The 51,817-nt window shown below is 54.5% G+C and carries 46 protein-coding genes, 4 tRNA genes and 1 pseudogene (1 of these 51 running past the window's edge); 32 read left to right on the top strand and 19 right to left on the bottom strand.

The genetic code is table 11. The features are described 5' to 3' along the window. The 14 genes from mltB to luxS form a co-directional block, all read left to right on the top strand. On the top strand, nucleotides 1–290 hold the 3' end of the coding sequence (gene mltB, locus RT120_RS14130; RefSeq protein WP_312983453.1) for a lytic murein transglycosylase B. Its footprint begins 799 nt before the window's first position; 290 of the gene's 1,089 nt are visible here — the last part of the coding sequence; the start codon falls outside the window, past its left edge; the stop codon is at nucleotides 288–290. A gap of 99 nt (nucleotides 291–389) precedes the next feature. Beyond that, the gene (pncC, locus tag RT120_RS14135; protein WP_312983455.1) at nucleotides 390–887 is read left to right on the top strand and encodes a nicotinamide-nucleotide amidase; all 498 of its coding nucleotides are present in this window, start codon (nucleotides 390–392) and stop codon (nucleotides 885–887) included. 89 nt (nucleotides 888–976) lie between these two features. Further along, the gene (recA, locus tag RT120_RS14140) at nucleotides 977–2,041 is read left to right on the top strand and encodes a recombinase RecA (protein WP_312983457.1); all 1,065 of its coding nucleotides are present in this window, start codon (nucleotides 977–979) and stop codon (nucleotides 2,039–2,041) included. 51 nt (nucleotides 2,042–2,092) lie between these two features. Beyond that, nucleotides 2,093–2,596, top strand: a complete 504-nt coding sequence (recX, locus tag RT120_RS14145) for a recombination regulator RecX (protein WP_312983459.1) — start codon at nucleotides 2,093–2,095, stop codon at nucleotides 2,594–2,596. A 138-nt stretch (nucleotides 2,597–2,734) separates the two neighbouring features. Next, nucleotides 2,735–5,365 carry an alanine--tRNA ligase gene (alaS, locus tag RT120_RS14150; RefSeq protein ID WP_312983460.1) on the top strand — a complete coding sequence of 877 codons (2,631 nt, stop codon included), beginning with the start codon at nucleotides 2,735–2,737 and terminating at the stop codon, nucleotides 5,363–5,365. Nucleotides 5,366–5,731: 366 nt separating this feature from the next. After that, complete coding sequence (csrA, locus tag RT120_RS14155; protein ID WP_002434672.1) at nucleotides 5,732–5,917, top strand: carbon storage regulator CsrA; 186 nt, start codon at nucleotides 5,732–5,734, stop codon at nucleotides 5,915–5,917. A gap of 292 nt (nucleotides 5,918–6,209) precedes the next feature. Next, nucleotides 6,210–6,302: transfer RNA gene (locus tag RT120_RS14160), tRNA-Ser, on the top strand. A gap of 3 nt (nucleotides 6,303–6,305) precedes the next feature. Continuing rightward, a tRNA-Arg gene (locus tag RT120_RS14165) sits at nucleotides 6,306–6,382 on the top strand. Between the two features lie 57 nt (nucleotides 6,383–6,439). After that, a tRNA-Arg gene (locus tag RT120_RS14170) sits at nucleotides 6,440–6,516 on the top strand. A 57-nt stretch (nucleotides 6,517–6,573) separates the two neighbouring features. Beyond that, nucleotides 6,574–6,650, top strand: a tRNA-Arg gene (locus RT120_RS14175). 151 nt (nucleotides 6,651–6,801) lie between these two features. Continuing rightward, the gene (yqaB, locus tag RT120_RS14180; RefSeq protein ID WP_312983462.1) at nucleotides 6,802–7,368 is read left to right on the top strand and encodes a fructose-1-phosphate/6-phosphogluconate phosphatase; all 567 of its coding nucleotides are present in this window, start codon (nucleotides 6,802–6,804) and stop codon (nucleotides 7,366–7,368) included. After that, on the top strand, nucleotides 7,365–7,793 hold the full coding sequence (locus RT120_RS14185; protein WP_312983464.1) for a YqaA family protein: 429 nt from the start codon (nucleotides 7,365–7,367) through the stop codon (nucleotides 7,791–7,793). Before yqaB ends, RT120_RS14185 begins: the two co-directional genes overlap by 4 nt. Before the next feature lie 81 nt (nucleotides 7,794–7,874). Then, complete coding sequence (gshA, locus tag RT120_RS14190) at nucleotides 7,875–9,431, top strand: glutamate--cysteine ligase (protein ID WP_312983466.1); 1,557 nt, start codon at nucleotides 7,875–7,877, stop codon at nucleotides 9,429–9,431. Nucleotides 9,432–9,584: 153 nt separating this feature from the next. Continuing rightward, on the top strand, nucleotides 9,585–10,100 hold the full coding sequence (gene luxS / locus RT120_RS14195) for an S-ribosylhomocysteine lyase (protein WP_312983468.1): 516 nt from the start codon (nucleotides 9,585–9,587) through the stop codon (nucleotides 10,098–10,100). 63 nt (nucleotides 10,101–10,163) lie between these two features. On the opposite strand, the gene emrB is transcribed toward luxS, so the two are convergent. The 14 genes and pseudogenes from emrB to RT120_RS14265 form a co-directional block, all read right to left on the bottom strand. Then, nucleotides 10,164–11,702 (bottom strand): multidrug efflux MFS transporter permease subunit EmrB, encoded by a 1,539-nt coding sequence (emrB, locus tag RT120_RS14200; RefSeq protein WP_312983470.1) that lies wholly within the window; start codon nucleotides 11,700–11,702, stop codon nucleotides 10,164–10,166. A 14-nt stretch (nucleotides 11,703–11,716) separates the two neighbouring features. Beyond that, nucleotides 11,717–12,889 carry a multidrug efflux MFS transporter periplasmic adaptor subunit EmrA gene (gene emrA / locus RT120_RS14205; RefSeq protein WP_312983472.1) on the bottom strand — a complete coding sequence of 391 codons (1,173 nt, stop codon included), beginning with the start codon at nucleotides 12,887–12,889 and terminating at the stop codon, nucleotides 11,717–11,719. A 136-nt stretch (nucleotides 12,890–13,025) separates the two neighbouring features. After that, on the bottom strand, nucleotides 13,026–13,556 hold the full coding sequence (gene mprA / locus RT120_RS14210; protein WP_165462729.1) for a transcriptional repressor MprA: 531 nt from the start codon (nucleotides 13,554–13,556) through the stop codon (nucleotides 13,026–13,028). Between the two features lie 89 nt (nucleotides 13,557–13,645). Next, nucleotides 13,646–13,981: an L-valine transporter subunit YgaH gene (gene ygaH / locus RT120_RS14215; protein ID WP_220266421.1), complete on the bottom strand. Its 336-nt coding sequence runs from the start codon at nucleotides 13,979–13,981 to the stop codon at nucleotides 13,646–13,648. Then, nucleotides 13,971–14,704, bottom strand: a pseudogene (locus tag RT120_RS14220) (AzlC family ABC transporter permease). The gene ygaH and the pseudogene RT120_RS14220 overlap by 11 nt, the downstream one beginning before the upstream one ends. Nucleotides 14,705–14,837: 133 nt before the next feature. Continuing rightward, nucleotides 14,838–16,022: an MFS transporter gene (locus RT120_RS14225; protein ID WP_312983477.1), complete on the bottom strand. Its 1,185-nt coding sequence runs from the start codon at nucleotides 16,020–16,022 to the stop codon at nucleotides 14,838–14,840. A gap of 508 nt (nucleotides 16,023–16,530) precedes the next feature. After that, nucleotides 16,531–17,526, bottom strand: a complete 996-nt coding sequence (gene proX, locus RT120_RS14230) for a glycine betaine/L-proline ABC transporter substrate-binding protein ProX (RefSeq protein ID WP_312983479.1) — start codon at nucleotides 17,524–17,526, stop codon at nucleotides 16,531–16,533. A 72-nt stretch (nucleotides 17,527–17,598) separates the two neighbouring features. Beyond that, a complete protein-coding gene (proW, locus tag RT120_RS14235; RefSeq protein ID WP_312983482.1) occupies nucleotides 17,599–18,666 on the bottom strand; it encodes a glycine betaine/L-proline ABC transporter permease ProW in 1,068 nt (355 codons plus the stop codon). Next, nucleotides 18,659–19,861 carry a glycine betaine/L-proline ABC transporter ATP-binding protein ProV gene (gene proV, locus RT120_RS14240; RefSeq protein WP_312983484.1) on the bottom strand — a complete coding sequence of 401 codons (1,203 nt, stop codon included), beginning with the start codon at nucleotides 19,859–19,861 and terminating at the stop codon, nucleotides 18,659–18,661. The genes proW and proV overlap by 8 nt, the downstream gene beginning before the upstream one ends. 378 nt (nucleotides 19,862–20,239) lie before the next feature. Further along, nucleotides 20,240–21,199 carry a class 1b ribonucleoside-diphosphate reductase subunit beta gene (nrdF, locus tag RT120_RS14245; protein WP_312983485.1) on the bottom strand — a complete coding sequence of 320 codons (960 nt, stop codon included), beginning with the start codon at nucleotides 21,197–21,199 and terminating at the stop codon, nucleotides 20,240–20,242. Between the two features lie 4 nt (nucleotides 21,200–21,203). Further along, the gene (gene nrdE / locus RT120_RS14250; RefSeq protein WP_312983546.1) at nucleotides 21,204–23,321 is read right to left on the bottom strand and encodes a class 1b ribonucleoside-diphosphate reductase subunit alpha; all 2,118 of its coding nucleotides are present in this window, start codon (nucleotides 23,319–23,321) and stop codon (nucleotides 21,204–21,206) included. Nucleotides 23,322–23,335: 14 nt separating this feature from the next. Then, nucleotides 23,336–23,731 carry a class Ib ribonucleoside-diphosphate reductase assembly flavoprotein NrdI gene (gene nrdI / locus RT120_RS14255; RefSeq protein ID WP_312983487.1) on the bottom strand — a complete coding sequence of 132 codons (396 nt, stop codon included), beginning with the start codon at nucleotides 23,729–23,731 and terminating at the stop codon, nucleotides 23,336–23,338. Next, a complete protein-coding gene (gene nrdH, locus RT120_RS14260; protein ID WP_312983489.1) occupies nucleotides 23,728–23,973 on the bottom strand; it encodes a glutaredoxin-like protein NrdH in 246 nt (81 codons plus the stop codon). The genes nrdI and nrdH overlap by 4 nt, the downstream gene beginning before the upstream one ends. 276 nt (nucleotides 23,974–24,249) lie before the next feature. Then, complete coding sequence (locus RT120_RS14265) at nucleotides 24,250–24,579, bottom strand: DUF883 family protein (RefSeq protein WP_312983490.1); 330 nt, start codon at nucleotides 24,577–24,579, stop codon at nucleotides 24,250–24,252. Between the two features lie 165 nt (nucleotides 24,580–24,744). Here RT120_RS14265 and RT120_RS14270 point away from each other — a divergent pair, with 165 nt between their 5' ends. Beyond that, a complete protein-coding gene (locus RT120_RS14270) occupies nucleotides 24,745–25,089 on the top strand; it encodes a DUF2002 family protein (RefSeq protein WP_312983492.1) in 345 nt (114 codons plus the stop codon). Between the two features lie 22 nt (nucleotides 25,090–25,111). On the opposite strand, the gene RT120_RS14275 is transcribed toward RT120_RS14270, so the two are convergent. Next, complete coding sequence (locus RT120_RS14275) at nucleotides 25,112–25,564, bottom strand: L-alanine exporter AlaE (RefSeq protein WP_312983494.1); 453 nt, start codon at nucleotides 25,562–25,564, stop codon at nucleotides 25,112–25,114. Between the two features lie 629 nt (nucleotides 25,565–26,193). Between RT120_RS14275 and RT120_RS14280 the strand changes: the two genes are divergently transcribed. From RT120_RS14280 to RT120_RS14350, 15 genes are all read left to right on the top strand, one after another. Further along, nucleotides 26,194–26,505: a hypothetical protein gene (locus RT120_RS14280; RefSeq protein WP_312983496.1), complete on the top strand. Its 312-nt coding sequence runs from the start codon at nucleotides 26,194–26,196 to the stop codon at nucleotides 26,503–26,505. 241 nt (nucleotides 26,506–26,746) lie between these two features. After that, nucleotides 26,747–26,905: a YqaE/Pmp3 family membrane protein gene (locus RT120_RS14285; RefSeq protein WP_125294917.1), complete on the top strand. Its 159-nt coding sequence runs from the start codon at nucleotides 26,747–26,749 to the stop codon at nucleotides 26,903–26,905. A 209-nt stretch (nucleotides 26,906–27,114) separates the two neighbouring features. Then, nucleotides 27,115–28,161, top strand: coding sequence for an L-asparaginase 2 (gene ansB, locus RT120_RS14290; RefSeq protein WP_312983499.1), 1,047 nt, complete (start codon nucleotides 27,115–27,117; stop codon nucleotides 28,159–28,161). A gap of 303 nt (nucleotides 28,162–28,464) precedes the next feature. Further along, nucleotides 28,465–28,677, top strand: a complete 213-nt coding sequence (gene cspG, locus RT120_RS14295) for a cold shock protein CspG (RefSeq protein WP_125294852.1) — start codon at nucleotides 28,465–28,467, stop codon at nucleotides 28,675–28,677. Nucleotides 28,678–28,824: 147 nt separating this feature from the next. Beyond that, entirely contained in the window at nucleotides 28,825–29,259 is a 435-nt protein-coding gene (locus RT120_RS14300) for a GNAT family N-acetyltransferase (protein ID WP_312983502.1), read from the top strand. Between the two features lie 390 nt (nucleotides 29,260–29,649). Continuing rightward, nucleotides 29,650–30,726, top strand: coding sequence for a YncE family protein (locus RT120_RS14305; RefSeq protein ID WP_312983505.1), 1,077 nt, complete (start codon nucleotides 29,650–29,652; stop codon nucleotides 30,724–30,726). A gap of 50 nt (nucleotides 30,727–30,776) precedes the next feature. Beyond that, nucleotides 30,777–32,969 carry a TonB-dependent siderophore receptor gene (locus RT120_RS14310; protein WP_312983507.1) on the top strand — a complete coding sequence of 731 codons (2,193 nt, stop codon included), beginning with the start codon at nucleotides 30,777–30,779 and terminating at the stop codon, nucleotides 32,967–32,969. 110 nt (nucleotides 32,970–33,079) lie between these two features. Further along, entirely contained in the window at nucleotides 33,080–35,044 is a 1,965-nt protein-coding gene (locus RT120_RS14315; RefSeq protein ID WP_312983509.1) for a PhoX family phosphatase, read from the top strand. Nucleotides 35,045–35,205: 161 nt separating this feature from the next. Continuing rightward, nucleotides 35,206–35,823 carry an acid-sensing system DNA-binding response regulator EvgA gene (gene evgA / locus RT120_RS14320; RefSeq protein WP_312983511.1) on the top strand — a complete coding sequence of 206 codons (618 nt, stop codon included), beginning with the start codon at nucleotides 35,206–35,208 and terminating at the stop codon, nucleotides 35,821–35,823. Between the two features lie 3 nt (nucleotides 35,824–35,826). Next, nucleotides 35,827–39,027: a response regulator gene (locus RT120_RS14325; RefSeq protein WP_312983513.1), complete on the top strand. Its 3,201-nt coding sequence runs from the start codon at nucleotides 35,827–35,829 to the stop codon at nucleotides 39,025–39,027. Between the two features lie 476 nt (nucleotides 39,028–39,503). Further along, nucleotides 39,504–40,016, top strand: coding sequence for a helix-turn-helix transcriptional regulator (locus RT120_RS14330; protein WP_312983515.1), 513 nt, complete (start codon nucleotides 39,504–39,506; stop codon nucleotides 40,014–40,016). A 111-nt stretch (nucleotides 40,017–40,127) separates the two neighbouring features. Further along, on the top strand, nucleotides 40,128–40,649 hold the full coding sequence (locus tag RT120_RS14335) for a fimbrial protein (RefSeq protein WP_312983516.1): 522 nt from the start codon (nucleotides 40,128–40,130) through the stop codon (nucleotides 40,647–40,649). 48 nt (nucleotides 40,650–40,697) lie between these two features. After that, nucleotides 40,698–41,369, top strand: coding sequence for a molecular chaperone (locus tag RT120_RS14340; protein WP_312983519.1), 672 nt, complete (start codon nucleotides 40,698–40,700; stop codon nucleotides 41,367–41,369). Nucleotides 41,370–41,383: 14 nt separating this feature from the next. Further along, nucleotides 41,384–43,849, top strand: coding sequence for a fimbria/pilus outer membrane usher protein (locus RT120_RS14345; protein ID WP_312983521.1), 2,466 nt, complete (start codon nucleotides 41,384–41,386; stop codon nucleotides 43,847–43,849). A gap of 13 nt (nucleotides 43,850–43,862) precedes the next feature. Continuing rightward, nucleotides 43,863–44,888 (top strand): fimbrial protein, encoded by a 1,026-nt coding sequence (locus RT120_RS14350; RefSeq protein WP_312983523.1) that lies wholly within the window; start codon nucleotides 43,863–43,865, stop codon nucleotides 44,886–44,888. 39 nt (nucleotides 44,889–44,927) lie between these two features. On the opposite strand, the gene RT120_RS14355 is transcribed toward RT120_RS14350, so the two are convergent. Next, a complete protein-coding gene (locus RT120_RS14355) occupies nucleotides 44,928–45,437 on the bottom strand; it encodes an anti-virulence regulator CigR family protein (RefSeq protein WP_312983525.1) in 510 nt (169 codons plus the stop codon). A gap of 219 nt (nucleotides 45,438–45,656) precedes the next feature. Between RT120_RS14355 and RT120_RS14360 the strand changes: the two genes are divergently transcribed. Together RT120_RS14360 and RT120_RS14365 are read left to right on the top strand one after the other, a co-directional pair. After that, entirely contained in the window at nucleotides 45,657–47,246 is a 1,590-nt protein-coding gene (locus tag RT120_RS14360; protein ID WP_312983527.1) for an FGGY-family carbohydrate kinase, read from the top strand. A 56-nt stretch (nucleotides 47,247–47,302) separates the two neighbouring features. Beyond that, nucleotides 47,303–48,310 carry a LacI family DNA-binding transcriptional regulator gene (locus tag RT120_RS14365; protein WP_312983529.1) on the top strand — a complete coding sequence of 336 codons (1,008 nt, stop codon included), beginning with the start codon at nucleotides 47,303–47,305 and terminating at the stop codon, nucleotides 48,308–48,310. Between the two features lie 576 nt (nucleotides 48,311–48,886). Here RT120_RS14365 and RT120_RS14370 read toward each other — a convergent pair. The 3 genes from RT120_RS14370 to RT120_RS14380 are packed head-to-tail and all read right to left on the bottom strand — an operon-like array spanning nucleotide 48,887 to nucleotide 51,782. Beyond that, entirely contained in the window at nucleotides 48,887–51,220 is a 2,334-nt protein-coding gene (locus RT120_RS14370; RefSeq protein ID WP_312983531.1) for a primase-helicase zinc-binding domain-containing protein, read from the bottom strand. Nucleotides 51,221–51,234: 14 nt separating this feature from the next. After that, nucleotides 51,235–51,555 (bottom strand): DUF5375 domain-containing protein, encoded by a 321-nt coding sequence (locus tag RT120_RS14375; RefSeq protein WP_312983533.1) that lies wholly within the window; start codon nucleotides 51,553–51,555, stop codon nucleotides 51,235–51,237. Beyond that, nucleotides 51,552–51,782: a hypothetical protein gene (locus RT120_RS14380; RefSeq protein ID WP_312983549.1), complete on the bottom strand. Its 231-nt coding sequence runs from the start codon at nucleotides 51,780–51,782 to the stop codon at nucleotides 51,552–51,554. Before RT120_RS14380 ends, RT120_RS14375 begins: the two co-directional genes overlap by 4 nt. Nucleotides 51,783–51,817: the final 35 nt, after the last annotated feature.

The following is a 51,817-nucleotide window of genomic DNA, read 5'->3' on the forward strand; positions in this document are numbered from 1 at the left end:
AGAAAGGCGAGCCGGTGGCCGTACAGGCCAATGGTGAAGCGCCAGGTTTAGAAAACGGCTTCAAGACCAAATATTCTCCGGCACAGCTGGCGGCTGCTGGCTTAACGCCGCAACAGCCGTTGGGCAGCCACTCGCAGGTCAGTTTGCTGCGCCTGGATATCGGGACGCGTTATCAGTACTGGTACGGTTTGCCGAATTTCTACACCATCACGCGCTACAACCACAGCACCCATTACGCGATGGCGGTATGGCAACTGGGCCAGGCGGTGGCGATGGCGCGCGTTCAGTAGCGGCTTTCTGGAATCGATCTCGTAAACGCAAAATGTAATCGCTGAAAAAGGGCAGTGCGCGTTGCTAAGCGCACTGCCCTCACTACAATTGGAGCCGTGATGACTGACGATGAATTGAAGCAGCTGAGCAAAACGGTGGGCGAAGCGTTAAAACGCCAGGGCGCGACGGTAACGACGGCGGAGTCTTGTACCGGCGGCTGGGTCGCGAAAGCAATTACTGATATTGCGGGCAGTTCCGCCTGGTTTGAACGCGGATTTGTCACCTACAGTAACGAGGCAAAAGCGCAAATGATCGGCGTTGACGACGACACGCTCAACCAGCACGGTGCCGTGAGCGAGCCGGTGGTGATCCAGATGGCGCAGGGCGCCCTGGCTGCCGCCAATGCCAGCTATGCGGTTTCTATTAGCGGGATTGCCGGGCCGGACGGCGGCAGCGAGAAAAAGCCGGTGGGCACGGTCTGGTTTGGGTTCGCCAGCTGTCATGGCGAGACTCTCACGCGGCATGAATGTTTTAGCGGCGACCGCGATGCCGTGCGGCGTCAGGCCACGGTTTATGCGTTAAAAACGCTCTGGCAACAATTTCTACAAAAGGCTTGATACTGTATGACTATACAGTATAATTGCTTCATCGAAATAATAGCGGCAACGTGGGCGATGGTGCTTCACTTTGCATGACAGGAGTAAAAATGGCTATCGACGAAAACAAACAGAAGGCGTTAGCGGCAGCTCTGGGCCAAATTGAAAAGCAATTTGGTAAAGGCTCCATCATGCGTCTGGGTGAAGACCGCTCCATGGATGTGGAAACCATTTCAACGGGCTCACTCTCCCTCGATATCGCGCTTGGCGCGGGCGGTCTGCCGATGGGCCGTATCGTTGAGATCTATGGTCCGGAATCTTCCGGTAAAACCACGCTGACCCTGCAGGTTGTCGCCGCAGCGCAGCGCGAAGGTAAAACCTGTGCCTTTATCGATGCTGAACACGCGCTGGACCCGGTCTATGCACGCAAGCTGGGCGTTGATATCGACAACCTGCTGTGTTCTCAGCCGGACACCGGTGAACAAGCGCTCGAAATCTGTGACGCCTTAGCGCGTTCCGGCGCGGTTGACGTGATCATCGTCGACTCCGTTGCGGCGCTGACGCCGAAAGCGGAAATCGAAGGTGAAATCGGTGACTCTCACATGGGCCTTGCGGCACGTATGATGAGCCAGGCAATGCGTAAACTCGCAGGTAACCTGAAGCAGTCCAACACGCTGCTGATTTTCATCAACCAGATCCGTATGAAGATTGGTGTGATGTTCGGTAACCCGGAAACCACTACCGGTGGTAACGCGCTGAAGTTCTACGCTTCCGTACGTCTTGATATCCGCCGTATCGGCGCCGTGAAAGAGGGCGACGAAGTGGTGGGTAGCGAAACCCGCGTGAAAGTGGTGAAGAACAAAATTGCAGCGCCGTTTAAACAGGCTGAATTCCAGATCCTTTACGGTGAAGGCATCAACTTCTACGGCGAGCTGGTTGACCTGGGCGTGAAGCACAAGCTGATTGAAAAAGCGGGTGCGTGGTATAGCTACAATGGCGAGAAAGTGGGCCAGGGTAAAGCGAACGCCACTAACTTCCTGAAGGAAAACAAAGGGATTGCGCAGGAGATTGAAAAGAAACTGCGTGAGCAACTGTTGCACAATCAGGATGACAAACCGGCTTTCTCTACTGAAGAGTATGAAAAAGACGAGTCAGAAACTAACGAAGACTTCTGATTCTCAGGGCTGCCCAGGCAGCCCTTTTTTATTACTGACGCGTAATTTGATATGACTGACCGTTCTCCCCGCCGCTCGGTATACGCACGTTTATGCGATCGGGCGACCCGTTTACTCGCCATGCGCGATCACAGCGAGCAAGAGCTGCGTCGCAAGCTGGCTGCGCCTTTTATGATGAAGTCGCCACAGGATGAAGCTGAACCTATCTCCGCTGAAGACGTCGAAAATGTGATTCTCTGGTGCTATGAGCACAACTGGCTGGATGACGCCAACTTCGCAGGGCGGTATATCGCCAGCCGGTCCCGCAAAGGGTATGGCCCACAGCGTATCCGTCAGGAATTACAGCAAAAAGGGTTAACCCGCGAGCACTGTGACGCCGCGTTTCGTGCATGTGACATCGATTGGCAGCAAATCACCTGGGATATCGCCGTACGCAAATTTGGCGAACCGTTACCGCGTAACTATCCTGAGAAGGTAAAAGTGCAGCGGTTTTTGCTGTACAGAGGCTTCCTGATGGAGGATATACAGGAGATATACCGAAATTTTGCCGATTGAGCGCATCCTGGATTTTACTTCCCTCCTCAGAAAACTTATCTTATTCCCACTTTTTTCCCGTCAGGGCGGACAGCGATTCACCAGTCGGTTTATCATGTCCGGCTTACGACAATTCGTTAGCTTGATTTCAGGATAATTATGAGCAAGAGCACCGCTGAGATCCGTCAGGCGTTTCTCGATTTTTTCCATAGTAAAGGACATCAGGTAGTTGCCAGCAGCTCTCTGGTTCCCAACAACGATCCCACACTGCTGTTTACCAACGCCGGGATGAACCAGTTCAAGGATGTTTTCCTTGGTCTCGATAAGCGTAATTATTCCCGCGCAACGACCGCGCAGCGCTGCGTGCGTGCGGGTGGTAAACACAACGATCTGGAAAACGTCGGTTACACCGCCCGTCACCACACATTCTTCGAAATGCTGGGCAACTTCAGCTTCGGTGACTATTTCAAACATGATGCTATCCAGTACGCCTGGGAGCTGTTGACCGGCGAGCAGTGGTTTAACCTGCCGAAAGATCGTTTATGGGTCACCGTTTACGAATCTGACGATGAAGCCTATGAAATCTGGGAAAAAGAAGTGGGCGTCCCGCGCGAACGTATTATTCGTATCGGCGACAACAAAGGTGCAGCTTACGCCTCTGATAACTTCTGGCAGATGGGCGATACCGGTCCGTGCGGTCCTTGCACCGAGATTTTCTTCGACCATGGTGACCATATCTGGGGTGGCCCTCCGGGAAGCCCGGAAGAGGACGGCGACCGCTATATCGAAATCTGGAACATCGTATTTATGCAGTTCAACCGTCAGGCCGACGGTACGATGGAACCGCTGCCGAAACCGTCCGTCGATACCGGTATGGGCCTGGAGCGTATTGCGGCGGTACTGCAACACGTTAACTCCAACTATGAAATTGACCTGTTCCGCGATCTGATTCAGGCAGTGGCGAAAGAAACCGGCGCAACCGATCTGAGCAACAAATCTCTGCGGGTTATCGCTGACCACATCCGCTCCTGCGCATTTTTAATTGCCGATGGGGTTATCCCGTCGAATGAAAACCGTGGCTACGTGCTGCGCCGTATCATTCGTCGCGCGATCCGTCACGGCAATATGCTGGGCGCGAAGGACACCTTCTTCTACAAGCTGGTTGGCCCGCTGATTCGCGTGATGGGTTCCGCCGGTGAAGATCTGCAACGTCAGCAGGCTCAGGTTGAGCAAATTCTGAAAACTGAAGAAGAGCAATTTGCCCGTACGCTTGAGCGTGGCCTGGCGCTGCTGGACGAAGAACTGGCGAAACTGTCCGGCGATACCCTGGATGGTGAAACCGCGTTCCGTCTGTATGACACTTACGGTTTCCCGGTGGATTTGACCGCTGACGTGTGCCGCGAGCGTAACATCAAAGTTGACGAAGCGGGCTTTGAAGCCGCGATGGAAGCGCAGCGCCGTCGCGCGCGTGAATCCAGCGGTTTTGGCGCTGACTATAACGCCATGATCCGCGTTGAAGGCGCATCTGAATTTAAAGGCTATGACCACGTTGAACTGACGGGCAAAGTGACTGCGCTGTTTGTTGACGGCAAAGCCGTTGAGCAAATCTCAGCCGGCGAGCAGGCGGTGGTGATCCTGAACGAAACGCCGTTCTATGCGGAATCCGGCGGCCAGGTGGGCGATCGCGGCGAGTTGCTGGGCAATGGTTTTGCCTTCTGCGTCGAAGATACCCAGAAGTATGGTCAGGCAATCGGCCATATCGGCAAACTGACCAGCGGCGTGCTGAAAGTGGGCGAGGGCGTGAAAGCGCAGGTGGACGAAGCACGTCGTGCGCGTATCCGTCTGAACCACTCCGCCACTCACTTAATGCATGCGGCATTGCGCCAGGTGCTGGGCACCCACGTTGCACAGAAAGGCTCGCTGGTTAACGATAAAGGCCTGCGTTTTGACTTCTCTCATTTTGAAGCCATGAAGCCGGAAGAGATCCGCGCAGTGGAAGATCTGGTGAACGCGCAAATCCGCCGTAACCTGCCGATTGAAACCCAGGTAATGGATCTTGAAACGGCCAAAGCGAAAGGCGCAATGGCGCTGTTCGGCGAGAAATATGACGAACATGTGCGCGTACTGAGCATGGGCGATTTCTCCACCGAGCTGTGCGGCGGTATTCATGCCGATCGCACCGGCGATATCGGTCTGTTCCATATTGTTGCTGAGTCCGGCACCGCGGCGGGCGTACGCCGTATCGAAGCGGTCACTGGCGAAGGCGCGCTGGCGCAGGTTCACGCCCAGAACGATCAATTGCACGATATCGCGCAACTGCTCAAAGGCGACAGCCAGAATCTGAACGATAAAGTTCGTGCGGTGATTGAGCGTACGCGTCAGCTTGAAAAAGAGCTGCAGCAGTTGAAAGAACAACAGGCTGTTCAGGAAAGCGCGAACCTCAGCAGTAAAGCCATTGAAATCAATGGCGTAAAACTGCTGGTCAGCGAACTGACCGGCGTTGAACCGAAAATGCTGCGTACGATGGTTGATGACCTGAAAAATCAACTGGGCTCCACGGTTATCGTACTGGCGACCGTTGCCGATGCTAAGGTTTCTCTGATTGCGGGGGTCTCGAAAGATTTGACCGACCGCGTAAAAGCAGGTGAATTGATCGGTATGGTAGCTTCGCAGGTTGGGGGTAAAGGCGGTGGACGTCCGGACATGGCGCAAGCCGGTGGTACGGATGCCCAGGCATTGCCGGCAGCCCTTGCCAGCGTAGAAAACTGGGTCGCATCGCGACTCTCATAATGAATAAGGTATAGGCGAAGGCGCTATAACAATCCGTTGTTATGGCGCCTTTCTCTCTCTACCCACGTTACCCCTTATTTCTCGTGTGTCAGTGGGCTGACAGGGCTCGTGAATCCGTCGCAAAGAGAATGTTTGCGATAAGATGTAACGAGTTGTAGGACTTTCTGTAGCATGGATGTGAACGGGTATATAACGATAAAGTCGGGTTGAAAATTTCTGGATCGGCTAAACTTAGGTTTAACAGAATGTGATGCCGTGACTGCTTACACTTTATGTGTTTGTCATCGCTTACTTTTTGGCGTTATATGATGGATAATGCCGGGATACAGAGAGACCCGACTCTTTTAATCTTTCAAGGAGCAAAGAATGCTGATTCTGACTCGTCGAGTTGGTGAGACCCTCATGATTGGTGATGAGGTGACTGTAACGGTTCTTGGGGTAAAGGGTAACCAGGTACGCATTGGCGTAAACGCCCCCAAAGAAGTTTCCGTACACCGTGAAGAGATCTACCAGCGTATCCAGGCTGAAAAATCGCAACAGTCCAGTTTCTAAAGTTATCGCGTCTCGCTGCATGGCGAGACGCAACCTCCTTTCCCTGTCTTTATTTCCTCTTTCTTCCCTTTTTGCCCTTGTTGCTGCCCTGCATTTTTACGCGATTTCTCTGTGGTTTCATGTTGATTAAACGCCCTTTTTGTTGGCAAAGCAGACGAATTGCGCGTGAATTGTGCAAACGAAACAGAGTCGGGAAAAATTGTTTGACTTATAAGTCCCAGAAAGTAATATGTGCGCCACGCAGCGCCGATGAGCAGAAACAAGTTCTTCGGGGCACTCGCAAGAGGCGTGTGGTGAGGTGGCCGAGAGGCTGAAGGCGCTCCCCTGCTAAGGGAGTATGCGGTCAAAAGCTGCATCCGGGGTTCGAATCCCCGCCTCACCGCCATTTGCATCCGTAGCTCAGCTGGATAGAGTACTCGGCTACGAACCGAGCGGTCGGAGGTTCGAATCCTCCCGGATGCACCATTATTCTCCCTGATGTGTCAGTGACGACAGTTCAGCGGTTATAGCAGTATCCCCGATGCATCCGTAGCTCAGCTGGATAGAGTACTCGGCTACGAACCGAGCGGTCGGAGGTTCGAATCCTCCCGGATGCACCATTATTCTCCCTGATGTGTCAGTGACGACAGTTCAGCGGTTATAGCAGTATCCCCGATGCATCCGTAGCTCAGCTGGATAGAGTACTCGGCTACGAACCGAGCGGTCGGAGGTTCGAATCCTCCCGGATGCACCATTATTGAATCCTCCCGAATGCACCCTTCTCTTCTTATCAACATCTTTTTTGCTCAATCCTTCATCGCCCAAACATAACCTCAGGTTCAGTCAGCGACATTTACCCTTGTTTACGCTAAAGTAACGCTCCTGTAATCAGCTTTGGGGGCTAAATGTACGATCGTTACGACGGGCTAATTTTCGATATGGATGGCACCATCCTGGATACCGAACCGACACACCGCAAGGCGTGGAGCGACGTATTAGGACGTTACGGTATGCAATTTGACCTCGAAGCCATGGTTGCGCTCAATGGTTCCCCTACCTGGCGTATCGCCGAAGCGGTTATCGCCCTCAATGGTGCGACGCTCGACCCGCATGAACTGGCGCGCGAAAAAACGCTGGCAGTCAAAGCGATGCTGCTGGATACCGTGCGCCCGCTGCCGTTAATCGACGTGGTTAAATCGTGGCATGGGCGTCGTCCTATGGCCGTCGGCACTGGCAGTGAAAGCGCTATTGCCGAGGCGTTATTAGCGCATTTAGGCTTGCGCCACTATTTCCAGGCGGTTGTCGCCGCCGATCACGTTCAGCATCACAAACCTGCCCCGGATACTTTTTTGCGTTGTGCCGCGCTGATGGGCGTTGCGCCTGAAAAATGCGTGGTCTTCGAAGATGCGGATTTCGGTATCCAGGCTGCCCAGCGGGCAGGGATGGATGCGGTGGACGTACGCTTACTGTGAGTGACGCGCTGTCACTGTTCTCGCTGTTCTCCAGCAGTTTTTTGAGCGCTACTTTATTACCCGGCAGTTCCGAAGCGGTGTTGATCGCGTTGTTACTGGCCGGGAAAAGCGAGCCGTGGGTATTAGTTTTAATAGCAACAATAGGTAATAGCCTTGGAGGCCTGACTAACGTTATTCTTGGTCGGTTTTTTCCGTTACGCGAAACGTCGCGCTGGCAGGAAAAAGCGGTTTACTGGCTACAACGTTTTGGTCCAGTTGCGCTATTACTTAGCTGGATGCCTGTCATAGGCGATTTGTTGTGCCTGCTTGCCGGATGGCTGCGTTTATCGTGGGGGCCGGTGGTATTTTTTTTATGCCTGGGTAAAGCGTTGCGCTACATCATTGTGGCACTGGCAACGCTCCAGGGGATGGCGTGGTGGCACTAATTGGATTGTTTGAGTGACCTTTAATCGTCAACCATTACAATTATGCTTAATAAAAATGAATTCGACAGGCGGGAGGTCAATTTGATCCCGGACGTATCACAGGCGCTGGCCTGGCTGGAAAATCATCCTGATGTGCTACAGGGCATTCGTCGTGGGCTGGAGCGCGAAACATTACGCGTGACGCCAGAAGGGCATTTGGCCCAAACCGGGCATCCAGAGAGCCTGGGTTCAACGCTCACGCATCAGTGGATCACTACCGACTTTGCGGAAGCGCTACTGGAGTTTATTACGCCCGTTGATGACGATATCGACCATATGCTGGCGGTGCTGCGCGATATTCATCGTCACGTAGCACGCAAGCTGGGCGATGAACGTATGTGGCCGCTCAGTATGCCGTGCTATATCGAAGACGGCCAGGATATCGAACTGGCGCAGTACGGCAGCTCCAATATTGGCCGCCTGAAAACGCTGTACCGCGAAGGGCTGAGAAACCGCTATGGCGCGCTAATGCAAACCATCTCTGGTGTGCATTACAACTTCTCGCTACCGCTGGCGTTCTGGCAGGCGAAATGCGGCGTTACCGATAGCGACAGTGGCAAAGCTGCCATCTCGGCAGGTTATTTCCGCCTGATCCGCAACTATTATCGTTTTGGCTGGGTGATCCCGTATCTTTTCGGCGCATCGCCGGCGATTTGCGCCTCTTTCCTGCAGGGCAAACCGACCACACTGCCGTTCGAAAAAACCGAATGCGGCATGTATTACCTGCCGTATGCCACATCTTTGCGCCTGAGCGATTTGGGCTATACCAATAAATCGCAAAGCAATCTCGGGATTACGTTTAACGATCTCGACACGTATGTGGCAGGATTGAAGCGGGCGATTAAAACCCCGTCGGAAGAGTACGCGAAAATCGGCCTGAAAGAGGGCGATAAGCATCTGCAAATTAATACCAATATTCTGCAGATTGAAAACGAGCTGTACGCGCCTATCCGTCCGAAACGCGTCACCCGCAAAGGCGAGTCGCCGTCGGATGCGCTGATGCGCGGCGGCATTGAATATATCGAAGTGCGTTCGCTGGATATCAACCCGTTCTCAGCGACGGGCGTGGATGAGCAGCAGGTGCGTTTCCTGGATCTGTTTATGATCTGGTGCGTGCTGGCGGATGCGCCGGAAATGAGCAGCGATGAACTGCTGTGTACCCGTACAAACTGGAACCGCGTGATCCTTGAAGGCCGCAAACCGGGCTTAACCCTGGGTATCGGCTGCGAAACGGCACAACATCCGCTTGAGAAAGTGGGTAAAGATCTGTTCCGTGATTTAATGACCGTCGCCCAAACGCTCGACGGCATCGCCGGTAATCGTCAGTATCAGGACGTTTGCCAACAGCTGGTCGCCTGTTTCGACAACCCGGAATTAACCTACTCGGCGCGTATCCTGAGTTCGATGATTGAAAAAGGGATTGGCGGCACCGGTCGGGCACTGGCGGAGCAGTATCGCGCGCAGCTGCGTGAAGAGCCGCTGGAAGTGCTGAGCGAAGCCGATTTTGCGAAAGAACAGGTTGAATCCTGGGAGCGCCAGCGCGCTATTGAAGCGGCAGATACGGAATCGTTTGAAGATTTTCTGGCGAAGCAAGGCTAGGAAAAGAAAAAGGCCACACCGTGTGTGGCCAAAAATTTCATCTCTGAAGACAGGGATGATGATAACAAATGCGCGTCTTTCATATATTCAGACTCGCCTGGAAACCAATAGTTCATTTTAATTTAAAAAATATCACTGCCTGGAGGTGACCCGATGCCATTACTGGATAGCTTTACCGTTGACCATACCCGTATGCAGGCGCCGGCGGTGCGTGTAGCCAAAACCATGCATACTCCGCACGGCGACACCATCACCGTATTCGATCTGCGTTTCTGCGTGCCTAACCAGGAAGTGATGCCGGAAAAAGGCATTCACACGCTGGAGCACCTGTTCGCGGGCTTTATGCGCGATCACCTGAACGGCAACGGCGTGGAAATCATCGACATTTCGCCGATGGGCTGTCGCACCGGCTTCTACATGAGCCTGATTGGCGAGCCGCAGGAACAACGCGTGGCTGACGCATGGAAAGCGGCAATGGAAGACGTGCTGAAGGTGAAAGAGCAGAACCAAATCCCGGAACTGAACGTTTACCAGTGCGGCACCTACCATATGCACTCTCTGGAAGAAGCGCAGGAAATCGCCCGTCACATCGTCGATCGCGGCGTGGGCGTTAACAGCAACGACGAGCTGGCGCTGCCGAAAGAAACGCTGAAAGAACTGCACATCTAGTCCTCACGCTGTGCCCATAAAAAAAGCGCCAATGGCGCTTTTTTTAGTTGCAGTAACAGGGCGCTAATGCGCGCCACCGCCTCCGCCGCCCGCCCCGAAGGGCGGTTTGGCAAACCACACCAGCCCCAGCAGCACCAGGAACACCCCCGCAGAGACCCAGAAAATCTCGTTTGCCGAGATAATGAGCCCCTGGTTGGTGATTTGCTGCGCCAGATAGCCTGACGCCTGCTCCCGGCTCATCCCCAGCCCCTGAAGCTGGCTATACATCTCCTGGGCATTCGGGTTGTAAGGGTTTACCGACTCGGTAAGCTGAGCGTGATGCAGCGACTCGCGGTTGGTCCACAGCGTGGTAGTGATCGATGTCCCGATAGAACCTGCCAGCGTACGCATAAAGTTCGACAAACTCGATGCGGCAGCCAGGCGTTCCGGCGGCAGCCCGGACAGGGTAATGGTGGTCAACGGCATAAAGAAACACGCCACGGCGAAGCCCTGAATAAACTGCGGCCAGGCCGACGCGCCAAAATCCATTCCCGGTTCGAAGGTATATGCACGCCAGTAGAAACAGACCGCATACATGATGAAGCTGAACGTCACCAGTCGGCGCATATCCAGCCGGTGTGCGAACCGCCCAATAATGGGCGAGAGCAACACCGGTATGACCCCCACCGGCGCTGACGCCAGACCCGCCCAGGTTGCGGTATAGCCGTATACCTCCTGTAGCAACTGCGGCAGCAGAACGATGGCCCCGAAGTAGAGCATGTACGCCAGGCTGATACACAAACAGCCGATAGTAAAGTTGCGCGACTTAAACAACGACAGATCGACTATCGGGTTGTCGTCGGTCAGCTCCCAGACAATCAGGAAGCTTATCGACACCACCGCAACAATGGTCAGAATGATGATTTCGTTGGAGCTAAACCAGTCGAGTTCTTTCCCCCGGTCCAGCATTACCTGCAAACTGCCGATACCGATCACCAACAGCCCTAAACCCACGGCATCAATGCGCCGCTGTTCGGTGCGGGTCTCACGGTTGCGCAACGTTTGCAGCGTCAGCAGCACTACCAGCGCGCCAATCGGCACGTTGATAAAGAAGATCCAGCCCCAGTGATAGTTATCGCTGATCCAGCCGCCGAGGATCGGGCCGCAGATCGGCGCGACAATCACCGTCATCGACCACAGCGCCAGCGCGATACTGCGTTTGGCAGGCGGATAGTTGTTCAGCAATAAGCTCTGAGAGAGCGGGATCAGCGGCCCGGCGACAATCCCCTGGATCACGCGGAAGAAGATCAGCATGTTCAGGCTGGAGGAGACGCCGCAGGCCCAGGAGGCGATCACAAACAGAATGGTCGACCACAGGAACAGCTTTACTTCGCCAACGCGCTTGGCCAGCCAGCCGGTGATGGGAATCGAAATCGCATTCGCCACGCCGAACGAGGTAATCACCCAGGTGCCCTGGCTCAGCGACGAGCCAAGGTTACCGGCGATGGTGGGGATTGCCACGTTCGCGATGGTGGAGTCCAGCACCTGCATAAAAGTCGCCAGCGACAGCGCAATGGTCATGATGACCAGTTGCGCGCCCTCCAGCGGTTTACGTTGTTGCATAACCCCTCCGCCACTCAATTCGCGTTGGCCCGTACGATATCGTTGATAAGCGTATTCACGGGCTCAAGGCTAATCTCACGGGCGTTGCTTTGGTAGACGGGCTCAGAGCGGGTCTGGCTTGCCAGTACCTGGCCATCACGGTTGCTGGTGTTGACTTCCACCAGCGTGGAAAGGCCGATACGCAGTGGATGCTGTTCCAGCTGTTTGGCGTCGATTTCAATGCGCACTGGTAAGCGCTGAACCACTTTGATCCAGTTGCCGGTCGCGTTTTGCGCAGGCAGCAGCGAGAACGCGCTGCCGGTGCCCATATCCAGGCCGACCACTTTACCGGTGTATTTCACCTCGTCGCCGTAGATATCGCTCACTACCGTAGCCGCCTGGCCGATACGCATATGCGCCAGCTGGGTCTCTTTGAAGTTAGCGTCCACCCACAGATTGGAGGCGGGCACCACTGCCATCAACGGCGTGGTCGGGCTGATTTGCGCGCCTGGCTGCACGGCACGGCGTGAAACATAACCGGTGATTGGGCTGACGATTTTGGTACGTTCCAGCGCCAGCCAGGCGTTACGCACTTCGGTCGCCGCCTGTTTCACCGCGGGCTGGTCTTCCAGTTTGGTCCCCAGCACCATCGCCTGATTGGCGTTGTACTGTTGGATTGCCACATCCAGCTGCGCCTGGGCGCTGGTCACTGCATCACGGGCGTGTTGCAGTTCTTCACGACCAATCAAATTGGCGCTACCCAGCGGAATACGACGGTTTAAGTCACTTTGCGCCTGGGCCAGTGCGGTTTTCTGCACCTCGATACTGGCCTGATACTGCTTGCTGTTGATCATTAGCTGATGCGTTTGACGCACGCTGGAGGCCAGCTCGGTCTGCGCTTTTTCAAACGCCTGCTGCGCGTCAACCGGGTCAAGCGTCACCAGCACATCGCCCTGTTTCACGAAGTCGGTGTTGTCTGCCCAGACTTGAGTGACGCTGCCAGAGACCTGCGCCATGATCTGTACCTGATTCCCTGCCACATACGCATCGTCGGTTTCTTCGTAATGACGCAGTACTAAAAACCAATAAATGCCATATGCCACTGCCAGAATAATAAAGAGCAACGTCAATAAGATAAGCAGGCTTTTACGTTTGCCTTTCTTATTTACCGCTTGCTGCGGGGTCGTATTCTCCGCATTTGCGCTCATGTTTTTCTCCACGATCTTCTTATTTTCTCGTCGGCTGAGCCGACCTGTTGTCAGAAAAGGCCAGCAGTGAACTGCTGGCCTGTAACTGTAGCTTAGATGTATCGATTGGACGTTTGCGAAACGAGCGACTTACGTATTAACGCGTCGCTTCAAGGATGGTGTCGTCGGCATCCATTTGGTCCAGACGGGTCAGCAGCTTGCGGGTGATATTTTCCAGCTGCTCTTTTTCAGAAACGTCCAGGGAAGACCATAAGTGTTGCAGGCAGTTATGCTGCGGCGGCAACACCTGGCGCAGGAACTCCTGGCCTTTTTCGGTTAACTGTAAATGCAGGCAACGGCGATCGTTATCGCTTTCACGGCGTTCAATCCAGCCGCGCTTTTCCAGTTCATCGGCAATGCGCGTGGCATTGGTGCGTGATGAACCCAGCGCGCAGCTCAATTCGCTTGGCTGAATGCTGTGATTTTCCTGAGACTCAAGGGTAATCAACGCCATAAACAGGGTCTCGTTAATGCCTTGCGCTTTCAGCATTTTATTGCGGTTTTCCAGCAGCTTACCCTGCATATGCATGCACAGGCGAGTCAGCAAAATTTCCTGGTAGGGGAAATCCTCGTAGCGACTGGCGCGGAATTTAAGCATTTGCTCAATGGGCGTAAACGAACTATCCATCAGGTATGACCTCATTAATTGCAGTCGATATAGTAACGACGGTAACAAATAATGTAAATGTATTATTTATTTTAACGAATATGGGAACGCTATATTACCGTCAACAATTTCCAGGCTATTCCATAGCCCAGCGCACTCAACAGCGTCGGGATAATGATGCTGCGAGTTTTGTAAAAACTTATGCCCAGGACCGCGAAACCAATCAGCGTTGGTAAGAGTCGGCGGGCGTCATGAACGATTTCCGGCACGCTGGAGACCACCAGCAAGGCGCAAATCGACGCAATGCCGATGGTGTCGAGCAGAACGCCGGTTGCACCGCGCTTTGCCGGCCGCACACTCCCGGCGCGCACCCGCAGCGGCAGGTAGCGAAACAGATAGTTGACCAGGCCAACCAGCAGGCCGAGCAGCAGGACGTCAGTACGCATCGCGGCTTCTTCTCATAGGCTCAATCACCGCGACCAGGCAACCGCAGACAATACCCGCCAGAATCGCCACCGGGATGGAAAACAGCGTCACGCCCAGCACCGCGCCGGTCAGCGAAGCCGCGACGCTTAACGACTGGGCGCGCTGAAATGACACCAGCAGGAAACTCATAAACAGCGCGGGCAGCATAAAGCTCATCGCCGCTTCAATGGCCGGGTAGCCCTCCAGCAAACCATTACCGGCGTAAGCGCCCACCAGCGTCCCTGTCACCCAAGAGAGCCACGAGCAGAAGGCGATGCCGATCATCCAGTTTTCGCTCCAGCGGCGGTTGTCGCGCACCAGTTTAGCGGTGGCGGCGGCGAACACTTCATCGGTCAGGCCAAACGCCCACAATGCGGTTTTTGGTTTTTTAAGCGAGCGGATAATGCGGCTTTGCAGGGAAGGGCCATACAGCACATGGCGCACGTCCATTGCCATCACGGTCAGCGCGGCGATCCACAACGAACTGCCGGCGGCGAGCATCGCGGTAATCACAAACTGGCTTGCGCCCGCGTAAATAATGCAGGAGAAAAAAAGGCTTTCGAGGGGGGTAAATCCAAGACGGGTGGCATTCATTCCAAACGCGAATGCCACCGGCAAGTAGCTGATAACGATCGGCAGGCTATCTTTCACGCCTTCCCACAATGAGGCTTCATTGCTGGGATGGGTATCGGTGACGGCGGCAGGACTGTCCATATTTGTAATTAATTTAGTTAGCTACGGTAAAATCACTGGGATGAATAGATCCTGTTAACCTTAACAGAGACTTAACCGCCTTAACACCCTTAAGCACAATTGGATAAGTAAAGCCGCCCGCTTTTATCCCTGACCGTTATGGCGGTGATAACCTTTCCACCACACCAGTAAATTCAGAAGCGCCACGGTCGCGCCCGCAATACACACCCCGTTCCAGCCGGCATGTTGATAGGCTGAGGCGGAAATTAACGAGCCCGCCGCGCCGCCGATAAAATAGCTGGTCATATAGCCTGCGGTAAGACGGTTACGGGCATCGGGATGGATGCGGTAAATCACGCTCTGGTTGGTGATGTGCACGCCCTGCACCGTCAGGTCGAGCACCAGAATGCCGATAATCAGCGCCAGTACCGAGGCCTGGCCGAGAGCGATGGCAATCCACGACAGCAGCAACAGCACCAGCCCGGCGGTGGTGGTGAGATGCGATTTGCCTTTATCCGCCAGGCCGCCCGCCGGACGCGCGCCTAACGCGCCCGCTGCGCCTGCCAGGCCAAACAGCCCGATGGTGCCTTCGGAGAAGTTAAACGGTGGCGCGGCCAGCAGAAACGCCATCGAGGTCCAGAGAATGCTGAAGTTGGCGAAGGTCAGGCAGCCGAGCGCCGCGCGGGTGCGTAGCAGTTTATCGTGGATAAACAGCGTGAATACCGAGCGCAATAGCTGCGGGTAATTCAGGTGGGTCTGGGGCTTCGCCACCGGCAGGCCGCGCCACAGGGCAATCGCCATCAGCGCCATCAGCACCGAGGCTACCCAGTAAACGGTGCGCCAGCCGCCGAGATTCGCCAGCAATCCCGCAACGGTACGCGCCAGCAAAATCCCCAATAGCAGGCCACTCATAATGGTGCCGACCACTTTACCGCGTTTGTCCGGGCTGGCGAGGGTCGCGGCCAGCGGCACCAGAATTTGCGCCACTACCGAAAACAGCCCGGTGAGCGCGGTGCCCAGAATCATCATCCACAGGGAATGGCTGCTGGCGGTGATCAGCATCCCGCCGGCTGCCAGGAGAGTCATTGAGACAATCAGGGTGCGCCGTTCAAACATATCGCCGAGCGGCACCAGGAACAGTAAGCCTGCCGCGTAGCCCAACTGGGCAGCGGTCACGATAAACCCGGCCTGGTTGACCGACAGGTCAAACGCGGTGGCGATGGTATCGAGCAATGGTTGCGCATAGTAGTTGCTGGCTACCGCGAGGCCGGTAGCGAGGGACATCAGCGCGATGAGCGCGGGGCTAAGCCCTTGGGGTGTTTTTGTCATTATTTTGATTCAGGTTTATACGTTCTTGCCAGGCGGGCATGATAGCGCATCATTGATGGATGTTATTAAATTGTTGAGTGTCGGAATGTGCGGTGGGGGGAGGGGGGGAAGATTTTTTTTGAGAGCGGTGGAATGTTCCGTTCGCTAAGCGTTTGGGGATTTATGCGGCATGGTCATCGGCGAACGGGCAAAGGGGGATTCCGCATCCCCCTTTGCAATCCCCGCTCCCGGCCAACAAAATCGGCGGCTTCGCCGCTGCCCTCGGCTCCATCTCCTCGCTTCAGGTCGGGCGAGATACGGCATCCTGCCTTTCTCGCCCTCAGGCCCGGATTACTCGGCCCATCCATGGGCCTCGCCCCTTCGGGGCCAACGCAAGCGTTGTTCAAAAGCGCTCCCGGCGCTTTTGTCCATGCGGGCCTGACCTGGCTCGTCGATTGCGCCTCGGCGATTTTGATGCCGGACCAAAACCCACTGGCTTTGGCTTCAGTGCGGATAATTTTTATGAGGGTTACTTCTGTGCTTTTAACGCTTCGTTGATCCAGCCGTCGAATTGCTGCTGGTGGGCTTTGATCCAGCCGTCGACGTGGCCCTGGATATCGGCTTCAGAGGCTTTGCCGTCGTGCATCATGGCGTTCTGGGCATTGATATCGGCAATCGGCAGTTTCATCAGGGCGAAGAGTTTCGCCGCCGCCGGGTTTTTCTCGGCCCAGGCTTTGTTCGCCACGATGTGCATGGTGTTCACCGGGAAGCCATAGTTCGCGCCGTTCGGCAGTTTGGTGTCGATATCTTTCTGCTCGCCCGGCAGGGAGGAGAACGGCACCTGTAGCCATACCACATCTTTACCCGGTTTCAGTACGTCGCTTACCCAGTACGGCGTCCAGGTGTAGTAGAGCACCGGTTTGCCTTCTTTATAGCGGGCGATGGTGTCGGCCATCATTGCGGCGTAGTTGCCGTGATTAACGGTCACGGTGTTTTCCAGCTCGAAGGCTTTGTTCTGGTGGTTAATCACCGCTTCACAACCCCAGCCCGGCGAGCAGCCCATCATGTCGGCTTTGCCGTCACCGTTTCCGTCGAACAGTTTAGCGATTTTCGGATCTTTAAGCTGGTCGATGCGGGTAATCTTGTACTGTTCGGCGGTTTTCTTGTCGATCAGGTAACCCTGTGCCGCGCCGGTGACAAATACCCCTTCGCGATAGAATTTGTTATCGCCGCCAGCGGCTTTGTACATGTCGTCGTGCAGCGGCTGCCAGTTAACGGCAGTAAAGGTGGCGTCGCCAGAAGCAATCGAGGTGTAGCCAACGTTGTAATCGACTTCGCTGGTTTTATTCACGGTGTAGCCGAGCTTCTCCAGCGCGCGGCTCACCAGCAGCGTCTGGAACGACTCTTCGGAAATGGTGCTCTGTACCGGCTGAACGGTAATGCCTTTACCCGGCAGATTGGCGGCAAACGCAGGGGTGGAAACAAGGGTGGCAATGGCTGTGGCTAAAATCAGGCTGTGTCGCATCGTTGTTCCTTTTTTTGAGTAAAGAAGGGAAGCGGGGCGGCGAACGCCTGCCGCCCCGGAGGTACTCGCGGTTTATTTCGAGAAAGGACGGATCAGCAGGCCAATCGGCCCGGTGGCATACCAGCGGCGGTTGCCACGCGAACGGGCATCGCGGCCCATCGCCTGAGTCAGACGGTCAAGGATAATCGCGAGGATCACAATCCCCACGCCGCCTACGGTGGCCAGGCCCATATCCAGACGGCCAATGCCGCGCAGTACCATCTGGCCGAGACCGCCCACGGCGATCATCGAGGCGATCACCACCATCGAGAGCGCCAGCATCAGCGTCTGGTTCACGCCTGCCATGATGGTCGGCATCGCCAGCGGCAGCTGTACTTTAAACAGCATCTGGCGTGGGCTGGCCCCGAAGGAGCGCGACGCCTCAATCAAGTCTGCTGGTACCTGGTTGATCCCCAGAATGGTCAGACGAACCACCGGCGGCAGGGCAAAGATAATCGTCACCACCACGCCCGGCACGTTGCCGATACCAAACAGCATCACGATGGGTACCAGGTACACGAACGCGGGCGTGGTCTGCATGGCATCCAGCAGGGGGCGGATCACTTTCGCGGCACCCGGACTGCGCGCCAGCCAGATCCCCATCGGCAGGCCGATGATGATGCAGAACAGCAGGGCGGTCAGGACCAGCGCCAGGGTGATCATCGCCTGCGACCAGGCGCCAATCGCGCCGATCGCGATCAGCGAAATCAGCGTGGCTACGCCCATGCCGAGGCTGGAAATCTGCCAGGCGATCAGTGCGAACAGAATGATCGCTACCGGCGCAGGCATCCCTAACAGCAGCTGTTGGAATGCGCCGAGAATATAATCTACCGGCACGCGAATACCCTGGAACACCGGGCGGAAGTGCATTACTACCCAATCGATCCCCTGTGTGACCCAGCTGTCGAGCGGGATCAGCGTCTTGTGGAACGGATCGAGAATGTTGAAATGCTCCGGCGCGGGTGCCGGCGCGCTGGTCAGCCAGTCGGCGGCGGAGGTATCCTGCGGCGTGGCGGCAGGCGTTCCCCATGCATCGGCGGTGCTGGCCGCGCTGTCGGCAGCCTGGCTGCCGGTATCCCACGGATTGGTTTCGTTACTCATTGGTTGCCCCCTCACGATCTAATGCCTGCAACAGCACCCCTTTCGAGATGATGCCCACGTACTGTCCCTCTTCGCCGACCACCGGCACCGCACAGGGTGCCTGGCCGACAACGGACAGCAGTTCGCTGAGCGGCGTCTGGGCGTCGACGGCGGCGGGAGTGTCCAGCAGCGCGTTGTCGAGACCTGCGCCCGCAGCCAGCGCGGTTTTCAGGGAATCGATAGAGACAATGCCAACGAATTTTTGGCCGCGTTCAAGCACATAGCCGAACTCGCGATCTTCATCCTGCAAAAGTTTCAGCGCCGAGCGCGGGCCAAAGCCTGGGGTTTTGCGAATCAAGCCAACCGGCGTACGGCGGGCGATATCTTTGGCGCTAAACACCTGGCTAATATCCACGCCACGGAAGAAGGTGCGCACATAATCATTGGCCGGATTATTAAGGATTTCATCCGGCGTGCCGATTTGCACTACCTCGCCATTTTGCATAATCGCAATTCGGTCGCCAATTCGCATGGCTTCATCGAGATCGTGAGAAATAAATACAATGGTGCGCTGATGCCTGGACTGAAGCTTAATCAGCTCATCCTGCATTTCGCTGCGAATTAACGGATCGAGGGCCGAGAAGGCTTCGTCCATTAACAAAATATCCGGGTTAATCGCCAATGCGCGGGCTAATCCGACGCGCTGACGCATCCCGCCGGATAATTCATCCGGATAAGCATGGGCATAATTCTCCAGCCCAACCTGACGTAAGGCTTCCAGCGCTTTTTCCTGGCGCTCCTGTAAACCTACGCCCGCTAATTCCATGCCAAAGGCGGCATTATTTAATACCGTCATATGGGGCATCAGCGCAAATGACTGGAAAACCATCGCAATTTTCTTTTTGCGCACCTCAGAGAGCTTCGCGTCTGATATTTTGGCAATGTCTTCGCCGTCAATCAGCACCTGCCCCCGGGTGGGTTCAATCAGGCGATTGAGAAGGCGAACCATGGTTGATTTTCCTGAGCCGGATAACCCCATGATGACGAATATCTCGCCTTCTTCAATGGCCAGACTGGCGTTGATAACGCCAAGTGAAAGCCCGGTTTTTTCCAGTATTTCTTCTTTCGAAAGGCCTTTATCAATATATTTAAAGGCGCGCTGTGGATTTTCTCCAAATATTTTATACAGATTCTTAATTTCTAATTTAATTGCCATGCAATGGTCGTGGTCCTGTTATTTATCGATAACGGTTTCATTCCTGCAGGAAATAATGAACGGACATTACCCTAACACACTCTCAATCTGAGGCAACCCTTGCTATCCCGCATGGGAGGCCAATAACAGCAAGCGAATGGCGCGCATTTCCCATGATATAAGGGCTGAGCGGCAATCGAAAAAAATGAATATTTTTTGATTTTGATAGCCAATTTGCCGGTGAAAGCGATGCTTTCGGCAGGCTTATTTATCAATAATGCGCCAGGGGTTATTCCTGATTGTCGGCAGTAATGCGAGGGTAATCACAAAAGGAAACGCACGCTCATCAGAATATATTTTGCGTGCGTTTTTAGGTGTCATAAAAATGTCAAAAACCGGTCAGAAATCCCAGTCGTCGTCCTCGGTTTCCACCGCTTTTCCCATCACATAAGATGAGCCGGAGCCGGAGAAAAAGTCGTGGTTTTCATCGGCGTTAGGCGACAGCGCGGCGAGGATCGCCGGGTTAACGTCCGCCATTTCCGGCGGGAACAGCGCCTCGTAGCCAAGATTCATTAATGCTTTGTTGGCGTTGTAACACAGGAAAGCGTTGACGTCGTCCACCCAACCCACGTCGCCGTACAGTTCGCGGGTATAAACCGTTTCGTTTTCATACAGATCCATCATCAAATCCAGCGCGCAATGCTTGAGTGACTCGCGGGTGGCGGCGTCCTGGCCGATTAATCCCTGCTGATATTTGTAGCCGATGTAATACCCGTGTACCGCTTCGTCGCGGATGATCAGGCGGATCAAATCGGCGGTGTTGGTCAGTTTGCCCCGGCTCGACCAGTACATCGGCAGGTAGAAACCGGAGTAAAACAGAAATGATTCCAGAAACACGCTGGCGATTTTCTTTTTAAACGGACAGTCACTGCGGTAATGCGCAAGGATTAGCTGGGCTTTGTGTTGCAGCGGCGCGTTGTTCTCACTCCAGACGTAGGCGGCATCGACGTCTTTGGTCTGGCATAGCGTTGAGAAAATCGAACTGTACGAGCGGGCGTGTACCGCTTCCATAAAACAGATGTTCGACAGCACGGCTTCTTCATGGGGCGTCAGCGCGTCGGGCATCAGCGCGGGCGCGCCAACGCTGTTTTGCACCGTATCCAGCAGCGTCAGCCCGGTAAACACGCGGATGGTCAGCTGCTGTTCCTGCGGGGTGAGCGACTGCCACGCCGGAATATCATTAGAGAGCGGCACTTTTTCCGGCAGCCAGAAATTGCTGGTCAGCCGGTTCCAGACCTCAAGGTCTTTATCGTCCTGGATTTTGTTCCAGTTAATGGCGCTGATTCGGGTTAATGTCATGGCGTTATAATGCGCAGGAGACGCATCCCTCAATTTCGGTGCCTTCAAGCGCCAACTGGCGCAGGCGGATGTAGTACAGGGTTTTGATGCCCTTTTTCCAGGCGTAAATTTGCGCCTTGTTGATATCGCGGGTGGTGGCGGTATCCGGGAAAAACAGCGTTAACGACAGCCCCTGATCGACGTGGCGCGTGGCTTCGGCATAGGTGTCGATAATTTTCTCCGGCCCGATTTCGTAGGCGTCCTGATACAGCGCCACGTTGTCGTTGGTCATAAACGGCGCGGGGTAGTAAACCCGGCCCGTTTTGCCCTCTTTGCGGATCTCAATGCGCGACACGATCGGGTGAATGCTCGACGTGGCGTGGTTGATATAGGAGATCGACCCGGTCGGCGGGATAGCCTGCAAATTCTGGTTATAAATGCCGTAGCGCATCACATCGTCGCGCAACTGCTGCCACATCTCCCGGGTTGGCAGCGTAATGCCTGCCCGGTCAAACAACCGGGCGACTTTCGCCGTTTTGGGCTGCCAGTGCTGGGCCAGATATTGCGTGAAGTATTCTCCGCTGGCGTAGCGCGACTGTTCAAACCCGGCAAAGCGCGCGTTGCGCTCTTTCGCCAGCAGCATTGAAGTATGGAGCGCGTGCCAGGTGACGGTGTAGAAATAGAGATTGGTGAAGTCGAGCCCCTCCGGCGAACCGTAGGCGATGCCTTCTCGCGCCAGATAGCCGTGCAGGTTCATCTGCCCAAGCCCGATGGCGTGCGAGGCGTTGTTGCCCGCCTCCACCGATGGCACGCTGCGGATCTGGCTCATATCGGAAACTGCCGTCAGCGCCCGCACCGCCATCTCCACGGTGCGGCCAAAATTCGGGGCGTCCATAGCGTGAGCAATGTTCAGCGAGCCGAGGTTGCAGGAAATATCTTTCCCCACCGTGGCGTAATCGAGGTTTTCGTCATACTGCGACGGGCTGTTGACCTGCAAAATCTCCGAGCACAGGTTGCTCATGTTGATATGCCCGGCGATTGGGTTGGCGCGGTTGACCGTGTCTTCAAACATCAAATACGGGTAACCTGACTCAAACTGGATTTCCGCCAGCGTCTGGAAGAAATCGCGCGCGTTGATCCAGCTCTTACGCACCCGTTCATCGGCCACCAGGGTGGGGTACAGCGCGCTAATGCTGATATCCCCGAAGGCTTTGCCGTACAGCCGCTCCACGTCATAGGGCGAGAACAGCGCCATCTGCGCGTTCTGTTTAGCAAGCTGGAAGGTGATATCCGGGATCACCACACCCAGTGAGAGCGTTTTTATACGAATCTTCTCGTCGGCGTTTTCCCGTTTGGTATCCAGAAAACGCAGAATATCCGGGTGGTGGGCGTGCAAATACACCGCACCCGCACCCTGGCGCGCGCCTAACTGGTTGGCGTAAGAAAACGCGTCTTCGAGCATTTTCATCACCGGGATCACGCCCGACGACTGGTTTTCTATACGCTTAATCGGCGCCCCGGCCTCGCGTAAGTTCGACAGTAAGAAAGCCACGCCGCCGCCGCGTTTTGACAGTTGCAGCGCGGCGTTCACCGCCCGGCCAATGGACTCCATATTGTCTTCAATACGCAACAGGAAGCAGGAAACCAGCTCACCGCGCTGCTGTTTACCGCAGTTGAGGAAAGTTGGGGTAGCAGGTTGAAAACGTCCGCTGAGGATTTCATCGAGCATGGCGGTGGCCTGGCTTTCATCGCCCTGGGCCAGGGTTAACGCCACCATGCAGGCGCGATCCGGGAAGTGTTCAAGGTAGCGCTTACCATCGAAGGTTTTTAGCGTATAGCTGGTGTAAAACTTCCATGCGCCGAGAAAAGTCTGGAACTGGAAACCGGCGCTGTGGGCATGGGCGAAAAGCTGGAGGATAAAATCCTCGCTATAGCGAGTTAACACCGCCGGATCGTAGTAGTTCTCCTCGACCAGCCAACGCAGCCGCGCCTGCTGGTTGGTAAACGCCACGCTGTTTGGCAGCACGTGATGCGCCATAAACGAGGCCACCGCCTGCTTGTCTTTTTCAAACTGAATGCGGCCCTGCGGATCGTAAAGATTCAGCATGGCGTTCAGCGCATGGTAATCCGGCGTGCCAGACATCACCGGTGAATTTTCTATCGTTGCCAAAATTCGTTCACTCCCTTACGCACGTTTTCGATGTCGCGCATCGTGCCCATTAATTCGAAGCGGTAGAGATAAGGCACCTGGCATTTTTGGGCGATAACCTCACCGGCCCGGCAAAACGCCTCGCCGAAGTTACGATTACCCGCCGCGATCACGCCGCGCAGCAACATGCGGTTCTGTTCATCGTTAAGAAACTGGATAACCTGGCGCGGCACCGCGCCTTTGGTTTCGCCGCCGCCGTAGCTGGGCACCACCAGGATGTAGGGCTGGTCCACTTTTAAACGCGCTTTGCCATCAATGGCGATGCGCAGCGCCGTTAATCCCAGCCGCTCAATAAAGCGATGGGTGTTTTCGGAGCGGCTGGAAAAGTAGACCAGCTGGCTCATGCGTTCGCCGCCTGCTGTGCCGGGCGCAGCCGGTTGATCATGTCCGGGCGAAAACCGGACCAGCTCAACGCATCGGCGATCACTACCGGCAGTTGACGAAAACCCCGGGCGCGTAATTCTTCTATGGCTTCCGGTTGGGTATCCAGATTCACCAGTTCAAACTCAAGGCCCCGGCTTTCAATTGCGCGTTTGGTTGCATGGCACTGAACACAGTCGCTTCGAGTGTAAATAGTAATGCGCATGATTCGTATTTCCATCTATGATGACGCTACGTGGTGTTTCGCTGGTAGTGTCACAGGGGTTGGGTGATGTTATAGATACTAGATGTAGATTGTTTTAGATTCAACCGCACAATATATAGTTATTTTAGCTAACTCATGCCGTCACTAAACAGCGAGGCGCGGGCAGGGCATCGCCGCCCAGGAGATGGCGAATCGGTGAAAATTTAAGGTGTGGTCGTAGGGGAGGCAAAAAAAAACCCCGGCGGCTGCCAGGGCGTCTGGAGATCAGTGGGGCGATTATTTACGGCCACAGTTGAGCAGGGCACCGATAAAAATCCCCGCTGCTGCGGCGACACCAACGCTGCACCACGGGTTGCGGCGAACATACGTATCCGCGCAGCCCATCGCGTCACAGGCGGCCTGGCTAACGCCATTACGGCCACTCATCCGGGCGCGAGTTTCGCGCAGCAAAGATTTTGCTTTACGGCGTGCTGCTTCGGCTTCGTCCTTCGCATCGCTTCCCCAGGACTTCAGCACATCCTCCAGTGAGTCCGCCAGACGGCTTACATCGTCATTAATTTCCTGAACGCCATCATCAGCTTGCTTACGGTTTATTTTGTTAAACATTGTAATTCTCCAATGGGTTAGCTGTGTTTAACAGTGTAGACCAGAATTGTTTGCCGTTGAGGTGGGTCACGCCTTATGAGGCGGTTTATGGACTTTTCCGAAAGCGTTGCTAATGCTCCTTACTGTAAGGTTGGCAACGCAGTGAAAAGATGACGAGGAAAAAAAATGTATTTACGACCCGATGAGGTAGCGCGCGTTCTTGAGAAAGTGGGCTTTACCATGCAGGAGGTAACGCCGAAAACCTATGGCTATCGCCGTGGTGAAGCTTATGTTTATGTGAACCGTGAAGCGCGGATGGGCCGTACGGCATTAATTATCCACCCGACGCTGAAAGAACGCAGCCAGACCCTTGCCGAGCCGGCCTCAGAGATCAAAACCAGCGATCACTATCAGCAGTTCCCGCTGTATCTGGGTGGAGAAGCGGAACAGCACTATGGTATCCCGCATGGGTTTAGCTCCCGTATGGCACTGGAGCGCTATCTCTGCGGTTTATTCGGCGAGCCGCAGTGATTCGATTTTTGCTATGCCGCCGTTATAACTGAACGCGCGGCTGAGCTTCAGCAACCCGGAACAGGCGGCGGCAATAATCCAGGAAGTAGCCGTAGGCTGCGCCCATCAACATCGAGATCAGCGCGTTGGAACTCACCGCCGCGACCATCTGGTGCCAGTCTGCACCCACAAATAACAGAATCAATGCGTACACCGGCGACTGGAACGTAACATAGGCCAGCACGTCCGCCAGATTCTTCGCCCAACTGTTTGCACTGGCGCGTTTTGCCTGGCGAATAAAATAATCCCGGTAGATCCCATAAGGCCAGGCTATAAGTATGTTGACCGGGATAGACACCAGACGAGAAGAGAGTGACTGTTCAAAGGTCATGCCGGAGATGAAAATCTCAATAACCATCCCAACAGCAAAACAATACACCACCATAGCGAAAGTGTCCGCCGCCGCATGACGCAGGCGCGAGTGGGGCGAGAACATGTCAGCACTCCTTTGTAAAATAAGCGGTTAACGGAAAAAGGCATTATGATGGTCAATGTCGACATGCCAGTTATATGATTCGGCTTTTACGTTTTCATTAGATTATCTTGCTGGATATGAACTAACAACTAGCTATTAATTTTTATTTAATGCCTTTTTATCGATAATATTCTCTGAAATGCATGTTTTGTGCGTATCTCCCTTATAAATAATTGAGGTAATTTAAAAACAAAATAAAATCAATAAGTTAATTGTCATTTTGTTCTGGTGCTTTTAGGTTCTTTTTGGTGTGATTAAGAATTTTCGGTATGAGATGCTTTCTTAAAGGAGAATGCGGTTTTAAATAGAGCTTTTTATCATTAAAAATAGCCTTACCAGCAGGAAAAACTCAGCGTAAAGAGGCGTAAAATCGCAGTTGATCGCAGTTGAATGCATAAACAAGCATCAGGAAGGCAATTGGAGTCATTTTCAATGATCGTTCCGCCATTGCCAACGCGTGTGTAATCATTCATCACGTCAATATATTAAATATTATTAGATTTAATCGTTAATAAAACTCATTAAGAGGTTATGGAAAGCTCAGCCGGTTTGCCATATTCTTCCGTCATGATATTTAAGGATGGAAAATAATGAATTTACGCGCAGTAAGTTGGCGGCTTGCACATTTAATTGTCGAATTAGTGCATGATGCGCCTCTCAATAAAAAATTACTTTATGTTTATTTTAATGAGTTGATACACCTTAATGAAAATGAGTTGCCGGATAAACTATCCCAGGATCTCAAAAATATTAAAGCGATGTTTAGCGATCCGCTGGCGACAAGAATAGATAAATTAACTGAGCCGGAATTAATAAGCCTGGCGTCTCGCATTGTGCTGCTGTTATCTGAGATTAGCTATCATGCCGGACTACAGGCGGGGCGAGAAAGGCTGGCATTCTGAATGGTTCAATCCCAAAGCGCTTAGTTTGCGAGAAAGGGAACGGCAACAGTTATTAATCGCCATCATCGAGGTTAAAATAGTAATAATCTTAAAATGATTCTACTGAAGTACATGTAAACCTGCTCTGTATACTGCAGTGGTTATCGGTAAAGTAATGTCATCACAGTGGCGTTTTGCTAACGGCAAGCTAAACTTTGAAAAAACGATGATTTATAACCACCTGCATAATAAGGGAGTAAATATGGGTTTCTGGAGAATTGTTATTACTATTCTTTTGCCACCGCTGGGCGTGTTATTGGGTAAAGGATTCGGGATGGCTTTTATACTCAATATCATTCTTACCCTGCTTGGTTATATTCCGGGCCTGATCCACGCATTTTGGGTCCAGTCGCGCCCGTAAATATCAACGGCTCAGCATCTCGCTGGGCCGTCGTGTTTTCCCGCTCCACTTTCCGCACCCGTTAAAACGCCTTTCTACCGCTTTTTTGGTATCTATCTCTAAAATTTAGAATTTCCTTAGCGTAAATGCGCAGCAAAGGGCGATATGTCACATTTTTTATGCGCCTGACAGGGATAATTCGCGCAAACTAAAACCGATGGAGAGTGCACATGGCGTTATTTAGAAAGACGATTCTGGCGGCTTTTGTGATGGGATGCAGCAGCGCCGCGCTGGCTTTACCTCATATCACCATTCTGGCAACCGGTGGCACCATTGCGGGCGGCGGCGCGTCAGCCACCCAGTCCGCCTACAAGGCCGGTAAAGTTACGGTTGAAAACCTGGTGGAGGCAGTACCTGAATTAAAGACCATTGCCCAAATCAAAGGGGAGCAGGTCGTCAGCATCGGCTCTCAGGATATGAATGACGACGTCTGGTTAACGCTGGCGAAGAAAATCAACAGCGACTGCGATAACACGGATGGCTTCGTGATTACTCACGGCACCGACACCATGGAGGAAACGGCGTACTTCCTGGATTTGACGGTGAAATGCAACAAGCCGGTCGTGATGGTAGGCGCTATGCGCCCTTCGACGGCCATGAGCGCCGATGGCCCCTTTAATCTGTATAACGCCGTGATTACCGCCGCCGATCCGCAATCCGCTAATCGTGGGGTGCTGGTGGCGATGAACGATACGGTGCTCGATGGCCGTGACGTGACCAAAACCAACACTACCGATGTCGCCACATTCCGGGGCGTCAACTTCGGCCCGTTAGGTTATATCCATAACGGTAAAGTCGACTACCAGCGTGCTCCGGCCCGTAAGCACACAACTCACACGCCTTTTAACGTCAACAATCTGACGGAACTGCCCAAAGTGGGGATTGTTTATAACTACGCTAACGCCTCGGACCTGCCGGTGAAAGCGCTGGTGGAGGGCGGTTATAAAGGCATCGTCAGCGCAGGCGTGGGTAACGGTAATCTGTATAAAACTGTGTTCGATAGCCTGGCGACCGCTGCGCATAACGGCATCGCCGTGGTGCGTTCATCGCGTGTGCCGACGGGTTCCACGACCCAGGATGCCGAAGTGGATGACGCCAAATACGGTTTTGTTGCCTCCGGTACGTTGAATCCGCAAAAAGCGCGCGTTTTGCTGCAACTGGCATTGACGCAAACCAGCGATCCGCAACAGATCCAGACCATGTTTAATCAGTACTGATTTTCAGCGGAGCCTGGCTTCAGGCTCCGCCGTTTTAAGCGAGACGCTGAAACATCAGGAAATAGTTGATAAAACCGCCAGATGAAAATAGTTCTTGCTAAACTATTCTACGCCTGTATTATTGCCCTCGGTTTGTCAGACAGACCTTATGAAAGCAGTTTTAGTAAAGCAGTCCTCAGTTAGAGCGTTATCTTTGATACCCCTTCTCGTGAGTCTCCTCCTAAGCTTCTAAATAAGTTAATTCTGCAACGCGAGCCACGATATCCGCATCGAGCGGCAATATAATTTTTCGAGGAAGTATCAATGTCTAATAAAATGACTGGTTTAGTAAAATGGTTCAACGCTGATAAAGGTTTCGGCTTCATCACTCCTGACAACGGCGGCAAAGACGTGTTCGTACACTTCTCCGCAATCCAGACTAACGGCTTTAAAGTTCTGGAAGACAACCAGAAAGTAGAATTCTCTATCGAGAACGGCGCTAAAGGCCCGGCTGCTGCGAACGTTGTTGTTCTGTAAGTGCTGAATCTCTCGCTTGATTTACGATAGCGAAGACGGTTTAACCCGAGCAGTTAAATAAAGCGATAAAACCCGCCACTGAGCGGGTTTTTTTATGTCTGAACCCTTCTCTGGTATCCTTTCATCCACACAAAATTAAGGATGAATATGATTACCACCGTAACCCCGCAAGAATTTCCCTCCCTTATCCCTGTCTGGGAAAGCGCAGTGCGCGCCACCCATCATTTTCTTACTGAACAAGACATTGCCGCGTTACGCACACAAATCCCCGACTATTTCCCGATGGTGACATTACGCGTCTGGCGCGATCCGCAAGGCCAAATCCAGGGTTTTGTCGGCCTTGCGGGCGAGGCGATTGAAATGCTGTTTATTCATGCCAGCAGCCGGGGAAAGGGAATCGGCCGCGCGTTATTGACGTGGGCGGTTGAGCAGGGCGCAAACCAGTTGGACGTAAATGAACAAAACCCACAGGCGCTGGCGTTCTATCAACACTGCGGCTTCGAGGTGGTTGGGCGCTCCGCACTGGATGGTCAGGGTCGCCCTTTTCCGCTTTTGCATATGCGTTATGTGAAGCCCCGTTAAAAAAATATCCTGGCGCAGGATGCTGCCGCGATAGGTTCTCTGTAATGCTTTTCTCTGCAATCGAAGCAATAACCCGTGGATAACCGGGTTATTTGCATTTATCACCCGATTATTCTTTTTCACTCCTTTCCCCTGACTCCCCGCCAGGGGACAGCAACGCTTGCCATGAGAAAGTAAATGCGTACAATTCTCATTTGCTTTTGAGTGCGAGGGGTGCGCCTCACCATTCGCTCCGATAAAGCAGTCAAACCATTAAAAACATGACCGGTATTACTCAACCGTGTGCTGAAAGCGGTTGAGTAATAACCGGTTAACTCGACATCTTCCTGTTCTGGCGCTTATCGCCTGCGGTTAATCCTCCGCGTCAGGATGGTTAGCAAGGAGCTTTCATTGAAAATCAAACACACTCTGCTGGCGCTTGCCGTTGCCGCGTCTTTGGCAAGCTGCGCCGCGCATAAAGCGCAACCCACCCAAACCGCCGCCGCGCCTGCCGCTGAGAAAAATCAAAACGTCCAGCAGCGCGAGCTGGCGAATGGCCTGTATGAAATGGTTATTAACCCGGCGGGCGATGCGCTGTATGTCGCCAGCGCGTTAAGTTTCAAAGATGTGCAGGGCGGTGCGGTTTACAAGCTCGATCCCAGGACGTTGAAAACTATCGGTGAAGCCCATACCGATTTGAAAAATTTCGGCGCGGCGATTTCTCCTGACGGCAGCACGCTTTACGTCACCAACTCCCTGGACGGCGGCATCAGCGCGCTGGACACCGCCACCGGCAAAGTAAAAACCCGTACGCTGTTCAAAGAGCGCAATAAAGAAGGCTTCCCTTACGGCGCGCGTGAAATCCTGCTGCATGATGGCCTGCTGTACGTCGGCGGTGTTGCCGATCCGGCAGTGATCTGGGTGGTTGACGCCAACACCATGAAGCTGAAAAAACGCATCGATAACGCAGGAAAATGGGTCACCGGCCTGCATTACTCCGAACAGACTCAGCGTCTGTATGCCGCTAACGGCGGCGGCGAAATCCTGGTGATCAACCCGAAAACGCAGCGCATCGAAAAGCGTTGGGCACCGCTCGGCGTGGATAACGCGCTGCTGCTGAACATGGCGGAAGATCCTGAAACGGGTCGTCTGTTCGTTACCGATAATTCCAAAGCCAAAACCACCCTGGTACTGGATATCCATACCGGCAACGTGATCAAACAGCTGGATACCGGCGATACCCTGGGCGTGAAATTCAATCCGAAGCGCAACGAGATTTACCTTTCCCAGCGCGAAAGCGGAAAAGTACGGGTGCTGGACGCGACCCGTTACACGGTGAAAAAACAGTTCGATCTGCCGCCGCATCCGAACAGCCTGCTGCTTTCCGCCGACGGGCAAACTCTGTACGTCACTGTCAAACAGGGCTTTAACAAGGATCACTCCACTACAGGCCCGGACAGCATTGTGCGGATCGCGCTCAATCAATAAACCGCTCCGTTAACGGGCATTCTCTTTTGCATTTTTTTGAGTCACCAGGTATGAACATAAAAACGAAAACACTACTGGCGCTGGCGATTGGCGCCACTGTTCAGGGCGCACCCTCCGCTGAAACCGTGAAAAAAAGTCAGGAAGACACCATGGTGGTCCAGGCCACCGGGAACGACTTTACACCCGGCGGCGACGAACTGGTCCCGGCTTTCCTTGACGGCCAAATGGCCAATGGCGGGCGGCTGGGGATGTTGGGTGAACAGAATGCCCTGGACGTGCCCTTTAACATCATCGGCTATACCTCAAAGCTGATTGAAGATCAGCAGGCGAAAACCATCGCCGACGTGGTCAGCAACGACGCGGGTGTTCAAAACGTGCAGGGTTACGGCAACTATGCCGAAACCTACCGTATTCGCGGCTTTAAGCTGGATGGCGATGACATGACGTTCGGCGGCCTGGCGGGCGTGGTGCCGCGCCAGGTGGTAGATGCCGCCATGCTGGAGCGCGTGGAAATCTTTAAAGGCGCTAACGCGCTGGTTAACGGCGCGGCCTCATCCGGCGTGGGCGGGATGATCAACCTGGAGCCGAAACACGCCACCGATACGCCGGTGACCCGCGTCGGCGTGGATTACACCTCGGCATCCCAGGTCGGCGGCTCGCTGGATCTTGGCCGTCGCTTCGGCGATAGCAATCAGTTCGGCGCGCGGGTTAACCTGCTGCATCGCGAAGGCGAAAGCCCGATTGAAGACGACAAACGCCGCACCACGCTGGCCTCGATTGGTCTGGATTACAAAGGCGACCGCCTGCGCAGTTCACTGGACGTGGGCTACCAGAAAAAAACGTTCCACGGCGGCACCGTGGGCGTCAATATCAGCGCCGTGGATTTCATTCCCGATCCGCCGCGTAATACCAGCAACTACGCCCAGCAGTGGGGCTACAGCAATATCGAAAACGAGTTCGGTCTGGCGCGCGCCGAATACGATCTGACCGATAACTGGACCACTTACCTCGGGTTCGGTATGCAGCACGGTCGTGAAACCGGGATCTACAGTTCGCCGAAAATCAATAACGTTAACGGCAACGCGACGATTGGCCGTCTGGATACCAACGCCATCCACGATTCTTATAGCGGCATGGGCGGTATTCGCGGCAATTTCGACACCGGATTCGTTTCTCATAAGGTCAACGTTGGCTACTCCGCGCTGCTGCGCCGCGACAATATCGCCTGGGCGATGCTCTCGAAAAACCCGGCGGTACCGGTCAATATCTACGATCCGCAAGATGTGCCGATGCCGGATGCCGATCTGAAAGGCGGTAATTACAGCGATCCGCTCACCACCGGGCGCACCCGTACACAGGGCTGGCTGCTGAGCGATACTCTGGGTGTGCTGGACGACAAGCTGTTGCTGACCCTGGGTGCGCGTCATCAGAAAGTGGCGGTGCGCAACTACAGCAACACGACCGGTGCGGAAACCGCCAACTCGCGCTACGATCAGAGCCGCTGGATGCCGACTTACGGCCTGGTGTACAAAGCCTGGGATGAAGTCTCTTTCTACGCCAACCATACCGAAGCGCTTCAGCCGGGCCAGGCCGCGCCGAAAGGCACCTCTAACTACGGCGAGAGCACCGATATCGTGCACTCGAAGCAGAACGAAGTGGGCGTGAAAATGGACTATGGCCGCATCGGCGGCTCACTGGCGCTGTATGAAATCAAGAAGCCGTCGGGCTTTAACGTTGCCTCCAGCGATCCCAACGCGCTGCCGACCTGGAAAATGGATGGCGAACAGCGTAACCGCGGCATTGAGCTGAACGTATTCGGCGAACCGATGCTGGGCCTGCGCCTTAACGGCAGCGCTACCTGGATTGATGCCGAACTGACCAAAACCCAGAATGGCGTTAATAAAGGCAATGACCCAATCGGCATCCCGTCATACGTGATGGTGCTGGGCGCGGAATACGACATCCAGCCGGTTCAGGGGCTGACCGCCACGGCGCGCGTTAACCGTTCCGGTTCGCAGTACGCCAACGCGGCGAACACCAAAAAACTCGACGCCTACACCACGCTGGATTTAGGCGTTCGCTACAAAATGCAGTTGAATCAGGATCGCAACGAAATGAACTTGCGCGTGGGCGTGGATAACGTCACCAACGAAAACTACTGGTCGAGCGTGGATGATGGCGGCACGTATATCTTCCAGGGCGAACCGCGCACCCTGAAAGTGTCGATGAGCTACGACTTCTGATCGCCAAAAAAACCAGGGGGCAGCAATGCCCCTTTTTTCATTGTTATAAATTTGTAATAAAACCTTCTTACACTGCTCACTTCTGATAACAATACCGACAGGAAGCCATGATGAGCAGACCTCTTAAGCCGCTGTTTAAACAGGAACACAGCGACGATATCAGTAACCGCAGCGTCAACCCCGTATTTTCCGATGTCGCCAGTGCGTTTTTAAGCCGCCGCCGTTTTTTACAAATGGGCGTCGTGGCCGGTGCGGCGGTGTCTTTTCCCGCGCTGATGAAGTCGCCAGCGGCCTGGGCGGTGGAAACCGCGATGGCTCGCCCGTCCGCACTGGGTTTCACCAGCATTGCGGTTTCTACGGATGATACCGTGCGCGTACCGGAAGGCTACGTGGCGCGTCCGTTCTATCGCTGGGGCGATGCGGTGGGCTTAAAAGGTAACCTGCCGGAATTTAAAACCGATGGCAGTAACACTACCGACGAACAGGCCGCGCAGGCGGGCATGCATCACGACGGTATGGCCTGGTTTAGCCTGCCGCTGGGCGGTAACGATCCGCACCACGGGCTGCTGGCGATGAACCATGAATACATCGACAACGGGCTGTTGTTTAAAGACGGCGTGGCTAACTGGAACCTCGATAAAGTCCGCAAAGGACAGAACGCGATGGGGATTTCGGTCATTGAAGTGAAAAAAGAGGGCGACAGCTGGACCGTGGTCCGCCCGTCGGAATTTGCGCGCCGCATCACCGTTAATACGCCGATGAAACTCACCGGCCCGGCGAAACATCATGCGCTGATGAAAACCGACGCCGATCCGCAGGGAGAAACGGTGCTCGGCACGATGCAGAACTGCGCCAACGGCCATACGCCGTGGGGCACCTATCTGACCTGTGAAGAAAACTGGTCGGATATTTTCGTCAAAAAAGCCGCGCCGAACGCGCTGGAAAAACGCTACGGTATCAGCGACAGCGATGAATCCTACCGCTGGAACGAGGCCGATGCGCGCTTTAGCGTCGACGCTACGCCAAATGAACCCAACCGTTTCGGCTGGGTTGTGGAAATCGATCCCTATCATCCGCAGTCCACCCCGCGTAAACACACCGCGCTGGGCCGCTTCAAACACGAAGGCGCGGCCATTACGCTGGCGGCCGACAAGCGCGTGGTCGCCTATATGGGCGATGACCAGAAATTCGAGTACATCTATAAATTCGTCTCCGCCAATAAATACGACGCCAGCCAGCGCGATGCCGCCATGAATTTGCTCTCTGAAGGCACGCTGTACGTGGCGAAATTCAACGAAGACGGCAGCGGAAGCTGGTTGCCGCTGGTGTATGGCCAGGGCGGGCTGGATGAGAGCAACGGCTTCGCCAGCCAGGGCGAACTGCTGATCAAAACGCGTCTCGCCGCCGATGTGGTAGGTGCCACCAAAATGGACCGCCCGGAGTGGATTGCGGTGGATCCGCACGCTGCCGGCAGCGTTTACTGTACCCTGACCAACAACAGCGATCGCGGCAAAGAGGGCAAAGCGCCGGTCGATGCCGCCAACCCGCGCGCCAGTAACGTCTACGGGCATATCATGCACTGGACCGAAGAGAGCAGCGACCCGGCCTCTACCGCGTTCAAATGGGATATCCTGGTGATGGGCGGCAAGCCAGACAGCGCCGACGAAAAGGCGAAAGGCTCGATGAAAGGGGCGGAATTTGGTAGCCCGGACGGCCTGTCGTTCGACCATCGCGGCGTACTGTGGATCCAGACCGACGTCTCATCCAGTACTATCAACAAAAAAGCCTACGAGGGAATGGGTAACAACCAGATGCTCGCCACCGTGCCTGGCACCAATGAGTATCGCCGCTTCCTCACCGGGCCGCGCGGCTGCGAGATCACCGGCATCGCCTTTGCGCCAGATAACCGCACGCTGTTTATCAATATCCAGCACCCCGGCGAGCCTGGCGATGATATCAGCGACCCGGCTAACCCGACCGCCGTGTCCACCTGGCCTGACGGCGATAAAAATAGCCGCCCACGCTCATCTACCGTGGTAATTGTTAAAGCCGACGGCGGAATTATCGGCAGTTAACCTCTCCGGCCTCCTTTGGGAGGCCGTTTTCTTTTGCGCTGTAACCCCCTCTTTTTGCTATTGATCGCGTGAATGTGCTGTCGTCTGCGTTAGGGTTTGGGCTATGCTCAGTAAAAGTCTGCCCGCGCTCAGCGTTTCCTGCTTAGAGGAGGACGTCGCCAGTGACCACTGCCATTATTATCGACGATCATCCTCTGGCGCGTATGGCGATCCGCGGCGTGCTGGAGGCCCATCACATCACCGTAACCCACGAATTTGAAGACGGCGCGGTGGCGTTAAAAGCCCTGCGACACGCGCCTGCGGAAATCATCATTATTGATGTCGATATTCCCGGCGTTAACGGCATCGAACTGATCGAGAAATTACGTAAAGACCAGTATCGGGGCATTGTGATTGTGGTGTCGGCGAAAAACGACCGCTATTACAGCCGACGCAGCGCAGAGGCGGGAGCCCACGCCTTTATCAGTAAGAAAGAAGAAATGACTACTATTATGGCGGCGATCCGGGCAGCGCAAAATGGCTATAGTTATTTCCCTATCGTGCTGGATGATTTTACCGGTGTGCCGCCGGGGGATCGGGAGAAACTCGAATTACTCTCCACCCAGGAAATGAAAGTAATGCGCTATATGCTGGAGGGCTTCGACAACAATAAAATCGGCGAGCAGATGCATATTAGCGGCAAAACTGTCAGCACCTATAAAAGCCGGTTGATGGAAAAGCTGGGATGCAAAACGCTTATCGAGCTACTGGCTTTTGCCAGCCAGAATAAGCTGATCTGACCCATGAAAAGCCTGCTGATTATTCTGTTCGTTCTGTTATCAGCGCTACTTACCCCGGCGCGGGCGCAAACGCCTGGCGCAGAAAAACTCGATCTCTCTGGCTTTAATCCATTACAACCCGTTCAGCTTTATCTCACCGATGAACAAAATCGCTGGCTGCGGCAGAAAAAAACCTTACGGGTGGCCATCTTCCCACCGGATATTCCGCCGCTGGTGTTGAATACCGTGTCGGGCCGCTATCGGGGAATGAATGCCGATTATCTGGCGCTGATGCAGCGCTCGCTGAATACTAATCTCGAAGTCTGGCGTTACCAGAATGAAGCCCAGGCGATGGCCGCCCTGAAGCAGAATAATGTCGATTTGCTGCTTACCGGCTTACAGTATCAGCCCGAACCGCCTGTGGACGTGGTGCTTTCCGCGCCGGTGATCGCCTCCTGGCCCGCGCTGGTGACGACGCTCTCTAACGTGATGGAGCCCCTGCGCAGCGAGAAGTCCGTCACCGTCGCCACCGTGGGCGACTATCCGCCCCCGGCATGGATTAAACAGTCATTTCCCAATGCGCAAATTCATCATTATGCCAGCTACCATGCGGCGCTCTCCTCGGTGGCGGAAGGGAAGAACAGCTATTTTATCGGCGACAGTTTGCCGGGCAGCGCGATTATTTCACAGGAATTTGCCCTGGCGCTGACCACAGTTAAATACTGGGGCGACGAGCAGAAAAGAAGCCATTTCCTGATTGCCCCGTCGCAGGAGCTGTTACGGCAAATCGTTAATAGCTTTCTCGGATCTATTGACGAACATCTCCATAATCAAATAACCCAGTCGTGGATAGAAAAAGGCAACCTGACCTTTGCACTGGATAAGCTGGAATTAACCAACCGCGAAAGACAGTGGCTCAGCCAACATAAAACGCTGCGCATTATCGTGAACCCTTATTTCGCGCCCTATACCCTGTTGGACAGCAATCTGGAAACCCGTGGAATTATCGGCGACATCCTGAATTTAATCAGCCTGCAAACCGGTCTGAAATTTGAAACCATCGTCGCGAAATCTAACGATGAAATGCTGGAAGCGATGGGCAAAGGCAACTGGCATTTAATGCAGACCGCGACCTGGGACGTAAACCGCATCAATAATTTGTCCTATACCCATCCTTTTATTACTACACCCAACGTCATCGTGATGAAAAACGGTCAGCCGCAGGCAATTGCGCTACGGTCGGGAATGACCGTCGCCATCGCCTCGCTACACAATCTGATCCCGGTACTGAACAGCAAATATCCAGGCATTGCCTGGCGGCAGGTGGATAACGCCAGCGTAGCGCTGAATCTGGTGGCGAATGGCGACGTGGACGCGGCGATTTCTAACCAGTTAACCGCGCGCTACTTCAGCGAGCACTATTATCCCGACCAACTGGCCTTTACGCCGTTGCCCGACGAACCGCCGTCGGCGATTGGCTTTGCCATGCCGCGTTCGGAACCCGAGCTGCGGCAAATCCTTGATAAAGCACTGGATAACATTCCACAAAAAGAGATCCTGCAAATTGTCGGTAAATGGGTGCGCTTACCGGACGTCACCATCGACACCTGGGAGTTGTATAACAAACCGTTTTATCTGGTTGCAGTGCTGGCGGGGCTGCTGGTGCTCAGCAGCCTGATCTGGGGGCTGTATCTGCTGTCGGAAATCCGCAAAAGAAAGCGGGCGCAGTACCAGATGGAGCAAGAAAAAGATAACGCCCTGCGGGCCAATAAAGAGAAGCGCGTTTTTCTGGCTCGCATGAGCCATGAAATCCGCACCCCGGTGAGCGCCATCATGGGTTTTCTTGAGCTACTGCACCGCTCCAGGGAGATCCGCGCCGAACATGATAAAACCGCCGTTGACCGGGCATGGCAGGCGGCGCAGTCACTGATGATGTTGATTGGCAACGTGCTGGACCTGGAGAAAATCGAATCCGGCAAAGTTGAACTTACTCCCCGCTGGGTGGATATCAACGCGCTGCTGGCGGAGGTCGTGCAACTGTTCAGCGGATTAGCGGCACAAAAATCGCTGCAACTGCGGGTAAATAGCTCGCTGGAAGATGTCCGGCTGTGGCTGGACCCGCAGCCGCTGCGCCAGGCGCTGACCAATCTTGTTGGCAACGCCGTCAAATTTACCGCCCTGGGCAGTGTGACCGTCGCGGCCCAGACGCAGCGGGTGGATGATAAACAGGTCGAACTGATTATTAACGTGAGCGATACCGGGCCGGGTATTTCCGCTGAGCAGCAGAGCCGCTTGTTTACGCCGTTCAGCCAGACCGACGCGGGCCGCGCCCAGACCGGTTCCGGCCTGGGGCTGGCAATCAGCAAAGAGCTGCTGGCGCAAATGGGCGGCACGCTGGCGCTGCAAAGCGAGCCAGGGCAGGGCGCGACGTTCACCCTGGCCTTAACGGCCGCCAGTCAGCGCAGCCGGGGGCAACGCGCCACGGAGACGCCCACGCAGCCGGATGCCCTGTCGCCACATCTGGCGATATTGATTGCCGACGACCATTCCACTAACCGCCTGCTGCTAAAGGAACAATTGCACGCGCTTGGGCAGCGGGCCGATGAAGCCAGCGACGGCCTCCAGGCGCTGAAGGCGCTCAAGCAGCGCCAGTACGACCTGCTGATCACTGACATCAATATGCCTGAAATGGATGGCATCGCGCTCGCCCAGGCGTTACGCGCCGCCGGGCAAAACCTGGTGATATGGGGGCTGACGGCGTCGGCGCAGGAGGAGGAGCAGCAGCGTTGCCTGGCGGCAGGCATGAATGCCTGCTTGTTCAAGCCGCTGAACTTATCGCAACTGCACGCCATGCTTTCAACCCTGGCATTGCCGGAAAAGCCGGTTCTCGACGTGGAAAAACTGTCGCGGCTGACCATGAACAATAAGGCCTTGATGTTAAACGCGCTGGAAGACGCGCAGCGGGAAAATCGCCGCGATCTGTTGGCGGCGAAAGCGGCGGCTGTGCAGGGCGACTGGGTCGCAGTGCGGCATCATCTTCATCGGCTTAACGGCACCGCGCAGCTATTGGGCGCAGTCCGGTTACACGATCTGGCCGCACGGCTGGAACAGGACCTGGTAGATAATAAAAATAGCCACGGGATGGTAGCGAACCTGCTACATATGGACGCGTTGCTGGATGAGCTGGATAACGAGGCGCAGCTTATAAATAGCGATAATAATTAATCCGCCTATTGCTGTCCCTTAAGAAACGGCTTACACCTGTAGGGATTGGCCCGCATAACAATAAGCAAGCGCCGATGTTGCTAAATACCACCGCCTGTATAATTCATTTCACGTCGCGGGGAATATATTCCCAAACGTGTCCTGGAATATTTCCTAAGAAAATTCCATTTTTAACAAATTAACAAGTTTGAGCTATCGAAGCGGAGAAATGAGAAAGAAAAATCGATAATAAAATACACCCTGAAACTTATTATTCCAGGTTTTTATTCTGATTAATTTATTTTCAACGGCGATATTCAGATTATCTCTCTGTATTTGTTGCTTTGCGTGAATTAAACGATCGTTTTGATCTCAATCCGGGAATCACTAATTTTTTGCGGGTGATCTCCCTGGGGAATATAAGGTAAATTTTAAATAGAGAATGCAGATGTTGAACATTGAGTTTTCGAAAGGGGATAAAACTAACAGGGATTTCTATGCGGCTGTCACCTTCTATCATTTCAAATGACCACTTTTTCAAGGTGGGTATTTGTACTTTACTTTCGCCAGAGCTTATTGACGACAATTTTATCCTTGTCGATATGGATACGGTACACACCGCAAAAGTAAAAAAACTCGACACCGGCGGCAAACAGCTGGTCGCGTTTATCTCAAATGATATTGATTATTATGCACTGCAACCCATAGGTAACGTTTTATTTATTAACAGAAAGCGTAAGGTCAATGAGATCCTCTCTTTTCTGGTCGCTAACGACATGAGGTATCACTACCAAATTAAATTTGCGCTTTCACAACGGGAATACCAAATCCTGGATTATATGCACAAAGGATACAACGCAGACGAAATCGCCTCGTTGATGGGATTAAAGCTTAAAACGTTTTACGCCCATCGCCGGAATATGGTGTTGAAACTCCGCGTCGGCAATCGTATTTCGCTGTACCGAAATATTGCGCGGCTGGAAAACGCCTGTTCAGAGCAGGTTTTATAGCCGCACAATCCACTCCTTTATTTAAAGGAGAACAAGCATCGCAGGATGACCTTTTTTAATATGTGTTATCTGCATGCTATTTATTATGTTTACTCTTAACTGGATTTTAAAATGAAAAAGATCGCTCTTATTTCTGCGCTGGTCGCGTGCTCTGTTGTGTCTGGCACACAGGCCGCCGACGGTACCATTAACTTTACCGGTACGATTACCGACCAGGCCTGTACGGTTGATGTGAACTCCGCGACCCAAACCGTCCCGATGGGGACGATTTCCAATACGGCGTTTGGCACCACCTCAGGCGTCACGGCAGGGGCCAAAACCTTTGATATTGTGCTTCAGAGCTGCCCGGAGTCTGTCACCAGCGCTAGCGTGCGCTTTGACGGCACCACCCATGCTGAAAACAGCGCGATCCTGGCGCTGAGCAGCGGGCAAACCGCCAGCCACGTGGGTATCGCCCTGTACGAAAAAGACAGCGCGACGCTGATCCCGGTCGGCACCTCTTCTGCAAGCGTGGCGCTGGCATCGGAAGGGACCAATACCCTGAGCTATATCGCGAAATATATGTCGACCTCGGCTTCCGTTGGCGCGGGCTCTGCTAACTCATCCACGGCATTCACCATTACCTATCAGTAACGATTATGCAGGGTGGTCACTCGCCCTGTTATTAAAAAGGCAATATTGATGAAAAGCTTAAAAGCGACGCTGCTGACGGCGGCATTATTTTCCACCAGCGCATTTAGCGGCGTGGAAATTGGCGGGACCCGCCTTATTTACGATGGTAACAAAAACCAGGCTGCTATCAGCGTAAATAACCCGGACAACAGACCTTATCTGATCCAGGCATGGGTGAATAAAAACGAAAATACGGATGATAACGACGATACGTTTATTACCACGCCGCCGTTATTCCGTCTCGATCCGCAGAAACAAAATTCGGTGCGGGTGGTATTAAGCGGTAAGCCGCCCGCCACGGATAAAGAGACGGTGTACTGGTTAAATATTAAATCGATTCCTGCGTCAACACCGGATGCGAAGAATGAATTAATGATCGCCGTGAAAAGTAAAATGAAACTGATTTACCGGCCCGCCGGAATTAAAGGCGACCCGACAACGGCGTATCAGCAACTGCAATTTAGCCAACGCGCAGGGAAACTGGTGGTGAAAAACCCTACGCCGTTTAGCGTCTCATTGCATGAGGTAAAAATAAACGGCAAGGCGATATCCAGAGCACCCATGGTGTTACCCCAGCAGGAAATGACGTTGCCAAATAATGTTTCTCGGGGACAGCAGATTGACTGGCAGGCAATCAATGACTTCGGAGGGATTACCGCTCCAGTAAAAGTACAACTATAGGTTAAATATAAAACGTGTCGCATTTACTTTCTGTTCGTCAAACCGGTTTTCCATTACGCGTATTAAGCGTTGTTATTTTTGGCGCGCTTCAGGCTTCTGCGGCACATGCCGGGGATTATTTCTCACCGGATCTGATTGAGATGCGCGGCAATATGGCGCGCGATATTGATATTTCGCGATTCAGCCAGACGGGCGGCCAGTCGCCAGGCCGTTGGCAGGTCACAGTAATGCTCAATAGCCAGCAGGTTGACGAGCGGGAAGTGCGCTTTGAACTGGTGGATGACGCGCTGAGCCCGGTTTTAACCAAAGCGGATCTCCTGCGCTGGGGCGTAGAGGCGAATGCACTGCCAGAATTCATGGCGATGCAGGACGATGAGCAAATCGACGCGATTTCATCGCTGTTGCCGGGCAGCGTTGCCCGCCTCGACTTTGACGCACAGCGGCTGGAGATTTCTATCCCGCAGCAGTATATGCAGCGTAACCCGCAGGGCGCGGTCCCCGCATCTGAATGGGATGACGGCCTCAATATGCTTTTTTTAAACTACAGCTATTCAGGCGCGACGGGCAGTAATGAAAACGGCAGTACCCACAGCCAGTACGCTAACCTGCGCAGCGGCATTAACCTCGGACCGTGGCGGTTGCGTAATTATTCTACCTGGAATGACGGCGATCGGGGGACCCAGTGGAACAGCATCAGTACCTCGTTACAGCGGGATATTAAAGCACTGCGCAGCCAGTTCGCCATTGGCGACAGCTACACCTCATCGGACGTATTCGACAGCTTCGGCTTTCGCGGCGTTCAGCTCTATTCCGATGACGCCATGCTGCCCGAAAGCCAGCGCGGATTCGCGCCGGTTATTCGCGGCATCGCGCAAAGCAATGCGCAGGTCACTATCCGCCAGAACGGCAATATTATCTGGCAGTCGTATGTGCCGCCGGGGCCGTTTGCCGTTGACGATCTCTACCCGACCTCTAGCAGCGGCGATTTGCAGGTCTCGATCCGCGAAGCAGATGGCACGGTGCGCCAGTTTACTCAGGCGTTTTCAGCGGTGCCGATCATGTTGCGCGAGGGGCAGTTTAAATACGCGATGACGGCGGGCAAATACCGCGCATCGTCTGATAGCGAAAAAGAGCCCAACTTTTTACAACTGACCGGCAGCTACGGTTTGCCCTGGACCACCACGCTGTACGGCGGCGCGATCGCCTCGGAAGACTATTTTTCCGGTGCGCTGGGTGTTGGCAAAAGCTTCGGCGACTGGGGATCGTTGTCCTTTGACGCCACCTGGGCGCACAGCCAACTGCCGGTTGGGAATAAAGACGACGGCGTTTCCCTACGGGCGCAATATTCCAAAGATATCGCCTGGAGCGGCACCCACTTTACCTTGATGGGCTATCGCTATTCGACCGAGGGCTTTCATGATTTTGCCGAAGCGAATGGTGAGCAGCACTGGCAACACCGGCAAAATAAACGCAGCAAGGCCCAGATCGATATTAACCAGCAGATCGGCGACTGGGGGAATATCAACCTTTCGCTTTATCAGCAGGCGTACTGGGGCGGCGATAAAGAGCAGACGGTGAATTTTGGCTACAACACCAGTATCAACGCGATTAATTACGGGCTGAATTACAGCTATTCCCGTCAGCCGTGGTATGGCAATGGCGATCACGTGGTGTCGTTCAACGTTCAAGTGCCGCTGTCGCGCTTCCTGCCGAACAGCTGGCTGAATATGTCGGCCAGCAGCAATAAGAAAGGCGATGTGGCGTCCAGCGCGGGCCTTTCCGGCGTGGCGCTGGCGGACAACAACCTGAGCTGGAACGTCCAGCAGGGGTATGACAGCCGTGGCGGTAAGGTCTCCGGCAGCGCGTCGGCGGATTACAAAGCCTCATTCGGCGAATACCAACTGGGCTACAACGCTTCGCGTCATCAACATCAGACGACTGTCGGGGCGATGGGCGGCGTGGTGGTTCACCCGTATGGCGTGTCGCTGTCCCAACCGCTGGGCGAAACCCTGGCGCTGGTCAAAGCGGATGACGCCAGCAAAGTGAAAGTCACCAACAACACCGGGATTTACACCGACAGCAAAGGCTTTGCGGTGATCCCCAGCGTTACGCCGTACCGTCGCAATAACCTGACGCTGGATAGCGCGTCGCTGAATAGCCAGACCGACATTTTAAATGACACCAGCACGGTGGTGCCGACCAAAGGCGCGCTGGCGCTGGCGGCATACCCGACAGTCACTGGTTATAAAGCCATGTTCCATCTCCAGGGGGCGAACATTCCCTTTGGGGCGACGGCCAGCGTGAAAAACGGTAGCGTCACCACGGAAAGCATCGTTGATGACCGCCAGCGGATCTGGCTCTCCGGCGTACCGGAAAAGGGCACCATCGCCGTGCGCTGGGAAAACGGTCACTGCCAGGCGGCATACCAGATTAACAATCCATCCGATGGCCAGGCCACGGTAACGGCACAGTGCCGCTGATTTGGAGAGAGTTATGCGTTTATTTTTATGGGGCGTGCTGCTGTGGCCGCTGTGCTTTTTTTCATCAGTGGCCAGCGCCTGGGATTGTGACAACCTGTCAACCTCGGCAACGGCTCCTGCGCCCGCACCGTCGATCACTATCCCGAGAAGTTTACCGGTGGGAGCGGTGATTGGCACCCAGGTCTCGACGGGCGTGATTAATGCTTTTAACTGCTATAACACGCCGAGCGGCGTCATCTCGAATCAGAACCTGGGCGTAGAGTCTTACGGCGAATATGTGATGATGATCGACGGGCGGCGCGTCTATAAAACCAATATCGAAGGGGTTGGTTACGCCATTGGCGGCACCGCCTCGTCGGAATGCAACGTGACGGCCTGGGTGTCAGGTAGCGGGACCATTCGTAACCGGGTTGATACGGTATCGCTGTGCGCCAATCAGCAAGGCATGTTTGCCGTGCAACCGATCAAAGGCCAGGTCTTTATTACTTACTATAAAACGGCCACGGTGACGGGGTCAGGGACGGTGGCGGCTAAACAGGCCGGGGCGTTGGTATTACTCAACAACAGCCTGCTGTGGCAAGATCCGCCGATTGTGGTCACCTCCAGCGCGTTTAACATCACCACGCTGGGCTGTACGGTGGACAAACCGATTATTTCAGTACCAATGGGCGATGTGCCGGGTAATGCGTTCCACGGGCAGGGCACCTGGCCGGGCGACATCCGCACACAAACTTTTAACCTGCCGCTGACCTGCTTTGCTGGCACTAAAGTCGAGATGCAGATTGACGGCAACGTTAACGACGCCACCAACGGCGTGTTGAACCTCAGCAGTTCTGGGGAAGGCAGCGCCAAAGGCGTCGGCGTGCAGGTGCTGTATAACAACGCGCCGTTACAGCTTGCCGCGCCGATTGCCACCGGCACCGCCAGCATTAACGGAAGCTATACCATTCCTTTGAAGGCGCGCTATTACCAGACCGGGCCGAAAGTCACGGGTGGAACGGCAAACGCTACGGCGACCTTTACCCTGACCTATGACTGATTATCAGTGAAAGCCCCGTGATGCGGGGCTTGTTGTTTGTTAATCAAATACGCCGTTGATGATTGCGGTCACTACGGCGGTGCTCAGCGCGATCAGCACCAAGTCATCGCCGACAATCCGCCATTCATAGCCGGGGTAGTACGGCAGGCTGTCGCGCATCGAGAGCGGGACAGCTTTTTTGGCAATGCCCGGAGGCAGCGGCTTGCCGCGGGCTAAATTCTTCGCGATGCCGGGAGGCAGCGAGTCATAGCCGGTCAGGCCGTAATTCACCGCCATCTGGCGGGCCGTATTAAAGCTGATATCGGCTTCAACGTGATCGGGCTTTCCGTAGTTTTTACGTTTATCCGGCGCGCCTTTGTCGGATGAATTGCCGTTCATTTTTTGGCTGTTGCCACGGTTATCGCTGTTGCCTTTATTGCCGTGGTTACCGCCGCTGTTGCCATTACCGCCTCCATTCCCGTTGCCCGGATTCGCCATCACTGGCGCGGCGAGCAGTGAGAAGGAAATAAAAGTCGCTAAAGCGAGACGTAAACGACGATGACTGGACATGATGTGTTCCTTCTAAGTGCGGGTGCCTTTTGAAATTATTACCGCTGCGGTTAAAAGGCAATTTCGTCAATTCCTGGATTTACACGCCCCCTGCGCTCATCCATACCGGTAAAAGGGCATTTTGAAAGAGAGATCACAAATTACGCATCCTTGCGTTGTTTTTAACCAACGGCTTGAACATCATGCTTTCTCGAAGCAGCAACCTAAAGAGGGCATAAAATGGACCAGCTATTTATCGGTGTGGATGTGGGATCGGCAAGCGTCAGGGCGGGCATTTACACGCCGCAAGGCGAACGCCTGTCTTTTGCCGTTCGTCCTGTTCATCAGTTTCATCCTGCCGTTAATTATGTGGAACAGTCCTCAACGGATATCTGGCAACAGGTGTGCGTGGTGGTGCGTGAAGCCGTGAACCTCGCGAAAGTCGACCCGGCACGCATCGCCTCTATCGGTTTTGACGCCACGTGTTCGCTGGTGGCGGTAGGGCAGCACGGCGAACCGGTATCCGTGGCGCAGGGCGGCGAAAGCCAGCGCGACATCATCATGTGGATGGATCACCGGGCAGGGGAAGAAACCCAGCGTATTAACGCCACTCAGGATCCGGCGCTTGAGTATGTGGGCGGCAGCGTCAGCATTGAAATGGAACTGCCGAAGATCCTGTGGCTGAAAAACCATTTTCCTGAGCGCTATCGCAGCGTGTGGCGCTTCTTCGATCTGGCCGACTACCTCGCCTGGCGCGCCAGCGGCGTCGATGCGGCAAGTATTTGTACACTCACCTGTAAATGGAATTACCTCGCGCATGAATCACGCTTTAGCCAAACCCTGCTGGATACCATAGCGCTGGATGACGTAACGGCAAAAATCCCTGGCCGTATCGCCAATATTGGCGAGGCGCTCGGAACCTTGCAGTCTGAAGCCGTACAGCAACTCGGCTTGACGGAGCGGGTGGTCGTCTCCAGCGGCATGATCGACGCCCACGCAGGCGGGCTGGCACTGGTGGCGGAGAACCCGCAGCAAAACCTTGCGCTGATTAGCGGTACCTCTAACTGCCATATGATTATCAGCCCGCAGCCGACATTTATTCCCGGCGTGTGGGGGCCCTATTTTGGCGCGATGTACCCAAACTGGTGGCTTAACGAAGGCGGACAAAGCGCGGCGGGCGCGCTGGTGGAATGGACGCTCCAGCAGAGCGAACACTGGCGCGGGCTAACGGATGAAGCCGCCGCGTCAGGCTGTAGCCCCTATGCGCTGCTTAATCAGCGCGTAGAATCTCTCGAAGCGGAAGAAGCCAGTCCCACCCGGGATTTACACGTGCTCGGCGATCACCACGGCAACCGTTCGCCCCGTGCCGATGCGCAGGCAAAAGGTATGGTGGCTGGCCTGACGCTGGAAAGCGGCCCGCAACAGCTTACCCGGCTTTACCTCGCTACTTTGCAGGCCATCGCCTACGGAACACGCCATATTATCGATACTCTGGAAGCTCACGGACAGAAAATCGACACCATTACGCTGTGCGGTGGAGCCAGTAAAAACCCGCTGTGGCTGCGTGAATATGCCGACGCCACCGGGCGCGCTATCCACCTGGTCGCGGAGGAAGACGCCGTGACGTTGGGTGCAGCGCTGACTGGCGCAGTGGCCTGCGGGGCGTTCTCCGATCTCAGCGCCGCCGCGCGCAGTATGGTTAAGCGCGATCGCACCATTGCGCCAAACCCGGATAAATGGGCGTTCCACGACGCGAAATATCAGGTCTATTTGCAGATGTATCAGGATCAGCAGCGTTACCACGCACTGATGGCGACGCCGCGTACCTGACATGTGCCTACGCCGCCAATGGGCGGCTTTTTTCATCGCATAAGGAAGGCACACTAATGGCAAAAACAGTTGAGGAAATCGCGAGGGATTTAAACGTTTCCATTACCACGGTGCGCGCTGTACTGAACGGGAATGCCAAAAAGTATCGCATCAGCCTGAAAACTCAGGACAAGATCAACGAGTATGTGCAGAAGCACAGCTACACCATTAACCTGACCGCCCGTAGCCTGAAGCTTAATAAAACCGAGGTTTTTGGCCTGGTCATCCCACGTCTTTCCAACCCTTTTTTCTCCGCGCTGGCAGAACAACTGGAAGCCGCGTGCCGTGAGTCAGGCTATCAACTGATGATTAGCTGCACCAATGGCGAGCCGCACTATGAAAATCAACTGGTGAAGTCGCTTGAAGAACGTAACGTTGATGGCATTTTTGTGGTTTCTGCGGATGCCGCCTGCCAGGCGCATCACCTGAAGCACTGTAAAAAACCGTTGGTTTTTCTCGACCGGGATTTTGGTGTTCAGCATGCGGTGTGCGTCACCACGGATAACAGCGACAGCGGATATCAACTGACAAAAGCCATGCTGAAATACCTCCGCAGACCGCTGCATTTTTTTATTGCCGACCCGACATCCCCGACGATTATCGACCGTCTTAGCGGGTTTAAGCGCGCCACGGAGGAGCTGGGGATGACGGTTTCTCCCTCGGATATGACCAGCGCGGCGCACAACCGCATCAGTGATGGCGCAGATCTTATGGTGCAGTACATCGATCGTCATGGCCGCTGGCCGCAGAATTTTATCGCGTCATCGCTACCGATACTGCAAGGCGCGCTCAGCGTACTGCGTGAACGCTGTGGCTTTATTCCCGGCGATATCAACATCGGCACCTTCGATGACAACATCATGCTGGGGTTTCTGGCGAATAATCTCTGGTCGATGCGTCAGGATGAGAAAAAACTCACGGCAAAGGCCTGCCAGTTGATGATGTCGGCGCTGGAAGGAGAGGCGGTGGATCAAGGGGGGACAGAGAAAGCGGAACTGGTGTTCAGGGGGCGATTGCAGGGGTGAATAATGAGGATAGGCAGAATATGAAAAAGCCCGTAAGTTGTTATAACTTACGGGCTTTTCAGTGTTGCTTTAGAACCAAATTTGGTGGCTGGCGGAGTCTGAATAAATTCATCAACATTTTGTTTTTATTGTAATTTAATCAATTCAACTTTCATTGGTATACCTAAACGTATACCAATGGCGATTTGTTGCAGGGTTTTCTGTAGTTAAGAAAACTTGTTTTTTGAATAGATCTCATTAAGAAAAAAGATTTTTTGCATTTAACTGTTCACACTGTTCACCCCGATAATTTATCATTTTATATCATACGGTTAAGTGGTGATGAATTGGTGAAGAGTGAACAGTCAACTCTTCACCTTTCTGATTTTTCTCGTTCTGGATATGACCGGTCAGGTGATGCGCGGCGGAGATAAAAAGTTTTTTTGGGTTTTACTGTTCACACTGTTCACCTTTTAATTTTTATCAATAATTTCATCATGATGCAGGGTGAATATACGGTGAAGGGTGAGCAGTGGATTGTTCACCCTTAGGGGCAGTCAGATACAAAAAGACCGGCTATTGCCGGTCTGAGTGAGGTTATGTTGCTGCGGATTCATCGCACTTCGGCAGCCAGTCGCCGTAGCTTTCCTCTTTCAGCGAAAGGTTAGTCTGTATCCCCTGCTTTGTGTGCCGTTTCTCATAATTCAGGCCGTACTCTTTCAGCATCATTGGCAGCCCCAGCCCGAACATTTTCAGGCTGAGCACATTCCTGTACCCGTTAGCCTCCATATAGGCCAGATACGCGTGATAGAGATATTTACGGTAATTACGCGGGATGATGCTGGCATTCCCCATAAACATCCCGCTCGTCTGCGGGAGCATTTCCAGATAGCCGCAGAAATCAAACGTCGGGTCAGCATCACGCTTGATGCTGAGTGCCTCGTCCGAGTTCTGCTGAGACTGCAACAATGTGCGGGCGCTCATCGGGTCGCTGAACTGCTGCATGAGCTGGCGCACGATAACGGCCAGCTCACGGGCTATTTTATCCTTAAGCTGCGGGTCGCGCTCCTCCGGGGCAATCTGTTCCGGGAAGTGGATAATCACCCGCCGGCGTGACACCCCGCCGCTGCGGTCGGTGAAGCGCATCGGGTTATTGTTGACGGCCAGAATCACCGCCGGAATATGCGTTGAGTACGGGTTCTGATATTTCGGGTCAACCGAGACCGCATCGCCGCCGGTGATAGCCTTAAGCCCGGCACCGTCACCGCTCCATTTTTCCTGGTCTGGCAGACGTATCAGCGAGAAGCCAGTAAGGGAGGCACGCCTGCGGGGGTCTTCCAGCGTGTCGATATCGGCCGACGTGGCGTTATCTTTCCCGGCGAGCAGAGTCGCTATTTCTGCCAGGATACTTTTCCCGCTGCCGCCCGGCCCGGTCACTTCCAGAAAGAGCTGCCAGTCGTAGCGGTTCGCCAGCACCATAAACAGCGCGGCGAGTATCACATCGCGTTTGTCAGCCCGGCCACCGGCGGCACGGTCGAGCCAGCGCCAGAAATGCGGCGCGTGGGTTTCCAGCGTTTCACCCGCCACCGGCGGCGTAAAATCCACGTCGCACAGGGTGCGCATCCAGTGTGATTTGTGGTGCGGGCTGAAAATGCCTGTGCCGGTATCCAGTACGCCGTTTCGAAAGCCAATCAGACGCCGCGCCGGTGCATCCTGCTGCGGAATAATCAGTTTCAGGGTTTCCACCACGGAGGCGATTTTCCCCGACGAGAACGGGGCGCGCAGACGCCGGAACAGTCCGGCCACATCGCGGGCAAATTCTGACGGCGGTATCACCTTCCAGATGCCGTTTTCATACCGGGACAGGAGCTGGCCGTTCGCATCCACGGCCAGCGCTTCGCCGTAGTGCTCAAGCACCCGCATGGCCTTTTCACTGGCGCTCATGGCGGTAAATTCCGCCTCGCTCATGGTGTCGAACGGGCTTTGCGCCGCCGGGCGGATGGCATCATAAATCGCCCGGCGCGTGGCCTCCTCGCCCTGCCGGACATACGCATCATTCCAGTCACCGAACACCGGCGGCAGGGCGACAGTGCCGTCACAGGCTTCTGCGGCCGCTGCGGCTTTCGTCTGGCCGTCGCCGTTCAGGTCACGGTCGGCGGCAAGGACAATCTGACAGGCCGGGTACTTCTGACGGGCAAGGCTCGCCAGAGAAAGAAGGTTCACGGAGGACAGCGCCACCATCACGGTCTCGCCGGTCAGGTGATGCACGGTGAGCGCGGTCGCATAACCCTCCGCAATCCACAGGCGTTTTCCGGCCTGTTTTTTCCCTTCAAGGGTATGGCAGCACCCTTTCACCGCGCCGCCTTTCAGGGTGCGTTTAATGCCGTCTGCATTGATGAGCTGGAGATTAACCAGTACCCCGTTTTCGTCATACAGTGGCACGGCCAGCTCACCGGCGCAGTAGGTCACGCCGCCGGTTTTATGGGTGGCTGTCAGCATGACACACTCATGGCCGGGCAGGCCCTTGCGGGTCAGGTAGGCGTTACCGGTGGCCGTGCGTGTTTTCTTCATGAGTTTTGCAGCAAGCGTAACCGCAGCCTTTCGCCCGGCATCGGTTTCCGCTTCTGCGGCCGCAATCATTTCCGGGGCAACCGGCGGCAGGCTGCCGGTCACGGCATTCACCTTTTGGGCCGCCTCAGACGGTTTTACACCGAACACTTTCTCAACCAGTTTCAGGCCGTCCCCCGCGCCGCACTGGTTACAGAGCCACGTCCCGCGCCCTTCCTTATCGTCAAAGCGGAAACGGTCAGAGCCGCCGCACACCGGACAGGCCTGATGGCGGTTTTTAATGACCTTCACGCCCAGCGCCGGGAGAATGCGCGGCCAGTGGCCGCAGGCCTGTTTCACGGTTTCCGTTACGTTCATTTTCATTGTGGTGGTCTCCCTCAGTGCAGTACCGGCGCGGTGATGTGGCGGGCGCATAATTCATCCATCACGGTCAGCCCGAGAAAGGACAATGACGGGGCGGCCTTGAGCGGCCCGGCTTCCATTAAATCTTCCAGCAGGGCACAGGCAATCAGACGGCCCTTTTCCTCGCCGTGCTGGCGCAGGTAGAAGCCCTCCAGCTCGGCGGCAATGGCGCTTTCCAGCGTGTCGAGGGTCAGGTACGGATAGCGTTGCTGACGCGCGCACAGGGTCAGCCAGGCACAGGCCACGGCACGGCGATAAAGCGCGGCGCGCAGTACAGGCGGTAAGGGCTGTTTCATGCGCGTACCTCCTCAGTGAGCCAGCGCCGGTTACAGCGTTCGACCACATCGTCGAGGCGGGCGGTCATGAGATGAATAACCGAGGCGAGCTGTAAATGCTGTTCCGTGTCGTGACCGGTTGTGGTGTCCTGTAACTGCAACATTTCGCCGACGAACTGGCCGACGTTACGCAGGTGTTCAAGGCTCACAAGGTCAGCGTGGGTGATGGTCAGGGTCAGCTCTTTCACGGGCGCACCTCCGCAACCGGCAGGCGACCGGCAAA

Source organism: Atlantibacter sp. (genome assembly GCF_032062175.1).
Classification (GTDB): Bacteria; Pseudomonadota; Gammaproteobacteria; order Enterobacterales; family Enterobacteriaceae; genus Atlantibacter.

Bases quoted from the DNA above. Each gene is read 5' to 3' on its own strand.
- pncC (WP_312983455.1), top strand. From the start codon at position 390: ATGACTGACGATGAATTGAAGCAGCTGAGCAAAACGGTGGGCGAAGCG.
- recA (WP_312983457.1), top strand. From the start codon at position 977: ATGGCTATCGACGAAAACAAACAGAAGGCGTTAGCGGCAGCTCTGGGC.
- recX (WP_312983459.1), top strand. From the start codon at position 2,093: ATGACTGACCGTTCTCCCCGCCGCTCGGTATACGCACGTTTATGCGAT.
- alaS (WP_312983460.1), top strand. From the start codon at position 2,735: ATGAGCAAGAGCACCGCTGAGATCCGTCAGGCGTTTCTCGATTTTTTC.
- csrA (WP_002434672.1), top strand. From the start codon at position 5,732: ATGCTGATTCTGACTCGTCGAGTTGGTGAGACCCTCATGATTGGTGAT.
- yqaB (WP_312983462.1), top strand. From the start codon at position 6,802: ATGTACGATCGTTACGACGGGCTAATTTTCGATATGGATGGCACCATC.
- luxS (WP_312983468.1), top strand. From the start codon at position 9,585: ATGCCATTACTGGATAGCTTTACCGTTGACCATACCCGTATGCAGGCG.
- emrB (WP_312983470.1), bottom strand. From the start codon at position 11,702: ATGCAACAACGTAAACCGCTGGAGGGCGCGCAACTGGTCATCATGACC.
- emrA (WP_312983472.1), bottom strand. From the start codon at position 12,889: ATGAGCGCAAATGCGGAGAATACGACCCCGCAGCAAGCGGTAAATAAG.
- mprA (WP_165462729.1), bottom strand. From the start codon at position 13,556: ATGGATAGTTCGTTTACGCCCATTGAGCAAATGCTTAAATTCCGCGCC.
- ygaH (WP_220266421.1), bottom strand. From the start codon at position 13,981: ATGCGTACTGACGTCCTGCTGCTCGGCCTGCTGGTTGGCCTGGTCAAC.
- RT120_RS14225 (WP_312983477.1), bottom strand. From the start codon at position 16,022: ATGACAAAAACACCCCAAGGGCTTAGCCCCGCGCTCATCGCGCTGATG.
- proX (WP_312983479.1), bottom strand. From the start codon at position 17,526: ATGCGACACAGCCTGATTTTAGCCACAGCCATTGCCACCCTTGTTTCC.
- proW (WP_312983482.1), bottom strand. From the start codon at position 18,666: ATGAGTAACGAAACCAATCCGTGGGATACCGGCAGCCAGGCTGCCGAC.
- proV (WP_312983484.1), bottom strand. From the start codon at position 19,861: ATGGCAATTAAATTAGAAATTAAGAATCTGTATAAAATATTTGGAGAA.
- nrdF (WP_312983485.1), bottom strand. From the start codon at position 21,199: ATGACATTAACCCGAATCAGCGCCATTAACTGGAACAAAATCCAGGAC.
- nrdE (WP_312983546.1), bottom strand. From the start codon at position 23,321: ATGTCTGGCACGCCGGATTACCATGCGCTGAACGCCATGCTGAATCTT.
- nrdI (WP_312983487.1), bottom strand. From the start codon at position 23,731: ATGAGCCAGCTGGTCTACTTTTCCAGCCGCTCCGAAAACACCCATCGC.
- nrdH (WP_312983489.1), bottom strand. From the start codon at position 23,973: ATGCGCATTACTATTTACACTCGAAGCGACTGTGTTCAGTGCCATGCA.
- RT120_RS14265 (WP_312983490.1), bottom strand. From the start codon at position 24,579: ATGTTTAACAAAATAAACCGTAAGCAAGCTGATGATGGCGTTCAGGAA.
- RT120_RS14270 (WP_312983492.1), top strand. From the start codon at position 24,745: ATGTATTTACGACCCGATGAGGTAGCGCGCGTTCTTGAGAAAGTGGGC.
- RT120_RS14275 (WP_312983494.1), bottom strand. From the start codon at position 25,564: ATGTTCTCGCCCCACTCGCGCCTGCGTCATGCGGCGGCGGACACTTTC.
- RT120_RS14280 (WP_312983496.1), top strand. From the start codon at position 26,194: ATGAATTTACGCGCAGTAAGTTGGCGGCTTGCACATTTAATTGTCGAA.
- RT120_RS14285 (WP_125294917.1), top strand. From the start codon at position 26,747: ATGGGTTTCTGGAGAATTGTTATTACTATTCTTTTGCCACCGCTGGGC.
- ansB (WP_312983499.1), top strand. From the start codon at position 27,115: ATGGCGTTATTTAGAAAGACGATTCTGGCGGCTTTTGTGATGGGATGC.
- cspG (WP_125294852.1), top strand. From the start codon at position 28,465: ATGTCTAATAAAATGACTGGTTTAGTAAAATGGTTCAACGCTGATAAA.
- RT120_RS14300 (WP_312983502.1), top strand. From the start codon at position 28,825: ATGATTACCACCGTAACCCCGCAAGAATTTCCCTCCCTTATCCCTGTC.
- RT120_RS14310 (WP_312983507.1), top strand. From the start codon at position 30,777: ATGAACATAAAAACGAAAACACTACTGGCGCTGGCGATTGGCGCCACT.
- RT120_RS14315 (WP_312983509.1), top strand. From the start codon at position 33,080: ATGAGCAGACCTCTTAAGCCGCTGTTTAAACAGGAACACAGCGACGAT.
- RT120_RS14325 (WP_312983513.1), top strand. From the start codon at position 35,827: ATGAAAAGCCTGCTGATTATTCTGTTCGTTCTGTTATCAGCGCTACTT.
- RT120_RS14330 (WP_312983515.1), top strand. From the start codon at position 39,504: ATGCGGCTGTCACCTTCTATCATTTCAAATGACCACTTTTTCAAGGTG.
- RT120_RS14335 (WP_312983516.1), top strand. From the start codon at position 40,128: ATGAAAAAGATCGCTCTTATTTCTGCGCTGGTCGCGTGCTCTGTTGTG.
- RT120_RS14340 (WP_312983519.1), top strand. From the start codon at position 40,698: ATGAAAAGCTTAAAAGCGACGCTGCTGACGGCGGCATTATTTTCCACC.
- RT120_RS14350 (WP_312983523.1), top strand. From the start codon at position 43,863: ATGCGTTTATTTTTATGGGGCGTGCTGCTGTGGCCGCTGTGCTTTTTT.
- RT120_RS14355 (WP_312983525.1), bottom strand. From the start codon at position 45,437: ATGTCCAGTCATCGTCGTTTACGTCTCGCTTTAGCGACTTTTATTTCC.
- RT120_RS14360 (WP_312983527.1), top strand. From the start codon at position 45,657: ATGGACCAGCTATTTATCGGTGTGGATGTGGGATCGGCAAGCGTCAGG.
- RT120_RS14365 (WP_312983529.1), top strand. From the start codon at position 47,303: ATGGCAAAAACAGTTGAGGAAATCGCGAGGGATTTAAACGTTTCCATT.
- RT120_RS14370 (WP_312983531.1), bottom strand. From the start codon at position 51,220: ATGAAAATGAACGTAACGGAAACCGTGAAACAGGCCTGCGGCCACTGG.
- RT120_RS14375 (WP_312983533.1), bottom strand. From the start codon at position 51,555: ATGAAACAGCCCTTACCGCCTGTACTGCGCGCCGCGCTTTATCGCCGT.